The organism is Providencia xihuensis (genome assembly GCF_041953405.1).
Classification (GTDB): domain Bacteria; phylum Pseudomonadota; class Gammaproteobacteria; order Enterobacterales; family Enterobacteriaceae; genus Providencia; species Providencia vermicola.
Genome location: NZ_CP169565.1, coordinates 3,170,825 through 3,228,495, shown reverse-complemented (window position 1 = coordinate 3,228,495; position 57,671 = coordinate 3,170,825). Strand labels below are relative to the sequence as shown.

At 42.3% G+C, this 57,671-nt stretch carries 50 protein-coding genes and 1 other annotated feature (1 of these 51 cut by a window edge); of the genes, 21 read left to right on the top strand and 29 right to left on the bottom strand.

Going from position 1 to position 57,671, the window contains the following annotated elements:
* The 7 genes in view from hisF to hisG are tightly spaced (at most 13 nt apart) and all read right to left on the bottom strand, a layout consistent with a single transcriptional unit that may run on beyond the window.
* On the bottom strand, positions 1-597 hold the 5' portion of the coding sequence (gene hisF / locus ACE2AL_RS14510) for an imidazole glycerol phosphate synthase subunit HisF (RefSeq protein ID WP_206085408.1). It extends 180 nt beyond the left edge of the window; 597 of the gene's 777 nt are visible here — the first part of the coding sequence; its start codon is at positions 595-597; its stop codon lies beyond the left edge, outside the window.
* Complete coding sequence (hisA, locus tag ACE2AL_RS14505) at positions 579-1,316, bottom strand: 1-(5-phosphoribosyl)-5-[(5-phosphoribosylamino)methylideneamino]imidazole-4-carboxamide isomerase (protein WP_206085409.1); 738 nt, start codon at positions 1,314-1,316, stop codon at positions 579-581. The genes hisF and hisA overlap by 19 nt, the downstream gene beginning before the upstream one ends.
* A gap of 5 nt (positions 1,317-1,321) precedes the next feature.
* Entirely contained in the window at positions 1,322-1,915 is a 594-nt protein-coding gene (gene hisH, locus ACE2AL_RS14500; RefSeq protein ID WP_206085410.1) for an imidazole glycerol phosphate synthase subunit HisH, read from the bottom strand.
* Complete coding sequence (hisB, locus tag ACE2AL_RS14495; RefSeq protein ID WP_206085411.1) at positions 1,915-2,982, bottom strand: bifunctional histidinol-phosphatase/imidazoleglycerol-phosphate dehydratase HisB; 1,068 nt, start codon at positions 2,980-2,982, stop codon at positions 1,915-1,917. The genes hisH and hisB overlap by 1 nt, the downstream gene beginning before the upstream one ends.
* A gap of 13 nt (positions 2,983-2,995) precedes the next feature.
* Complete coding sequence (gene hisC / locus ACE2AL_RS14490; protein ID WP_375083633.1) at positions 2,996-4,066, bottom strand: histidinol-phosphate transaminase; 1,071 nt, start codon at positions 4,064-4,066, stop codon at positions 2,996-2,998.
* Between the two features lie 3 nt (positions 4,067-4,069).
* Positions 4,070-5,386 (bottom strand): histidinol dehydrogenase, encoded by a 1,317-nt coding sequence (gene hisD, locus ACE2AL_RS14485; RefSeq protein ID WP_349422604.1) that lies wholly within the window; start codon positions 5,384-5,386, stop codon positions 4,070-4,072.
* A 6-nt stretch (positions 5,387-5,392) separates the two neighbouring features.
* Positions 5,393-6,292 carry an ATP phosphoribosyltransferase gene (hisG, locus tag ACE2AL_RS14480; protein WP_206085414.1) on the bottom strand — a complete coding sequence of 300 codons (900 nt, stop codon included), beginning with the start codon at positions 6,290-6,292 and terminating at the stop codon, positions 5,393-5,395.
* Positions 6,293-6,332: 40 nt separating this feature from the next.
* Positions 6,333-6,459: a sequence feature (His leader region), on the bottom strand.
* Between the two features lie 267 nt (positions 6,460-6,726).
* On the opposite strand from hisG, the gene ACE2AL_RS14475 reads away from it, so the two are divergent.
* Complete coding sequence (locus ACE2AL_RS14475) at positions 6,727-7,554, top strand: SDR family oxidoreductase (protein WP_375083632.1); 828 nt, start codon at positions 6,727-6,729, stop codon at positions 7,552-7,554.
* On the opposite strand, the gene ACE2AL_RS14470 is transcribed toward ACE2AL_RS14475, so the two are convergent.
* Positions 7,547-8,170, bottom strand: coding sequence for a glutathione S-transferase family protein (locus ACE2AL_RS14470; protein ID WP_349415416.1), 624 nt, complete (start codon positions 8,168-8,170; stop codon positions 7,547-7,549). The genes ACE2AL_RS14475 and ACE2AL_RS14470 overlap by 8 nt on opposite strands.
* Positions 8,171-8,400: 230 nt before the next feature.
* Between ACE2AL_RS14470 and ACE2AL_RS14465 the strand changes: the two genes are divergently transcribed.
* Positions 8,401-9,606 carry a serine hydrolase gene (locus ACE2AL_RS14465; RefSeq protein WP_206085417.1) on the top strand — a complete coding sequence of 402 codons (1,206 nt, stop codon included), beginning with the start codon at positions 8,401-8,403 and terminating at the stop codon, positions 9,604-9,606.
* Between the two features lie 230 nt (positions 9,607-9,836).
* Here ACE2AL_RS14465 and ACE2AL_RS14460 read toward each other — a convergent pair whose 3' ends face one another.
* From ACE2AL_RS14460 to ybjG, 3 genes are all read right to left on the bottom strand, one after another.
* Complete coding sequence (locus ACE2AL_RS14460; protein ID WP_375083631.1) at positions 9,837-11,204, bottom strand: L-serine ammonia-lyase; 1,368 nt, start codon at positions 11,202-11,204, stop codon at positions 9,837-9,839.
* A gap of 74 nt (positions 11,205-11,278) precedes the next feature.
* Positions 11,279-12,595: a serine/threonine transporter gene (locus tag ACE2AL_RS14455; RefSeq protein WP_206085419.1), complete on the bottom strand. Its 1,317-nt coding sequence runs from the start codon at positions 12,593-12,595 to the stop codon at positions 11,279-11,281.
* Between the two features lie 852 nt (positions 12,596-13,447).
* Positions 13,448-14,056, bottom strand: coding sequence for an undecaprenyl-diphosphate phosphatase (gene ybjG / locus ACE2AL_RS14450; RefSeq protein ID WP_375083630.1), 609 nt, complete (start codon positions 14,054-14,056; stop codon positions 13,448-13,450).
* 193 nt (positions 14,057-14,249) lie between these two features.
* On the opposite strand from ybjG, the gene ACE2AL_RS14445 reads away from it, so the two are divergent.
* Complete coding sequence (locus ACE2AL_RS14445) at positions 14,250-14,678, top strand: secondary thiamine-phosphate synthase enzyme YjbQ (RefSeq protein WP_206085421.1); 429 nt, start codon at positions 14,250-14,252, stop codon at positions 14,676-14,678.
* 253 nt (positions 14,679-14,931) lie between these two features.
* Here ACE2AL_RS14445 and ACE2AL_RS14440 read toward each other — a convergent pair whose 3' ends face one another.
* Positions 14,932-15,195: a GrxA family glutaredoxin gene (locus ACE2AL_RS14440; protein ID WP_047756603.1), complete on the bottom strand. Its 264-nt coding sequence runs from the start codon at positions 15,193-15,195 to the stop codon at positions 14,932-14,934.
* A gap of 158 nt (positions 15,196-15,353) precedes the next feature.
* On the opposite strand from ACE2AL_RS14440, the gene ACE2AL_RS14435 reads away from it, so the two are divergent.
* The 3 genes from ACE2AL_RS14435 to rlmC all read left to right on the top strand — a co-directional run bounded on the left by ACE2AL_RS14435 (position 15,354) and on the right by rlmC (position 17,470).
* Positions 15,354-15,689: a YbjC family protein gene (locus ACE2AL_RS14435; protein WP_349415413.1), complete on the top strand. Its 336-nt coding sequence runs from the start codon at positions 15,354-15,356 to the stop codon at positions 15,687-15,689.
* Positions 15,690-15,811: 122 nt separating this feature from the next.
* Positions 15,812-16,327 carry a YbjN domain-containing protein gene (locus ACE2AL_RS14430; RefSeq protein ID WP_206085423.1) on the top strand — a complete coding sequence of 172 codons (516 nt, stop codon included), beginning with the start codon at positions 15,812-15,814 and terminating at the stop codon, positions 16,325-16,327.
* Between the two features lie 9 nt (positions 16,328-16,336).
* Entirely contained in the window at positions 16,337-17,470 is a 1,134-nt protein-coding gene (gene rlmC / locus ACE2AL_RS14425) for a 23S rRNA (uracil(747)-C(5))-methyltransferase RlmC (RefSeq protein ID WP_349415412.1), read from the top strand.
* A 67-nt stretch (positions 17,471-17,537) separates the two neighbouring features.
* Here rlmC and artM read toward each other — a convergent pair whose 3' ends face one another.
* The 6 genes from artM to ACE2AL_RS14395 form a co-directional block, all read right to left on the bottom strand.
* Positions 17,538-18,206, bottom strand: a complete 669-nt coding sequence (artM, locus tag ACE2AL_RS14420) for an arginine ABC transporter permease ArtM (RefSeq protein WP_206085425.1) — start codon at positions 18,204-18,206, stop codon at positions 17,538-17,540.
* Positions 18,203-18,943 (bottom strand): arginine ABC transporter permease ArtQ, encoded by a 741-nt coding sequence (gene artQ, locus ACE2AL_RS14415; RefSeq protein ID WP_047756239.1) that lies wholly within the window; start codon positions 18,941-18,943, stop codon positions 18,203-18,205. The genes artM and artQ overlap by 4 nt, the downstream gene beginning before the upstream one ends.
* A 12-nt stretch (positions 18,944-18,955) precedes the next feature.
* Positions 18,956-19,699 (bottom strand): arginine ABC transporter substrate-binding protein, encoded by a 744-nt coding sequence (gene artJ, locus ACE2AL_RS14410; protein WP_206085426.1) that lies wholly within the window; start codon positions 19,697-19,699, stop codon positions 18,956-18,958.
* A gap of 18 nt (positions 19,700-19,717) precedes the next feature.
* A complete protein-coding gene (artP, locus tag ACE2AL_RS14405) occupies positions 19,718-20,446 on the bottom strand; it encodes an arginine ABC transporter ATP-binding protein ArtP (protein WP_206085427.1) in 729 nt (242 codons plus the stop codon).
* A gap of 98 nt (positions 20,447-20,544) precedes the next feature.
* Positions 20,545-22,026, bottom strand: a complete 1,482-nt coding sequence (locus tag ACE2AL_RS14400; RefSeq protein ID WP_206085428.1) for a DUF2867 domain-containing protein — start codon at positions 22,024-22,026, stop codon at positions 20,545-20,547.
* 51 nt (positions 22,027-22,077) lie between these two features.
* A complete protein-coding gene (locus tag ACE2AL_RS14395) occupies positions 22,078-22,977 on the bottom strand; it encodes a lysine exporter LysO family protein (RefSeq protein ID WP_206085429.1) in 900 nt (299 codons plus the stop codon).
* 375 nt (positions 22,978-23,352) lie between these two features.
* Here ACE2AL_RS14395 and ACE2AL_RS14390 point away from each other — a divergent pair, with 375 nt between their 5' ends.
* From ACE2AL_RS14390 to macB, 3 genes are all read left to right on the top strand, one after another.
* The gene (locus tag ACE2AL_RS14390; RefSeq protein WP_206085430.1) at positions 23,353-25,017 is read left to right on the top strand and encodes an ATP-dependent endonuclease; all 1,665 of its coding nucleotides are present in this window, start codon (positions 23,353-23,355) and stop codon (positions 25,015-25,017) included.
* A 148-nt stretch (positions 25,018-25,165) separates the two neighbouring features.
* Positions 25,166-26,272, top strand: a complete 1,107-nt coding sequence (macA, locus tag ACE2AL_RS14385; RefSeq protein ID WP_375084312.1) for a macrolide transporter subunit MacA — start codon at positions 25,166-25,168, stop codon at positions 26,270-26,272.
* A 1-nt stretch (position 26,273) separates the two neighbouring features.
* Positions 26,274-28,217, top strand: a complete 1,944-nt coding sequence (gene macB, locus ACE2AL_RS14380; protein WP_272573469.1) for a macrolide ABC transporter ATP-binding protein/permease MacB — start codon at positions 26,274-26,276, stop codon at positions 28,215-28,217.
* Positions 28,218-28,275: 58 nt separating this feature from the next.
* Here macB and ACE2AL_RS14375 read toward each other — a convergent pair whose 3' ends face one another.
* Complete coding sequence (locus ACE2AL_RS14375) at positions 28,276-29,709, bottom strand: hypothetical protein (RefSeq protein ID WP_375083629.1); 1,434 nt, start codon at positions 29,707-29,709, stop codon at positions 28,276-28,278.
* 465 nt (positions 29,710-30,174) lie between these two features.
* Between ACE2AL_RS14375 and ACE2AL_RS14370 the strand changes: the two genes are divergently transcribed.
* The 4 genes from ACE2AL_RS14370 (at position 30,175) to ACE2AL_RS14355 (ending at position 34,289) form a co-directional block, all read left to right on the top strand.
* Entirely contained in the window at positions 30,175-31,521 is a 1,347-nt protein-coding gene (locus ACE2AL_RS14370) for a purine-cytosine permease family protein (RefSeq protein WP_375083628.1), read from the top strand.
* A gap of 10 nt (positions 31,522-31,531) precedes the next feature.
* Entirely contained in the window at positions 31,532-32,365 is an 834-nt protein-coding gene (locus ACE2AL_RS14365) for a nitrilase-related carbon-nitrogen hydrolase (RefSeq protein ID WP_206085435.1), read from the top strand.
* Entirely contained in the window at positions 32,362-33,111 is a 750-nt protein-coding gene (locus ACE2AL_RS14360) for an IclR family transcriptional regulator (RefSeq protein ID WP_206085436.1), read from the top strand. The genes ACE2AL_RS14365 and ACE2AL_RS14360 overlap by 4 nt, the downstream gene beginning before the upstream one ends.
* Before the next feature lie 245 nt (positions 33,112-33,356).
* On the top strand, positions 33,357-34,289 hold the full coding sequence (locus ACE2AL_RS14355; RefSeq protein ID WP_206085437.1) for a DUF1177 domain-containing protein: 933 nt from the start codon (positions 33,357-33,359) through the stop codon (positions 34,287-34,289).
* Between the two features lie 76 nt (positions 34,290-34,365).
* Here the strand turns inward: ACE2AL_RS14355 and cspD are convergent, their stop codons facing one another.
* Positions 34,366-34,614: a cold shock domain-containing protein CspD gene (cspD, locus tag ACE2AL_RS14350; RefSeq protein WP_206085438.1), complete on the bottom strand. Its 249-nt coding sequence runs from the start codon at positions 34,612-34,614 to the stop codon at positions 34,366-34,368.
* Positions 34,615-35,005: 391 nt separating this feature from the next.
* Between cspD and clpS the strand changes: the two genes are divergently transcribed.
* Both clpS and clpA read left to right on the top strand, forming a co-directional pair.
* Positions 35,006-35,326 (top strand): ATP-dependent Clp protease adapter ClpS, encoded by a 321-nt coding sequence (gene clpS, locus ACE2AL_RS14345; protein ID WP_272573472.1) that lies wholly within the window; start codon positions 35,006-35,008, stop codon positions 35,324-35,326.
* A gap of 31 nt (positions 35,327-35,357) precedes the next feature.
* Entirely contained in the window at positions 35,358-37,643 is a 2,286-nt protein-coding gene (gene clpA / locus ACE2AL_RS14340; protein WP_206085440.1) for an ATP-dependent Clp protease ATP-binding subunit ClpA, read from the top strand.
* 62 nt (positions 37,644-37,705) lie between these two features.
* Here the strand turns inward: clpA and infA are convergent, their stop codons facing one another.
* The 6 genes from infA to trxB all read right to left on the bottom strand — a co-directional run bounded on the left by infA (position 37,706) and on the right by trxB (position 45,493).
* Positions 37,706-37,924, bottom strand: coding sequence for a translation initiation factor IF-1 (gene infA / locus ACE2AL_RS14335; protein ID WP_004244560.1), 219 nt, complete (start codon positions 37,922-37,924; stop codon positions 37,706-37,708).
* Between the two features lie 141 nt (positions 37,925-38,065).
* A complete protein-coding gene (aat, locus tag ACE2AL_RS14330) occupies positions 38,066-38,767 on the bottom strand; it encodes a leucyl/phenylalanyl-tRNA--protein transferase (RefSeq protein WP_206085441.1) in 702 nt (233 codons plus the stop codon).
* A gap of 8 nt (positions 38,768-38,775) precedes the next feature.
* Positions 38,776-40,518: a cysteine/glutathione ABC transporter ATP-binding protein/permease CydC gene (cydC, locus tag ACE2AL_RS14325; protein WP_206085442.1), complete on the bottom strand. Its 1,743-nt coding sequence runs from the start codon at positions 40,516-40,518 to the stop codon at positions 38,776-38,778.
* Between the two features lie 2 nt (positions 40,519-40,520).
* Positions 40,521-42,287 (bottom strand): cysteine/glutathione ABC transporter permease/ATP-binding protein CydD, encoded by a 1,767-nt coding sequence (cydD, locus tag ACE2AL_RS14320; protein WP_272538773.1) that lies wholly within the window; start codon positions 42,285-42,287, stop codon positions 40,521-40,523.
* 397 nt (positions 42,288-42,684) lie between these two features.
* Positions 42,685-44,364: a DUF4153 domain-containing protein gene (locus ACE2AL_RS14315; RefSeq protein WP_206085444.1), complete on the bottom strand. Its 1,680-nt coding sequence runs from the start codon at positions 44,362-44,364 to the stop codon at positions 42,685-42,687.
* Positions 44,365-44,533: 169 nt separating this feature from the next.
* Positions 44,534-45,493 carry a thioredoxin-disulfide reductase gene (gene trxB, locus ACE2AL_RS14310; protein ID WP_206085445.1) on the bottom strand — a complete coding sequence of 320 codons (960 nt, stop codon included), beginning with the start codon at positions 45,491-45,493 and terminating at the stop codon, positions 44,534-44,536.
* Between the two features lie 538 nt (positions 45,494-46,031).
* Here trxB and lrp point away from each other — a divergent pair.
* The 6 genes from lrp to ACE2AL_RS14280 all read left to right on the top strand — a co-directional run bounded on the left by lrp (position 46,032) and on the right by ACE2AL_RS14280 (position 54,994).
* Positions 46,032-46,526, top strand: a complete 495-nt coding sequence (lrp, locus tag ACE2AL_RS14305) for a leucine-responsive transcriptional regulator Lrp (protein WP_004918089.1) — start codon at positions 46,032-46,034, stop codon at positions 46,524-46,526.
* Positions 46,527-46,939: 413 nt separating this feature from the next.
* The gene (locus ACE2AL_RS14300) at positions 46,940-50,500 is read left to right on the top strand and encodes a DNA translocase FtsK 4TM domain-containing protein (RefSeq protein ID WP_375083627.1); all 3,561 of its coding nucleotides are present in this window, start codon (positions 46,940-46,942) and stop codon (positions 50,498-50,500) included.
* Between the two features lie 106 nt (positions 50,501-50,606).
* Complete coding sequence (gene lolA / locus ACE2AL_RS14295; protein WP_206085447.1) at positions 50,607-51,227, top strand: outer membrane lipoprotein chaperone LolA; 621 nt, start codon at positions 50,607-50,609, stop codon at positions 51,225-51,227.
* Between the two features lie 94 nt (positions 51,228-51,321).
* Entirely contained in the window at positions 51,322-52,665 is a 1,344-nt protein-coding gene (locus ACE2AL_RS14290; protein WP_206085448.1) for a replication-associated recombination protein A, read from the top strand.
* Positions 52,666-52,773: 108 nt separating this feature from the next.
* Positions 52,774-54,066, top strand: a complete 1,293-nt coding sequence (serS, locus tag ACE2AL_RS14285) for a serine--tRNA ligase (protein ID WP_206085449.1) — start codon at positions 52,774-52,776, stop codon at positions 54,064-54,066.
* 190 nt (positions 54,067-54,256) lie between these two features.
* Positions 54,257-54,994: a sulfite exporter TauE/SafE family protein gene (locus ACE2AL_RS14280; RefSeq protein WP_206085450.1), complete on the top strand. Its 738-nt coding sequence runs from the start codon at positions 54,257-54,259 to the stop codon at positions 54,992-54,994.
* Here ACE2AL_RS14280 and ACE2AL_RS14275 read toward each other — a convergent pair.
* The 3 genes from ACE2AL_RS14275 to ACE2AL_RS14265 form a co-directional block, all read right to left on the bottom strand.
* Positions 54,978-55,865 (bottom strand): LysR substrate-binding domain-containing protein, encoded by an 888-nt coding sequence (locus tag ACE2AL_RS14275; protein ID WP_272538768.1) that lies wholly within the window; start codon positions 55,863-55,865, stop codon positions 54,978-54,980. The two genes, ACE2AL_RS14280 and ACE2AL_RS14275, sit on opposite strands and share 17 nt — an antisense overlap.
* A 138-nt stretch (positions 55,866-56,003) precedes the next feature.
* Positions 56,004-56,810 (bottom strand): BPSS1780 family membrane protein, encoded by an 807-nt coding sequence (locus ACE2AL_RS14270; RefSeq protein ID WP_206085452.1) that lies wholly within the window; start codon positions 56,808-56,810, stop codon positions 56,004-56,006.
* 359 nt (positions 56,811-57,169) lie between these two features.
* Positions 57,170-57,640: an Lrp/AsnC family transcriptional regulator gene (locus ACE2AL_RS14265; protein WP_206085453.1), complete on the bottom strand. Its 471-nt coding sequence runs from the start codon at positions 57,638-57,640 to the stop codon at positions 57,170-57,172.
* Positions 57,641-57,671: the final 31 nt, after the last annotated feature.

Sequence of the window (57,671 nt, the reverse complement as noted above, 5' to 3'; positions counted from 1 at the left end):
AACCTCACGCACTTTTTTCAGTTGTACCAAATCATACCCTTGGCGTACACCATCTTGGTTCATCATATTTAAGACGATTTCGCCCGCGCCGCGTTGCTGGGCTTCTTTGACCCAATCCAAGGTTTTCCAGCGGGTTTGTGTGGTACGTTTTTCATCCCCTGTAAATTGGTAAACTTGATATTCATTGGTACTGTCATCAAACCAAGTATCAATGCCCACCACGATACACTGAACACCAAAGCGGTCGGCTAAACGGGTGATTAACGTTGGGTCAGACAGTGCGGGGGAGTTAATCGAAATTTTGTCTGCGCCAAAAGATAAAATCTGCGCTGCATCTTCCACACTCTTAATACCGCCTGCCACACAGAACGGAATATCAATCACTTCTGCAACTTTAGCAACCCAGCTTTTATCGACAACGCGGCCATCAGATGATGCAGTAATATCATAAAAAACCAGCTCATCGGCACCTTCTTGTGCATAGCGCTGCGCTAATGGCACGATGTCGCCGATAATTTCGTGGTTACGAAATTGCACACCTTTAACGACTTGTCCGTCGCGAACATCCAAACACGGAATTATGCGTTTTGCCAACATTCGATTGCCTCCGCAACGGTAAATTTACCTTCGAGTAATGCTCTGCCCACAATAACCCCAGCAGCACCAGACGCTGGAATAGCCGCGATATCCGCTAAATTGCCAATGCCACCAGAGGCTTGAAAGGCAATATCAGGGAATTTCTGGCTGATTTCTTGGTACAGATTGACGTTTGAGCCAGCCAGCGTGCCATCTTTTGAAATATCGGTACAAAGAACGTGTTTTAAGCCATAAGGGCGATAAATTTCAATAGCTTGCTCTAAGGTTAAATTAGAGTTTTCTTGCCAGCCGCTAATGGCGATTTCTTTCACACCTTCGGCATTGATCCGCACATCTAACGCCAACACAATTGCTTCACCGCCGTAGGTTTCAAACCAGGTTTTCACCAGTTCAGGCTTGGTGACAGCCGTTGAACCAATCACCACGCGAGTTGCACCCGCATCTAATAACGCTTTGACATCGTCTTCGGTACGAATACCACCGCCTACTTGTACTGGGACACTCACACCCGCTAACAGTTTTTTCAGTAGCGGAATTTGGCGTTTTTGTGGGTCTTTTGCCCCCGTTAAATCCACAAGATGTAGGAGTTTCGCGCCTTCTTTTTCATATTGTTGTAAACGCGGGAGTGGGTCAGTGCCGTAATCCGTTTGCTTGGCGTAATCCCCCTGATGTAACCGCACCACGGTGCCATCAATTAAATCTAATGCAGGAATGATCATGGTTCTTACATCTCCAAAAAGTTTTGAATCAAGCGAGCGCCAGCGGCACCTGAACGTTCAGGGTGAAATTGCACACCGAAAAAGTTGTCGCGATTTACTGCACTGCTAAATGGGTTGCCATATTGGGTTTGCGCGATGGTATTTTCTGAAATTGGCATCGAATAGCTGTGCACAAAATAGAAATAAGCATCATCAGCAATCCCTTTGAATAACGGGTTCCCCGCGAGGGCTTTCACTTGGTTCCAGCCGCTGTGGGGAACGGGTAAGCCATTGGCATCCATTTTGCGCACAGGACTATCAATCAGACCAAGTAACGGAATTTCCGTTTGACCTTCTTCGCTGATGCTGCCGAGTAATTGCATGCCCAAACAAATCCCTAAAACAGGTTGAGTTAATGCTCTGATTAAGGGCACTAATTCACGCTCTACGAGTTTTTCCATCGCTGCGCTTGCAGTACCTACACCGGGTAAAAACACCTTATCGGCTTGTAAGATAGTGTTGGTATCACGGCTAACCACAGGGTGGTAACCTAGGCGTTGCACCGCATAGGTTACCGACGCTAAATTTGCACAGCCAGTATCTAGGATGACAACGTTCATCAAAGAACCCCTTTTGAGCTTGGTAAAGTATCCCCTTCAACACGGATAGCTTGGCGCAATGTACGACCAAACACTTTAAATAAGCTTTCAGCTTTGTGGTGATCGTTTTTCCCTTTAGTTTTCAAGTGCAACGTACAACCCATAGCGTAAGATAACGAACTAAAGAAGTGCTCAATCATTTCGGTGCTTAAATCCCCCACGCGCTGGTATTTAAATTCGGCTTTATATTCAAGGTGAGGGCGCCCTGAAATATCTAGCGCACAGCGTGCTTGGCACTCATCCATCGGTAGTACAAAGCCAAAGCGTGCGATGCCGCGTTTGTCACCCAGCGCCACTTTCAATGCCTCGCCTAAAGCAAGGCCCGTGTCTTCGACGGTGTGGTGGTCATCGATAAATAAATCCCCTTTGACTTCAACATTTAAGCGGAAACCACCGTGGGTTGCGATTTGGTCTAGCATGTGGTCAAAGAAGCCAACACCAGTGTTAATTTTGCTGCCACCTTCTTGGTCTAACCAAACCTCCACCAGAATATTAGTTTCTTTGGTGACGCGCTCAACACGTGCATGGCGGTCGCGTTTGGTTAATTGGGCAGTGATGGTTTCCCAATCGAGGTCGGTCGCACTATAGCGTAACCCTTTGATCCCCATGTTTTTAGCTAGTTGAAGATCAGTTTCACGGTCGCCGATGACATAGCTATTGTCGCTGTCGAGCACATTGCTGTCTAAATAACGCTCAACTAATTGAAGTTTAGGTTTGCGACAAGCGCAGTTATCTTCGGGTTTGTGCGGGCAAATCAGGACTTCATCAAATTTTACACCTTGCGATTCAAAAACTTGCATCATCAAGTTGTGTGGTGGCTCAAAGTCTGCGGTTGGGAAGCTATCGGTACCTAAGCCATCTTGGTTGGTTATCATCACTAAACGGTAATTGGCTTTTTGCAGAGCAAGTAAACTTGGAATGACGGCCTTTTCAAAGGCAAGTTTACTTAAGCTATCCACTTGGAAATCAGTCGGTGGCTCGGTAATTAATGTTCCATCACGGTCGATAAATAAAATTTTCTGGCTCATGAGTCATTCCTAATTAGCAAAGTGCTTCAATAGCTTCAATAACACGGACATTTTCAATTTCTGTCCCGATAGTAATGCGCAGGCAATTTTCCAGTCCTGGCTGCTTGCTTTGGTCACGTAAGATAATGCCTTGATCCCACAGGGCTTTAAACACTTTATTGCCGTCAGTAAAGCGCACCAAAATATAATTGGTTTCGCTTGGGTAAACTTTTTCGACAACTGATAAATCACGCAGAGCTTCAGACAGGGCAACACGGTTTTCAGTTACGGTTGCTACACGGCTTTTCATGGTGGCGATGCCTTGTGCATCAAGGGCTTGCGCTGCAATCATCGCAACTGGGGTCGATAATGGGTAAGGGGCGATAACTTTTAATAATATCTCAATCACTTCAGCTGATGCTAACGTGAAACCACAGCGCAATCCTGCTAATGCAAAGGCTTTTGATAACGTTCTTAAAATAACCAAATTAGGGTATTTTGCTAACCAGCTTGCGACGCTGTACTGCGGACAAAACTCAATATAGGCTTCATCAACCACTACCAGCGCACGGCCTGCCGCCATCTCTAACACTTCCTGCAAATCTTTATTATCGATGATATTGCCGGTTGGGTTATTTGGGCTACAAATATAAATAAGTTTAGTATTTGTGAGGTTTTCGCGAATAGAAGCCACATTTAATGACCAATCTGGCAGAGCCATAATTCTTTTCTGCTCGACGCCAAAGGTTTCTGCACTGACGCTGTACATGCCGTATGTCGGAGGACAGAACATCACAGCATCTTTGCCGGGTTCGCAAAATGCGCGGATCAGCAATTCAATGGATTCATCCGCACCACGGCACACTAAAACTTGCTCAGGGGTAATGCCTGCGTAGGCCGCATAGTTATTGATTACAGCCACAGGTTGGCATTCAGGGTAACGGTTTAGGTTGCGCTCACTAAATTGGTAATCTGGTGCGATAGGATATTCGTTAGCGTTGAGCCAAACGTCCCCATTTCCCCCTAAACGGCGCGCAGACATATACGGGGTCATGGTTTTGACATTTTCACGCGCAAGGCTGGCAGCATTAAATTTTTGGCTCATGACTTACTCCTGATTTTGTTTTTTTAGTTCTGTGACACGTAAAGTCACCGCATTTTTGTGGGCAGTCAGTTGTTCCGCCTGCGCTAACGTTTCAATGGTGTTGGCTAAGCCTAATAAACCCTGTTTAGACAGTTTTTGCACGGTCATGCGCTTCATAAAATCTGCAAGGCCGAGGCTTGAATAGGTTGCTGTGTAACCATAGGTCGGTAAAACGTGGTTGGTGCCTGAAGCGTAATCCCCAGCAGACTCTGGTGACCAATCACCAACAAAAACAGACCCTGCACTGGTGATGTTCGCCACTAAATCATCGGCATCACGAGTTTGTAAAATCAAGTGTTCTGGCCCGTAACGGTTACTGATTTCCACACATTGTTTGATAGAGTCAGCAATAATGACGCGGCTGGCGTTTAGGGCTTCTCGCGCAATCGCAGCACGTGAAAGCTGGGCGAGCTGTTTTTCTGTTTCCGCTATCACGCGCTGGGCGAAGTTTTCATCATCGGTTAATAAAATGACTTGAGAATCTGGGCCATGCTCCGCTTGGGATAACAAATCAGAGGCGGTAAACGCTGGGTTCGCTTGGCTATCAGCAATCACTAACACTTCAGATGGGCCCGCTGGCATATCAATCGCTGCACCTTCGTGGCTTTGGCTGACTTGGCGTTTTGCTTCAGTCACATAAGCATTGCCTGGGCCAAAAATTTTATCGACTGCAGGGATGCTCTGTGTCCCAAAGGCCATCGCAGCAATCGCTTGCGCACCGCCGACTTGGAAAATCTCTGTGATGCCACACAGTTTTGCCGCATACAGAATTTCATCGGCAATAGGGGGTGGGGAACATAAAATAATTTTGCGGCAACCCGCGATATTAGCGGGTGTGCCTAACATCATGACCGTTGATAATAACGGCGCTGAGCCACCTGGAATATACAAACCAACTGCATCAATCGGGCGTGTGACTTGCTGGCAAACAACACCCGCTTGGGTTTCTACCGTTATGGGGGTGGGGATCTGCGCTTCGTGAAAACGGCGAATATTACTAATGGCCGTTTTCATTGCTGTTTTAATCTCATCACCGAGGCGTGCTTCAGCTTCATCAACTGCATTTGGTGCAACACGTACGGTATCAATTTCGGTTTTATCAAAACGGCGGCTTAAGGCTTGGAGGGCGTTATCGCCCTCTCGACGAACTTGATTGATAATCTCACTGACTGCGGTGCTAATGCTACCAGAGGCAGCAATAGCAGGGCGCATCAGTAATGCACTTTGTTGTTGTTCGTTGCAATCTGCCCAGCGAATTGGCTGGTTGAATCCCATTTCCATGATGACTTACTCCATCATTTTTTCGATTGGCAGAACAAGAATTGAACTTGCACCTAATGCTTTTAGTTTTTCCATGGTTTCCCAGAATAAGGTTTCTGAGCTGACCATGTGCATAGCAACGCGGCTGTGGTCACCTGCTAGCGGCAGAATAGTTGGACGCTCAGCCCCTGGCAGTAGCGCGATGATATCATCCAACGTTTCACTTGGTGCGTGCAGCATGATGTATTTAGATTCGCGAGCTTGGATAACGCCTTGAATACGGGTCATCATACGGTCAATAAGTTGTTGTTTGTCCGCAGACATTTCGCCATCACGTTGAATTAAACACGCTTTAGAGCGATAAATCACTTCCACTTCTTTCAGGCCATTAGCTTCTAAGGTTGCACCCGTAGAAACGAGGTCACAGATGGCATCGGCTAAGCCAGCACGAGGGGCGACTTCGACAGAACCATTCAGTAAGCAAGATTTAAACTGAATGCCTTTTTGGTCGAAGTAGCGTTTTAGCAAGTGTGGGTAAGAGGTGGCAACGCGTGAGCCATTTAAGCATTCTGCCCCTGTATAGTTAAAATCTAATGGTGCAGCTAAAGAGAGGCGGCACCCACCGAAATCCAAGCGGCGCAATGTTTTGTACTGAGGGTCTTCCCCTTGTGCGCGGCGATTTAATAACTCTTCTTCAAGGACGTTTTCACCGATAATGCCTAAGTCCACTACACCGTCCATAACCAGCCCTGGAATATCGTCATCACGCACACGAAGTAAATCAATAGGCATATTTTCTGCATAAGCAATCAAACGTTGTTGTTGTAAATTGATTTTGATCCCGCAGCGAGCCAATAACTCTCTTGATTCTTCGCTTAAACGACCTGACTTTTGAATAGCAATACGTAAACGTGATTTATCCAACATAACCTTACCCCATATTCCTTTAGTAACTTTTTGTTTTAATATAAAAAAACCCTCGGAAGATTATCTTCCGAGGGTTCTCTCATTTGCATTTCAGCCACCGGAAGATTCGTTGATCGTCTTCCAGCACACATCGCCCGAAAGACTAATCAGGATGATGGTGATGATGATGGTTGCGTGAAATACGATTCATAATGTCTTCCGTTCTCTTATTTAACTGAATGACTAAACATTCACTGTGCTAACTAAATACTCATTGGTATCCAACCTATCCGATTTCCCCCTATGAATGCAACCTTTTTTTAAAAAATAACCAATAATAATTCGTTGGGCAGGTTTTATAGTGATTAATCCCCCCGAAAATCCATTCGGAAGTTTTATGGTTTTCAGCTAATCTAAGAAAAAACTCAGTGCCTTAGCAGATTTGGAGTCGAAGCATGAAAAAAGTCACAATTATTGGATTGGGTTGGCTGGGGTTACCATTAGCACAGGCTTTACTTTCCAAAGGTATCCAAGTGGTGGGAACCAAAACAACGCCAGATGGTATTGAGGCCGCTCGAAGTGTGGGGATTGAGTGTTACTCATTAAAACTGACACCTGAGCTAGAATGTGACGCTGATGATTTAACGCAATTGATGGAAGGTAGTGATGCGCTAGCCATTTTGTTGCCACCCTCTAAAGTGAATGTGGAACATTATGTGTCAGCGATTGAAACGCTGGTAAATAGTGCGATTACCTTTAAGGTGCCCAAAGTAATTTTTACCTCTTCGACGGCGGTGTATGGTGAGCAAAATGGTGAAATGACGGAAGGTTCTCCGTTAGAAGGCGTAACGGCTTCCGCACAGGCGTTGATTGATACCGAAAACTGGTTACATCAATTGCCAAATATCTCGGTGGATATACTGCGTTTAGCGGGGTTAGTGGGGGAAAAACGTCATGTAGGGCGTTTTTTAGCTGGCAAAACAGGGGTTAAAGGTGCCATGCAGCCTGTGAATATGGTGCATCAAGATGATGTTATTGAAGCTATTCTTGCATTACTTAACCAATCAGAGGGCGGACATCTTTATAATTTGTGCGCACCTATTCACCCAACGCGACGAGCGTTTTATACCCAAGCGGCGAAATCATTGGGGCTCGTTCCTCCTGAATTTATTGACTCAGTGAATGAAGCGGAAGGAAAGTGGATTAACGGCAATCGAATTTGCCAAGAAATCGGGTTCGAATACCAATATCCAAACCCGAATAGCATGTTGATGACTATTTAATTGGGATCATCACAATTTTTTGGAACGCAGGGCGTGTGGTGAGCTGTTGGTACCAGCGCTCTAAGTTTTTAAACTCAGGGCGTTCGGTGACAATTTCGTGCCATGGGTAAAATAATGGCGCAATGGCAATATCGGCAATACCGAATTTATCACCGCTAAAATACGCCTGATGGGCTAAGGCATCATCAGCAATTTGCAGTAATTTGTTGATATTGGCATAAATGATTTTTGCTTGCTCTGGGTCTCTATCGGCTTCTGGGACACGGACGATTTTGTTCATCATCTGTTTAATGTGATCAAACAAATTCGCGTTGCTCCAATCCATCCATTTATCTGCTGCTGCTCTTTCTTGTACATCCTTAGCCAGTAATAAGTGAGAGTGATCAAACTTTTCCGTAAGGTAACGTAAAATTGCATTTGATTCCCACAGAGCAAAGTCATCATCCTGTAGAGTTGGGATTGTGCTGTTTGGATTCATTTTTTTGTATTCAGGTGTATCAAGCCCACCAAATGGGCCACCCACATCTTTTTGATTATAAGCCACATTTAATTCTTCTAAGCACCAAAGTACTTTTTTGACATTGGAAGAATTGGCACGTCCCCAGACAGTTAACATTGCAGTCTCCTAATTGATTTTTGTCATTAGCCATATCATTAACCATAGTTAAGATAGATTAAATTCGCTTTCAGGCAAATCTTTATTTCCTATAGGTGGTCTTAGTGGAAATAAAGCCTTATATTATGATGAGTTAGCAATTTTTATCACGGCGAAGGGTTCATCGTTTAGTGATGGTGAGTAAGAAGATAGTCATTTTAAATATTTAGCATTAAGTGAAGGAATAACCGATGAGTAAAAAAATGTTGTCCCTAAAAACCCGCCGCGCTGGTATTGGGTTGAGTCTTTTGATGGCCGTTAGCACCAGTGGTTATGCGGCCGAGACACCGGTTGCTCCTCAAATCGATGCCAAAGCATATGTCCTGATGGACTACAACAGCGGGAAGATTTTAGCATCAGGCAACCCTGATGAGCGTTTAGACCCAGCCAGTTTAACCAAGATCATGACAAGTTATGTGGTGGGGCAGGCAGTGAAGGCGGGGAAAATAACCACGCAAGATATGGTAACAGTCGGGGAGGATGCATGGGCGACAGGGAATCCTGTCCTGAAAGGCTCTTCGTTGATGTTTTTGAAGCCAAAAGACCGTGTTTCGGTATTGGATTTGAACAAAGGGATTGTTATTCAATCAGGTAATGATGCCAGTATTGCTCTTGCGGACTACGTTGCAGGGAGCCAAGATTCGTTTGTGAGTTTGATGAACCAATATGTTCAACAAATTGGTTTGAAGAACACACATTTTAAAACCGTCCATGGGCTCGATTCTGAAGGGCAATTTAGTACGGCTCGCGACATGGCGTTATTAACACAAGCGATGATCCGCGATGTACCTGATGAATATGCGCTGCATAAAGAAAAAGAATTTACCTTCAACAAAATTCGCCAGCCTAACCGTAACCGTTTGTTATGGAATCAAAATTTAAAAGTGGATGGCGTGAAAACGGGGCACACGAGCGGTGCTGGCCATAATTTAGTGGCGTCAGCAACAGAAGGGGATATGCGTTTGATTTCGGTTGTGCTTGGCGCGCCAAGTGACCGTGTACGTTTTACCGAAAGTGAAAAGTTACTGACTTGGGGTTTCCGTTTTTTCGAAACAGTCACACCAATTAAAGCAGATGCGACATTGAAAAAGCAGCGTGTCTGGTTTGGAGATAGCTCTGAAGTGGCATTAGGCGTGGCGGATGATGTGTCTGTGACTATCCCTAAAGGTCAGTTGAAAAATCTGAAAGTCGATATTCAGATGACCAATGATTCGTTAGAAGCACCATTAGCGAAAAATCAAGCCGTTGGGACGATTAACTTTATTCTTAATGATGAAGTGATTGAGCAGCACCCACTTGTGGCAAAATCAGCGGTTGAAGAAGCGGGATTCTTTGGACGTATTTGGGATTATATTATGAAAACCATTAGTGGCTGGTGGAGTGCAATTTTTGGTTAATTAATCCGCCATGTTTGAATTACGAAAACGCCTGCAACTGCAGGCGTGAGGTTGTTGACAAAGCAGGATAAAAGCGTGGTTTTTCCTGCTTTGTGTTATCAGCCGAAAATCAATAAATTGATTTTCCTAATTTATTTTCAAAACCTATCCAACCTGCCGTCAAACCTTATCGGTTTGTCTGCAGTCTGACGCCTGCAACTGCAGGCGTTTTTTATAAGTTAGTGAATAAATTATTCACAGTGCGCGAGTTTAATTGCTAAACCGCCTTGGGAGGTTTCGCGATATTTAGCGTTAATGTCTTTACCCGTTTCATACATCGTCTCAATGACTTTATCGAGACAAACACGTGGATCACTGACGCGGCGTAATGCCATACGTGCGGCGTTAACGGCTTTAACAGAGGCAATTGCGTTACGTTCAATACAAGGCACTTGAACTTGGCCGCCAACAGGGTCGCAAGTAAGGCCGAGGTTATGCTCCATCGCAATCTCCGCGGCGATGCACACTTGCTCAGGGCTACCACCCATTAATTCAGCAAGCCCAGCGGCCGCCATTGAACAGGCAACGCCCACTTCACCTTGACAACCGACTTCCGCCCCTGAAATGGAGGCATTCATTTTGTATAATGCACCAATCACACCAGAAACTAGGAAATAGCGGGTATAGGAGTTCTCATTCACAGGGCGAATGAATTTATCGTAATAGGCGAGTACCGCAGGAACGATACCACAAGCCCCATTTGTTGGTGCTGTCACTACACGTCCACCCGCAGCGTTCTCTTCATTGACCGCAAGGGCGTACATATTGATCCAATCAATAACTGCCATTGGATCCATGTTGGTGCTATCCGTGGTGACAAGTTGGCGGCGTAACGCGGCTGCACGACGCGGAACACGCAGTGGACCAGGTAATAGGCCTTCCGTAGTGACCCCACGTTCAATGCCTGCTTTCATCACATCCCAAACGGAGGAAAGATATTGTTGGATTTCATCTTTGCTGCGTAATGCTAATTCATTTTGCATGACGAGCGCAGAAAGTGATAACCCCGTTTCTTTGCAATGCTTTTGTAAATCAGCTGCATATTTAAAAGGATAAGGGACTTGAACGGCATTTTCGTCGATTTTACCGAAATGTTCTTCATCAACAATAAATCCGCCGCCAATCGAGTAATAATTTTTGGTATACAGAACGTTATCACCCGCAAATGCGGTGATTGTCATGCCATTTTCATGGAGTGGTAAATTTGTGCTGTGAAAATTCATGCCGCCATCGACAGGGAAATCGACTTCATGTTGCCCTTGAGCAAGTAAAAGTTTACTTGTTTGTTCGACGTTGCGCATAAATGCAGGAATAGCGTCAATATCAATGGTATCGGGTAAGTTACCCGCAAGACCCATGATGATAGCCATATCGGTAGCATGGCCTTTACCTGTCAGGGACAGCGAGCCGTAAACGTCAACGGCTATGCGCGTTGTGTTAGCCAGTAAATTTTGCGCGATAAGGTCATCAACGAATTGTTTGCCCGCTTTCATTGGGCCGACGGTGTGAGAACTTGAAGGGCCGATACCGATTTTGAAGATATCAAATACACTAATCATATTCAGTGCTTCCTTTTGTAGAAAGTCATTGAAATCAGGTAGCTATCATTATTAATAGCTACCTGGGGCTTCAATTAGAAGAATAACTTATATGTCGCCGCAGAGATAGCGACCAGACCCATAATTACGATAAATACATTGCTGATTTTGCCTGAGTATTTACGCATTGCAGGGACTTTACTGATGGCATACATTGGCATCAAGAACAGTAAGATAGCAATAACAGGGCCACCAAGACTTTCGATGATATCCAGAACACCTGGGTTTAATGTCGCAACAATCCAAGTCGTCACTAACATAAAGATAGCGGTGCCGCGGTTTAATTTGCGAATATCGACAGTTTTGCCTTTTGCACGGTATGCACGTTCAACTAAACCATTGAAACCTTCACGAGCACCTAAATAGTGGCCTAAGAATGATTTGATAATAGCAATAAATGCGATGATTGCTGCTGCATATTTGATGAATGGCTGATCAAAATAGCCAGACAGATAGTCAAGGATACTGATGTTTTGTGCTTTTGCTTGCGCAAGGTCAGCTGAAGATAACGTAAACACACAGCTAATCACAAAGAACATGACTGTCAGAACCATCAGGATGTGTGCTGATGCTAAAATACGTGAACATTTTTGTTCTGCTTCATCGCCGTATTCTTCACGTTTTGCGACAGAGAATGCAGAGATAATTGGTGAGTGGTTAAAGGCGAATACCATGACGGGGATGGTTAACCAAATGGTGATCCAAATGCTTTGACCTCCAGTATTTTTGGTAGCTTCTGCGATGCCTTCGAAGGTTAAGGTATTCAGTACATCACCAGACCAGTGCGGGATCATATATAAAGAGAATGCAACCAGCACTGCAATGAATGGGAACACCAGCATACTCATGACTTTAACGATGTATTTTTCACCGAAAGCAACGATAGCCATAACGCCCCCGACCAGAATTAAGGCCAGTAACCAACGTGGTGGTGCACCAACACCTAATAATTCGGTTAAGAATTTATTGACGTTATTGGTGATAGAAACACCATAAACGAGCAGAATAGGATAAATAGCAAAAAAATACAGCAGAGTGATCCAGTTACCCGCGGTACGTCCAAAGTGTTCTTCAACAACTTCAGTGATATCGCCATCTTTTTTAGAACCAGAAAGAACGAAACGTGTTAAGCCACGATGAGCAAAAAATGTCATTGGGAAGGCTAGAACAAGCATCAATAGAACAGGAAGTAATCCGCTCATACCCGCATTAATAGGCAAAAACAGAACACCAGCACCGATAGCTGTACCATATAAACCCAGCATCCATACTGTGTCAGTTTTACGCCAAGCTTTACTGCTCCCTGTTTGCGAGGCTGTTTTGTCGATGGAACCAACTTTAGTTGCATCCATAATAGTCTCCAAAAATAAAAGTCAAAAAATTCATTTTAAGTAACAGCCAAAGGCGTTACTGGGTTTTAATCTTTTGGTACGAATAATCTCTTAATAAAAAGGGCTTTCTTTTACGTAACAATCTGATTGGAAATAAAACTAAAATTTGGACTAAATTCATTTTCAATCAGTTTTGTAATTTTATCAGTTATTTTTAAATCTGGTTTTTGAGGGTGTGAATTTATATTTTACCAGAACAAAATGCCGTGATCATTATCTCAAAAGAGAAATATCCCCTGAGATTGCGTAGAAACATCAGATTTTATAAAATTGTTAATGAAATTTAACTTAAGATTATTTATTGTCATGTTTTTCCTGTTTGGAAAATTCAATTCATTAAAATAAACAAGGGTAGAATAATATTCTGTGAGAAAAATATTATTATATTAATGAATATTTTTGTGTTGTTTGATTTGTAATCTATATTAATCTAATTATTGAGCTGTACTGTGATACTGCTACATAGGATGTATGAATGAGTTTGTTTAACTTATTGATAATCAACTGTTAATTTTAAATTTCAATAATGATTTAGTGAGTGATTAATTAGGCCATTTCGCCCTGATTTTAGGGGCACATATTAATTAATTTTTGTTTTTTTAGATAGTATTTAGTGCACTTTTTTTGCGTCGAAAAAAATAATTAAAAAAGGTAACAAAATATTTGTTACAGAGTTGTTTATTAATTAATTTGATAATTTAAAATTAATTTTATATAACGATAAAAAAATAAAGAGAAAGTTTGATTTGGCGCAATTTTTTAAAAGTGGAAAAGTACTGATGTTTATTGCCACCAGTACTTAAAAAGAAATGATTAAGGTTGGAACCAACCTTTGCGAATGAATGAACCAAAGATGAGATGATAGAGTTGGGTGATTGGTGCTTGGATTTTACTAATGCCAAGTGACCACAAAATTTGAGCTAAACCACAGGCAACGATAGCAAGGATAAATGCGCCTGCCATATCTAAAGGCCAGTGAACACCAAGGTAAATTCGTGACCAAGCAATCACAATGGCAGGGATCATCATCACAAGGCCAACCCAAGTCCGTAGCCAGAATAAGAAAGCAAATGCAAAGGTAAATACGATAGTGCCGTGGTTACTTGGGAATGATGGTGTTGCGTCGTGATCAGAAAAATTAGTGCCGATCTCCATCACAAATGGGCGGTCATGGGGGGCAAAATAGCCAATTAGCCATGAAATAGTAAGCCCTAACACAATGGCAATCGCCGCTTTACAGGCAAAAGCGCGTTGGCGAGTCATGTTTGGCTGGGCACCCCAAAACCAACAAGCAACTGTAAATATTGGGAAAATAAGAACTAAGCGCTTAGCAATTACATTCGCCATCGCAATCGTTCCGCTTGCAGTTTCAGGTGCGGCATTGATCAAGTTAAACAGATCAAGATTGAGTTGTTCCAGCACAGTTTCGTACCTCAGACAGAGAGTGGGTCAGTAAGACAAAGAAAAACAGAGCTTAAAGTCTCAAGCTTCACAGGTAAAGTCCCTTTGTCTTATTATTGATACTATTACGCGACAAATTTACGTGTGGTTTAAGAATTACTCAATAATTATTTCACTCATCTAAAGTTCGATTTGGCGAAAGAAGGGAAAAAAAATGTGGTGGCAAAAACAGATACAGCTGAATGCGCGGGAAAGAGGATTTCATTTAGTCACTGAGGAGATTTTAAGGCAAGTTCCTGAGCTCAGTTCGCTTCGTATTGGGATGATGAATATATTCATTCAACATACCTCTGCCTCATTAACGATTAATGAAAATGCGGATTATACCGTGCGAGAAGACTTTGAGAGCTTCTTCAATAAGGCAGTTCCTGAAAATGAACCTTATTATAAGCATGACTATGAGGGCAGTGATGATATGCCAGCGCACCTGAAAAGTAGCTTACTGGGTGCGAGTTTAACAATCCCAGTGACAAACGGTCGTTTAAATATGGGGACGTGGCAAGGGATTTATTTATGTGAACATCGAAATTTTGGCACAAAGCGCAAAGTAATCATTACATTGCAAGGTGAGGTCGATGGCTAGAAATAGGCAATAAAAAACCCGATAGCATTAAAACAGAGAGTTGGCTATCGGGCTCCTCAATATGGGGACATCAAAGAAAAGCAGTGGCATAAATTAAGACTCCATCTAAAAAGGAAAGTTCTCTTGTTGATGAAAAAAAATGCAATTTAGGGTGGGATTTGACTTAAATAGCACAAAAAGAACAAGCAAAACATATTTCAGCCTAAGTAGTGAGATGTTTTGCTTGTTAATAATCGAAAATTAGAGGGGGTAACTATTTGTAAAGATTTAAATTTTCTTTTGCGTAAGCTTCAAAATCAGTGCAACCACCGATGTGCTTCTCATCAATGAAAATTTGTGGGACAGTTTCCACAGGTTTACCAACAGTTTTAGACAAATCTTCTTTTGAAATACCTTCTGCTTGGATATCGACATAGCGGTAGTCAAAATCTTCACGTTCGTTTTTCAGTTTTTCTGCCAGTTCTTTCGCACGAACACAGTATGGGCAGCCAGGGCGACCAAAAATAACAGTATACATAGTATCTCCTTTTTATCTCAAACTCAGATTCGAGTCACAATGCTCAATACTATGCCTATATAAATTATGAAATAAAAGTCGAATTTTCCTTTTATAGCTATAGGTATGTCATATAATTCGTGAAGTAAAATGCCAAATTACAGTGAAATGGGGGTTGAATGAACAATAAACCACAATCAAAGAGAACCATGCGTTCATTGGCAGACATGCCAAAACCTATCTTAGTCTTAGAAGGTGTTGGGATAGTCCTCTTGATTTTAATCTTACTCACGCTGAATGATTATATTGTTTTGCCTGAGCCACTTATGCACCAAGGGGCGATAGTGACCATTATTATGGTTGCGATTGGGTGTTTGGTCCCTGCAATGATTAATATTGTGTGGCGAGCTATTCATGGGTTAACTTTTTTAGGTATAGATAATAAGCAGTCAGAAAACCCGAGGAATAAAAAAAATAATATTCAAAATGATAAACAGGATGAAAAGCCCGAATAGCCGTGGTTTTGCTGGCATTTTTCTTGGTGATGTGTGAAAATTACCCGCTTTGCGCTGGGGATGTCATTCTCTAGCAAACTGTTTTTGCATTATTATTTTTGAGTTGAAGAAGGTTACTGCCCATGGATTCTATTCGTTACCCTGACATTGCACAATTACGTGAATGGTTAGAACAACTCAAAACGTCTTATTTCGAGTGCGACTCTTGTGCTGCGCTGCATTTACCTCATATGCAAAATATTGAGGGAATTTTTGATGCAAAACTCGATATCGTCAATAATGTGTTGGTATTGTCCGCATTAGCGGAGCTAAAACCCACCGCGATAATTACATTAGTTGCTAATATTAGCCAAATTAACGCGAGTTCATTGACGGCAAAAGTTTTTCTCGAAATAAATGATGAAAACCTGCCAAAGTTAGTGGTTAGCCAGTCATTTTCATTAGAGGCTGGGATGACCTATCGCCAATTCTGCCATTTCCTTCAGCAAGCAGAAGACCAAATTTCAGCGATTGTCTTTGAGATCTTTAGTAATAATTTACTGTATGCAGCTCAAGATGAGTTTAGTGAAGAAGAGGATAATGGCGAGGATGAATCCGAACTTACCCCAGATGATAAACCCGCTATTATTATTCATTAAGTTTTAATTATGCATTGTGAAAAATATATTGCGGGTGAATGCCGTTCTTGCCAATGGTTAGAATTCTCACCTGAGCAACAAATCACCCAAAAGCAGCAGCAACTTTCCGCGTTATTGCCGACAATCGACCCTGCTATTTTTGCCCCACCCGTGACAGGGCCTCAAACAGGCTTTCGTAATAAAGCCAAAATGGTGGTGAGTGGAAGTGTAGAAAGGCCGATTTTAGGTATTATTGGGAAAGATGGCGCAGGTGTCGACTTAACTGGCTGCCCATTATATCCCACTGCATTTTCTGAAGTTTTCAGCGTACTCACACCGTTTATTGCAAAGGCAGGGCTCACACCTTATAACATTGAACGCAGGCGTGGTGAGCTCAAGCACGTGTTGCTAACACAAAGTTGGCACACAGGGCAGTTTATGCTGCGTTTTGTGCTACGCTCAGAGAAAAAACTGGAACAGCTCAAGAATGCTTTACCTTGGTTGCAAGCGCAATTACCACAACTTGGGGTGATCACAGCAAATATTCAGCCAGTGCATATGGCAATACTTGAAGGCGATGAGGAGATTTTCTTAACGGAGCAACACACGCTGCGTGAAGAGTTTAACCAAGTGCCTTTATTTATTCGCCCACAAAGTTTTTTCCAAACGAATCCTGTTGTCGCAGCTAAATTATACCAAACAGCAAGGGCGTGGGTTAACGCATTAGATATTCATAGTATGTGGGATCTGTTTTGTGGTGTAGGTGGCTTTGGATTGCACTGCGCTGAAAAAGATACGCGTTTAACAGGCATTGAAATCAGCGCCCCTGCCATTGCTAGCGCACAACAATCAGCAGATGAAATTGGATTAAAAAATGTTGAGTTTAAAGCCCTTGATTCAACGCATTTTGCCACCGCACATCAAGATATCCCTCAGCTTATTTTAGTTAATCCGCCACGAAGAGGAATTGGTAAGGCATTATGTGATTACCTTTCTCATATGCAGCCCAAATATATCCTTTATTCAAGCTGCAATGCACAGACTATGGCGCAAGATTTACAATTGCTGTCGGGTTATCAAGTGTGTAGGGTGCAGCTGTTTGATTTATTTCCACACACGGCTCATTTTGAAGTACTGACATTGCTAAAGCGAAAGAATAATTAAAAACGAATTTATGAAAAAAAAGCTTGGTGTTTAGCCAAGCTCTTTCTTTAACGTATTGAATTAATTATTAATTTCGGTGTTCGAAAGCAAGTGCTTTGCGTTCGATTAAACGCATTAGAATGGTTAAGATGGCATTAACCACTAAATAAATAATCCCAGCCGCAACAAACGCCATCACATCCCATGTCTGACCAAATACTTGGCTACTGTAACCCATGATGTCTAACATGGTGATCGTACTGGCCAGAGAGGTACTTTTAAACACTAACACCACTTCATTGGAATAAGAGGATAAAGAGCGTTTAAAGGCGTAAGGCAGGATAATGCGCATAGTTTGTACTTTACTCATCCCCAATGCTTGGCATGACTGCCATTGCCCTGATGGAATCGCTTTTACGGCACCGTGGAACAGTAAAGTTGAATAAGCGGCACTGTTTAACGCTAATGCAATCATTGCACAGAACCAAGGTGTTGAAATTAGCTCCCAAAATAGAGGATAGTTTTGCAACGACTTAAACTGGCTCGGGCCATTATAGATTAGGAAAAACTGCACTAATAATGGCGTTCCTGTAAAGATGGTGATATACACCTTCACAATTTGCGAAATGACTTTGGTTTTCAGGGATAAAATTAACGTAAATAATCCCGCTAACAGAAAAGCCACAAGTAACGCACTGAACGTCAGTGATAAACTGGTTGGTAGCCCTGGTAGAATTTTTAGGATCATGTCAATCATTTGGATTCACCTCGTTCAAAGCGCGTAGTTCGCAATTCAATACGCTTTAATACCTGTTGGCTAATCAATGTAATGACAAGGTAAATCAGACCGACGATAACGTACCAAGTAAAAGGTTCGCCAGTACGGTTAACAATAGTTTTTGTCTGTAACATCAAATCGTTCACGCTGATTAAAGACACTAACGCGGTATCTTTTAGCAGAACTAACCATTGGTTCCCTAACCCTGGCAGGGCATGGCGCCACATTTGCGGCATAATAAAACGAAAGAAAATCGTGCGTTTTTTGAGGCCGAGTGCAAAACCTGCTTCCCACTGGCCATAAGGCACTGCTTTGAGTGCGCCTCTTAACGTTTGTGAAGCATAAGAGGCATACAATAGGGCAAGGGCAATGACACCACAAACGAACGGCGTGTAGTCAAATTCGCCGCTATCAGCAAAGAAGATGCTAGGATCAATTTGCACTGTGGTTTGCCAAAAACCGAGGTTAATATCAAACCCATCCCCGAGTAGGTTGATAAGCTGTAATGTCCCAAAATAGACGAATAGGACGACCAGCAGTTCAGGTAACCCACGGATTAGCGTCACCCAGCACGTGCCTAAAAAGGCAATTGGCTTAAAGCGGACAGACTCCCATGCGGTAAATAGCATGGCAAGAATTAAACCCAAGATTAGGGCAGAAACAGCAAGGCCGACGGTGATACCGGCGGCACTTGTTAAAAATAGAAGGTTGTTCATTAATTATATCGATTACTGTTGAAACCATTTTTTGTGGATAGCATCATAAGTGCCGTCAGCTTTAACTTCTGCTAAGGCTTTATTCATTTTATCCAACAACTCTTTATTTCCTTTACGCACTGCGATACCTAAACCGATACCGAAGTATTGTGGATCGGTAACTTTCTCACCTACAGCGGCTAAGTTTTCGTTGCCTTTGGTTTTTAACCATTCGTCAGCAACGGCAGTGTCACCGAATACAGCATCAATACGGCCATTTTGCAGGTCTAAAACCGCAGATTGGTAGTTATCATAAGGCACAGTGGTCATGCCTTTATGTTGTTCCATGATATATTTTTGGTGTGTGGTTCCGTTTTGGACGCCGATTCTTTTGTCTTTCAGCTGGTCAACGGAGCTAATTTTTTCTTTCACTGCAATAAATTCTGCAGAGTTAGGGTAATAAGTTTCGGTGAAGTCTACTTGTTGTTGACGCTCAGGGGTAATGTCGATACCTGCCATTAATGCTTCAAAACGACGAAATTTCAGGCTGGGAATTAAGCTATCGAAAGATTGGTGAGTAAATGTACAGGTCGCATTCATTTTTTCACACATCGCATTAGCTAAATCAACGTCAAAACCGACGATTTGATTGTTTTTATCAAACATTTCAAACGGCGCGTAAGTTGCTTCAGTTGCAAAACGAATGGTTTCTTTTTCCGCAGCAGTTGCCGATAGGGCTACAGCGCCCAGCAGCGCAGCTAATATAATTTTTTTCATTGCTTAATCCTATATCTATTAATGTGACAGATAATTTGCAAAGGCGTCAGTTTGAGGTGCTGAGAAACGACTAGCATCTCCCTGTTCTACGATATGGCCGTTTTCCATATACACCACACGGCTAGCGGTTTTGCGAGCAATCTCCACTTCGTGAGTGACGATCACTTGCGTAATACCTGTCGCAGACAATTCACGAATAATATCGACAACTTGAGCCGTAATTTCTGGGTCAAGCGCTGCGGTTGGTTCATCAAATAATAGAACCTTAGGTTCCATCATGAGTGCCCGTGCAATCGCCACACGTTGTTGTTGACCACCTGATAAATGCAGTGGATAACGGTCTGCAAATTGAGATAAACGTAAACGGTCTAAAAGCTTAGCGGCTTTTGCATGTGCTTCTTGCTTCGATAATTTTAATACACGGCATGGGGCTTCAATTAAGTTGTCCATCACACTAAGATGCGGCCATAAATTATATTGTTGGAATACCATGCCAACATTTTGGCGTAAGTCACGAATAGACTTTGCATCTGGTGTCGATGAAAAATCAAATTGCTGCCCAGCAATATTCAAATGACCTGAACGTGGCATCTCTAATAAATTGAGAACACGTAATAGCGAACTTTTACCTGCACCACTTGGCCCGAGTAATACCATAGTCTCACCAGCAGAGCACTCTAGATTGATATCAAAGAGTGCCTGATGGGAACCATAGAAACAGTTGATGTTTTTTAATTGAATGCTCATGCTTACCAATAATATCCTTTTTAACTACCAGCGATATTAATCCTGTAAGCATATTTATGCAATAATTTCTGCATAAAAAATTGGTTTTTACACTGAAATTAGTCAGATTTTTCGGTTGGATGATCTGTTTGCTGTTGTTTGGCGAGTTGTTTATCTCGTTCAAACGCGAGGTCGCTAATGCGTTTTGCCATTCCTTTAAAGATAAAAAGATGGGCTGGCATCATAGCAAACCAATAGAGTAGACCGCAAAAACCCGCAGGGTGCCACCAAGCGCGCACATCTATAGAGCGTCGGCTGCCGCTATCGTGGATAGTAAAGGTTAAACGCCCCAGCCCAGGGGCTTTCATACCAAACAGTAAACTGAGTTGTTTGTTCGGCTCAAGGTTAATCACTCGCCAGCCATCAACTTCATCGCCAAGTTGCAAGTATTCTCTGTCGGGGCGACCATATTTGACTTTATTCAACATCATGTCATCCATGATGGCACGGGTTTTCCATAGGCCATTGGCGTAGAAATAACCATCTTTGCCCCCAATTTGTTGTATGGTATGCCATAGCGATTCTGAGCTCGCTGTTGTGCCAAGGGTTGACCCCGCTTGTTTGGGATAATAGCCATAGCCTGGGCGCCAGCGTTTTCTTACTTCAGGGTCATAACCCCAATCAGCATTGTCTATCGCATCTGCTTCCTCAGCTAATGTGGTTCTTACTGCATCATCAAAGGAAATTAGCGTTTGTGGAATAAGTTCTCGTAGTGCTTTATCGTTAGCGGGAAGGTCGTGTTGTAGTCCTTGAATTAGCTCTTTTGCAATAGTCGGTGGCACCGAGGTAATCAAGCTAATAAAATGCACCGAAATCATGCTAATAGGAATAGGAATCGGGATCAGCAAGCGGCGTTTACCACTAACTTTGATAAATCGTTTGAATAGTTCTTGATAGCTAATAAACTCAGGACCGCCTGCATCAAATATGCGGTTTTCATTTGTTGGTGTTTTGGCGAGCTGAGTTAAGTAATATAGGATATTCGACAATGCAATAGGCGATGATTTAGAGCGTACCCAGCGCGGAGGCGTTAGAATCGCTAAGTTGTACACCATATCCCGCATAATTTCGAAGGCTGCAGAACCAGACCCAACAATAATTGAAGAGCGAATCTCAGTAACAGGAATATTGCTTTCACGCAGGATGTCCCCGGTTAAGCGCCTGGCTATCAGGTGCGGGGAATAGGTGTGGCCATGTTGTAATGCGCTGAGATAAATAACGTGTTTAACATCTGAACCTTCGAGAGCTTGTTGAACATTACGCGCAGCGCTACGCTCACGCTCAATAAGATTAGCTTGGTCAGCCATGCTGTGCACAAGGAAATAGACAATATCGATTTCCTTCATGACATCTTTTAAAGTCTCAGGATCATGTAAGTCAACAAAGATACAGCGAGTATCTTGCCAGCCTTGAGAAAGCATCCAATCAACACGACGTGCAGCCGCAGTAACGTCATAACCTTGTTCAATCAGTTGGGGGATAAGATTCTGACCAATATAGCCGCTAGCGCCCAACACTAAAACACGTTGTTTTTCTGTCATGTTAATTTCCTGTTTCACGCAAATTAACGGCTATTGTGACTGAAATTTTACCTATGTAAAGAAGGCCATAAGAATTGGCGTAATAAGACTCAGTACGAAGCCATGAACAATCGCGGCAGGCACAATCGAAACACCGCCACTGCGTTGCAAAACAGGAAGGGTGAAGTCCATGGATGTTGAGCCACAAATGCCCAATGCCGTTGAACGGTAGCGATTGATAATGATAGGGATCAACATGATCGCGGCTAGCTCGCGGGCTAGGTCATTAAAAAAGGCTGCGCTCCCCATCACAGGGCCATAGGCATCAGTTAACACGATCCCTGTGAGTGAATACCAACCAAAGCCCGATGCGAGAGCTAGCCCCATTTTAACGGGTAAGCCCAGTAATAATGCCGCCAGCGCTCCTCCCGCTAATGCACTGATTCCCATCACAAAGGCAATGGTTGTCCCGCGGCGATTAATTAAAATTTGTTTAATGCTCATTCCGCTGTTGCGTAATTGAATGCCGACTAATAATAGCAGGAGCATTAGAGCAATCTGGCTACCCTTATCCGCATAATGCAGAAAATCAAAACCTGTTAAGCCCACTATAAAGCCTAAAAGCAGGACGCCACACAATTGTAGAGATTCAAGCACCATTTTAATGCGTGACGGCGGTTTTTCTTGCTTATGTTGTGGAATTTTCCACGGATCTAACTTATCGAGTAATAACAGTGAGATAATATTAAGTGAAAAAATACAAGCAAAGAAGGTAATGGCGTAAATGAGAATAGAAAAGAGGTGTTCACTTAAGTTTTCAAGCAGTGCGAGGGTGATCCCCATTAAAAATAAAATCACATACACCATTGAATTTAATGATTGATGCACACGGTGAAGAATTTGTTTGTTTTTAATAGGAATAAGATAACCGAGAGTTAACGGTAGAAGAATAATTAAGAGTCCTGAATACATCGCCGCATCCTTAGTGGTTATCCCATCAATATAATCAATGAGTTATATTTGTTTTTTTATTTTCGTTATGTGAAATTTAACTCGCCGTGCTAATGCATTTTTTTTCGATAAAATTTTATTATTGGTGACTGAGTGAAAAATAGGTCAAAAATACTAAAAAAGAAAGTTTTACTATTTTATAACACTGCTATTGCTAGCTCAACTCAGTTGGCAATTTTGTCACAAAGATTTTTTATTTTGCAGACATACTTATAGTAAAACCATGGGTTAATCGATAAGCTCTAAATGTGCGTTTTGTCAGCACCATTATTGATAATTTGAATGCAAATTGACGAGTTCAGAGTATATTAAAGAAAATATGACAAGGAGTGAGATATGTATCTGGAACGTGTTGAGATATACGGATTTAGAGGGATCAACCGCCTTTCCTTAGAACTCAATAACAGTACTGTTTTGATCGGGGAAAACTCATGGGGTAAATCCAGTCTTCTTGATGCGCTCGATTTGCTTCTCTCACCAGAACATCAAGATTACCAATTTAATCTGCACGATTTTCATCACCCCACAGGGGACAACGCTTCCCGTTATCGGTCATTGCAAATTGTTTTAAAATTTTGTGAAAGGCATAAAGGCCGCCACCAATCTTATCGTTTTCATAATCTTAGCTCAGTTTGGGTTGATAATGGTGATGATCTAAAACATATTTTTTATCGAGTGAGTGCTGAGCTGCGAGATGACAATACGATTGCGGTGGATAAAAGCTTTTTAAATTCAGGGGGAAATAAGCTTTCTCTGGACAATGTGGGTAAGTATATCAAAGAGATTATTCGATTATACCCTGTTATTCGCCTGCGTGATGCGCGTTTTTTACAAACCCTCAACCCTGAAACCATCGTCGTTGGTGAAAAAGAGTTTCGTGATGCATTTAATATACGTATCAAAGAATTAACCAGTGCTCTAGTGAATAATCCAGAACGTTTAAGTGATGATGAATTAAGTGACGGTGTAGACGCCATGCAGCAGTTATTAAGTCACTATTTTTCAGGGCAAAGTGCCCATATGATCAAGCTTAATGACAATATGGTGAATATTGAGCCGCGCAAGCAAGGCTGGAAAGCGTTGGATAACATCAGCCGTTTGATTGCAAAACCTAATCAACGAAATATTCGTTTGATTATCTTGGGGATGTTTTCTTCTTTATTACAATCCAAAGGCAATATTCATTTAGATAAACACGCCCGCCCGCTCATTATTGTTGAAGACCCCGAAACTCGCCTGCATCCGATTATGCTGTCGATTGCATGGGGATTACTAAGCTTGTTTGCGCTGCAACGGATTACCACGACAAATTCAGGGGAGTTACTTTCTCAAGCTCCTCTTGAAGACTTATGTCGTTTAGTACGTGATACTAATAAAGTTTCTGCTTATCGTTTAACGCCAAATGATCTCAGTACAGAAGAATTGCGAAAAATTTCGTTTCATATTCGTTTTAATCGACCATCATCATTATTTGCACGTTGTTGGTTATTAGTTGAAGGCGAAACAGAGATTTGGCTAATGAGTGAATTTGCTCGCCAATGTCACTACTATTTTGAAACCGAAGGAATTAAAGTTATTGCGTTTGCACAAAGTGGCTTGAAACCACTATTAAAATTTGCCAATAAAATGGGAATTGAATGGCATGTTTTAACCGATGGCGACGAGGCAGGGCGTAAATATGCTGCAACTGCGACCCACTATGCGAATAAGATCAATTCACCCGATAGGGATCGCTTAACCATGCTCACTGCGCCAGATATGGAACATTTCCTATATCGTGAGGGGTTTAAAAGCCTTTATCATGAAATTGCTGACATACCAGAAAATGCACGGGTGTCGACACGCCGTGTGATTATTAAAGCGATTTCCCGAACGTCAAAGCCTGACTTAGCGTTGGCTACGGTGAACCGTTCTGCAGAACTGGGCCCTGATAGCATTCCATTACAGCTAAAAAGTATGTTTTCTCGGGTAGCATGGTTAGCGAGGGGGAAAGCGTATTGATAACGAAAGTGAATATATTGTTGATTGAATATTTATAGATAGCGGGTGTTTATCTATAGTATGTTTAATTAAACGATAACTTAAGTGATATAGCATAGTATTTAGAAGGGGGCATCGCCCTCTTTTTAATGATAGGAAGTGAAGAGTGATGAAGGTAAAACCGAAAAAAAAGTGGCCGATTTATTTGGTGATCCTGATTGTTGTCGTTGGCGCTGCTGCCTTTCTCTTTAAAGGTGAGAAAGAAGAGGTTTTCCAAACCGTTGACGTGACGCGTGGTGACTTAGATAAACAAGTTCTCGCGACGGGCAAGTTAGATGCTGTACGTAAAGTTGATGTGGGTGCTCAGGTTAGCGGGCAGTTACAAACCTTATATGTTAAAGAGGGTGACTACGTTAAAAAAGGCGATTTACTGGCGGTTATCGACCCGAAAAAAGCACAAAATGATGTCACTGAGTCTGAAGCGACCACACGTGAACTTGAGGCTAATTTATCGTTAGCACAAGCAGAATTGAAACTGGCGCAACTGACTTACCAACGCCACTTGAGCTTAGCCAAATTGCAGGCTGTCGCGCAACAAGAACTGGACAAAGCCAGAACTGATGTGGATGTAAAAAAAGCACAGGTAGCGACTTATCAAGCTCAAATTAAACGCAACCAGGCCACACTAGATACGGCAAAAACCAACTTAAAATATACGCAAATCACCGCGCCGATGGACGGCATTGTCACGTTTATCAAAACGTTACAAGGGCAAACCGTGATTGCAGCGCAAGAAGCACCAACGATTTTAACATTAGCAGATTTAGACACTATGTTGGTTAAAGCGGAAGTGTCTGAAGCGGATGTGATTTATTTAGAACCAGGCCAAGAGGCTTCATTTACGGTACTCGGTGCGCCAGACAAAAAATTCTCAGGTCAATTGAAAGATATCTTGCCAACCCCTGAGAAAATCAATGATGCTATTTTCTATTATGCGCGCTTTGAAGTCCCTAATCCTCAGCATCTCCTAAAATTACAGATGACTGCACAGGTCAAAATCGATCTCGATTCACGTAAAAATGTGCTGATATTACCCCTTTCTGCGTTAGGGGATGAAGTTTCACCGCAGGTTTATGATGTGGAAGTGCTAGAAGGGCAAAAAGCAGAGAAAAAACAGATTGAAATTGGTAGTCGCAATGATGTGTCAGTCGAAGTGGTTAAAGGACTGAATGAAGGTGATAAAGTGATTATTGGGCACAGTGGTTCGGAGAGTTAAGATGGCCACACTCATTGAGCTCCAGGGGATCACTCGCCGTTATGGTGAAGGTGAAAATGAGGTTACTGTCTTAAAAAACGTTTCTTTGCAAATAAATGCAGGTGAAATGGTTGCGATTATCGGTGCTTCAGGTTCAGGTAAATCCACCCTGATGAATATCATTGGTTGCCTCGATAAGCCATCATCTGGAGAGTACCATATTGATGGGCAAAATATGGCGTTGCTAGACAACGACCAACTCGCAGAGCTTCGCCGTGAACACTTTGGTTTTATTTTCCAACGCTACCACTTATTAAACCACCTTAGTGCTGAGCAAAACGTTGAAATCCCTGCAGTATATGCAGGTTCTGGAAAAGCGGAGCGGCGCGAACGTGCGACGCAATTACTTCAGCGCCTAGGGCTTGGCGAGCGGGTTAATTACCGGCCGAGCCAATTGTCTGGTGGGCAACAGCAACGAGTCAGTATTGCGCGTGCATTAATGAATGGAGGGCAAGTTATTCTTGCCGATGAGCCTACGGGGGCCTTAGATAGCCATTCTGGTGAAGAGGTGATGAAGATCCTCAAAGACCTTTGTGCTCAAGGCCATACGGTGATTATCGTTACTCACGATCCATCCGTTGCACAACAAGCTGAACGTATTGTCGAAATCAAAGATGGCGAAATTATTCGAGATTCAGGTTCAAAAAACAGTAAATTAGCCAAACCGTTATCAAAAGCCCCTACAAGGAAACTATCCCTTGGGCAGATCTATGGTCGATTTAGCGAAGCATTGTTGATGGCTTGGCGTGCCATGGTGGTCAATAAAATGCGTACCTTGTTGACCATGCTAGGGATTATTATCGGGATTGCTTCAGTGGTTTCTATTATGGTCATCGGCGATGCTGCCCAAGGTATGGTACTTAATGATATCAAGTCGATTGGTACCAATACGATTTCGATTTACCCTGGCACTGATTTTGGAAGTGATGATGCACAAAATCGACAATCTTTAAAAGCCTCGGATATTGATGCTCTTGCTAAGCAGCCTTATGTTCACGCGATTTCAGGCCAGATAAATGGTTCCGCACGTTTAAGGAAAGGGAATTTAGATGCATCTGCACAGTTAACAGGAATTGGCCGCGATTATTTTAATGTGTATGCTTCAAAATTTTCAGAGGGCATGAATTTTACGCAAGACATGGCGAATAGGCGTGCTCAAGTGGTCATTATTGATGAGAACACGAAACGGCGTTTTTTCCCAAAACAAGCTAATGTAGTAGGGGAAACCTTGCTCATCGGTAATATGCCAGCGACAGTAATTGGGGTGTTGGAAGACCAGAAATCAGTATTTGGCTCCAGTAAATCGTTGTCTGTTTGGCTCCCTGATACCACGATGAACAGCAAGATTTTAAATCGACCTTATTATGACAGCATTACGGTGCGCGTTAAGGATGGGTATGACGCCAAAAACGTCGAGCAGCAACTGACGCGTTTATTAACGTTACGCCACGGTAAAAAAGATGTTTTCACCTATAACCTTGATACTTTTGTAAAAACAGCGGAAAAAACCACCCAAACCATGCAACTGTTTTTAACCTTAGTGGCGGTGATTTCGCTGGTGGTCGGGGGGATTGGTGTGATGAATATCATGTTAGTGTCGGTGACAGAAAGAACTCGCGAAATTGGTATTCGTATGGCAGTTGGTGCGAGAACCAGTGATGTAATGCAGCAGTTCCTCATTGAGGCGGTATTGGTGTGTTTAATGGGGGGCTTGATGGGAATTGCACTTTCTTATGGGATCAGCTTACTGGCGCAAATGGCGCTACCTGGTTGGACGTTCGCGTTTGATCCTGTCGCGCTTATTAGTGCGTTTGTCTGCTCAACCGCGATTGGGGTTATTTTCGGCTTCTTGCCCGCACGCAGCGCCGCACGTTTAAACCCAATTGATGCATTAGCAAGAGAGTGATTTGTTAATATATATTCTCCTGTGTAGCTCAGTGACTACAAAGGAGAATAAAGTAAGGTTAACGAAGCCGATAAAATATTTTCCCTAAAGAATTTATACAAATTTTTGCTGATGTTAATAAAGGAACTTTATTTATCGAGTTAGTGATTAACGCTATAGTTGAATGAATGTCACACAAGGTCGAATAAATGGTAAAAGTATCCCCCTCCTTTTTTAGTTTCATTGTCAATTTATTATTACCTTGAGAATACTCATCAAAAGTGAGTTTGGTACTTTTATCTAAATCGATGCTTACTTTACTCTCAGTAAGCTGTTTTTTGATTTCAGATTGTAGCTCTGCATTGTTGATTTTCGGTAATTTCATTTTTTTTGAGTGTGTTCGTGTTTTTTGTAGTTTCCGTATATAACCAATAGTTACATCAGTTTTTGTTTTTTGTGTAGAAGCAATAGGAAGTGTATTTTTGAGGCTTATAATTTGTTTTAAAAAATCAATAAATTCATTTGTATTAGATGATTGTATTAACCCATAATTTGGTTCAAAAAAACTAAAAAGGTATCTTTGTTTTTGTGGGTAATATTTCCCGCAAATTGCCATTGCGTGATTATTTGAACTGTAAATTATAGCAATATCTTGTTTTTTAATGCTTTTTTCAGTAATTAGTTTCTCTAATTGTTTAAAGGAGATACTCTCCCAACTAGGTTCTACATTAATAGAGGACAAAGGAGAACAACGATTATCAATTGTCAATCCTGAATTTAAGTTAAATAGTGCTGTCTCACTTGCATAATGTAACATGCAATATGCATATATCTCTTTAATAAAGGACTGCATTTCATTTAGAGTGATATCTTTATCTTTTTTAATCTTATCATATAGGCTTTGTTCTGCTTTATATTTCCTTGGAGTAGGTGTTTCATTACCAAACCTTATTTTGTTATATAGGTCATAGGTGATGTCTTTTTCTATTTTAATATTAGGATTAAAACAGGGTTCTATATTCTTAGAATATATATTTTTGTTATTTTCTTCTAAGCATTGAATGATATATTCAATGTTTGTTATTCCTTTAGGTTTTGGTACTGTGTTAATGGTATAATAATTATTATATAGGTCATTATAGCCGTTATATTGGTATTGATTTATCTGTACATCAAAAATATCAGTACAACGTTCAGCTAACAAATTTGAAATGCATTTTAAGTAAGCTTCTTCTACACATTTGTTGACTTCTTTATAAGCGGATGTTGATGGTATAAAGGGATTTAAGCAATTTTTGAGCTGGTGTAGAGATTCAGCCCCCAGTCCGTCCATCTCATAAGCCGCGAATATGTGTGATAAACCTTGGCAAGCACCATTTTTACATGCATATGTAATATTGGAGATGCTTTTGAGTTGTTGGGCAAGTTTGCTTATTAGGGGGTCATTCTTAAATACATAGTTCAATAGGTCATTCTGACAAAATTTAATAGGGTAGTTTATTTCAGCTGGCATGTTATGTTTCCGATGTTAACTATTTATAGCAGCCTACCAACTCAACTATCCCCATTTCTTTCATAAATCATTTATTCCTACTAAAGCTAAATTTTTTTTCTAATCGTATAACTTCGGACTAGGACACTCCAAATTGGAGTGATTGCTGCTAGCTAGAGGGAAATTACTGCTAAAGAATAGTCCTATTTTATGGAACTGAGTTCCTCACTCCAATTCTGCTAATTAAACACGTAATTTTTAACCTATTCATTTATCGATAAAATTTTTTATTAGTGTGGTATTTCCTCGCTCCGTGAAATATCCCATAATAAAAAAGTTATCTGAAAAGATAAATTCTGCTTGCGATTCGATATCGATCATGGATATTATTTGCATGTAGAATAAATGAAACCTAGTTCCATATAATGGAACAAACAATTAAAGCCAGTAAAAACTAAGCAAAGACAACCACACAGCAGGTGCAAAATGGCGAATAAAGCAGGTGAAGATTATTCTTTGGCTCGAGTACCCCAAAGTGCTCGTAGACCGTTCTATGAAGTGTTAATTCTACGAATTGGCGCACTCGCTTGTGTTTCACAAGTGATGTTAGGTGCAGCCCTCGGTTACGGGTTAACTTTTTGGCAGGCGTTTTGGGCGACCATCCTTGGCTCTGTAATTTTACAGGTAGTCAGTTGGGGGCTTGGAGCAGCTGCATGCCGCGAAGGAATGTCAATCAGTCTACTATCAAGGTGGTCTGGTTTTGGAAAGTTAGGTTCAGCTCTTATTGGTGGCGCGATTGCCATCTCCTTGATGGGCTGGTTTGGCGTCCAAAATGGTTTCTTTGCGGATGGAATGTATAAAGCGACTAATGTGCTAACACCAGGGGCTTGGTCACTTATTACAGGTATTGCGGTGACGATTATTACGGTATATGGGTATCGATTTTTATCTATTACCGCCAATATTTCAACGCCGCTCTTTTTATTCGCGTTAGGCTGGGCAACGTATAATTTATTATCAGGTCAGGATCTTGGTGCGCTTATCAATGATACTGCCCCTGCTGGGCCTTTAATGACAATGCCTGCGGCAATTACTATGGTTGCAGGTGGTTTTATTATTTCAGCGGTTACCACACCAGATATTAGCCGCTTTATGAAAAAACCGAAGGATGTATTTTGGATGACGTTAATCGGTACATTTTTTGGTGAACTTTTAGTTAATATGATAGCGGTGCTGATGGCTCTGGCATTACGTACCAGCCAAGTATTTGACTTGATGATGGCATTAACGGGCTTATTAGGTGCATCGATTGTTATCTTTGCCACTATAAAAATGAATGACATCAACCTGTATTCATCATCACTCGGGTTTTCAACGCTGCTTAACGCTATCTTTAATAAGCGTTTTGACCGTCGCTATTTAACATGGGTAATTGGTGTTTTCGGTACGATTGCCTCCATGTTAGGTATTTTAGACAATTTTATTAGTTTCTTGATTTACTTAGGCATTGCTATCCCACCAGTCGCTGGGATCATGGTTGTTGACTATTACATCTTAAAACGCGATCGCAAAGAGCTTGATATCACCCGCGAACAAGGTGTGCTGCCATCTAGCTGTGAAGCTTATAACCCTGTGACACTCGTTGTGTGGTTGTTAGCTGTTATTGTGGGGTGGGGAACGTCAGAATTAGGTCCATTCCATGCCGATTATGGCATTCCTGCACTTAACTCTTTAATTACAGGTGCGCTGGCTTATTGGATTGGCATGCGCTGGCAAGCGAAAGCAAAAGGTGTCGATACGGTGCATTTTCGCAAAGTGGCTCACTTAGATTAAGGAAAGTGCGATGTCAGGTAGCAAGGTCAAAGTTGCCCTTGCTCAGTTTGATTCTGAACTGGGGAATAAACAAGGTAACTTGCAGCGTATGGCGCTGTTATGTGAACAAGCGGCAGAGTCTGGGGCGAAACTGATTTGTTTTCCAGAGCTTGCCACAACAGGTTATCGCGGTGATTTGCTAAATACGAAGCTGTGGGATCTCAGCGATTCTACTGGAAGCGAAACATATCGTTTATTTAGCGAGCTTGCGACACGCTTGAATATCACTATCGTGAGTGGTTTTGTGGAACGAGGTGACTACCTTGGGGATATCTATAACGCGGTTGGCGTGTGGAACCCAGGGTGTGAAGGTATCAGCGGTGTGTTTCGTAAAGTACATGCTTTTGGTATTGAGAAACAATGGTTTAGTCGTGGTGATAGCTTCCCTGTATTTGATACGCCAATTGGCAAAATTGGCATCATGATTTGCTATGACATGGGGTTTCCTGAGGTTGCGCGTATTTTGACCCTTCATGGCGCAGAGCTGCTAATCGCACCTTCTGCTTGGTGTGTACAAGATAAAGACATGTGGGACATTAATACGGCATCCCGTTCTTTGGAAAATGGTGCACATTTACTGGCCGTTAACCGCTGGGGTCATGAAGGGGATTTACACTTATTTGGTGGTAGCAAAGTGTTAGGCCCTCGTGGGCAAGTGCTTTGTGAAGCCACATGTGATGGTGAAGCGTTGTTAATTGGCGAAATTGATTTTGTTTTACAAGCCCATACACGTTTAACCATTCCATATTTACGTGATAGAAAGCCTCAAGATTATGGCATTCTTACTCAAGGTTTTGATTCATGAGCATTTTAAATAGCGTCGTTGATGTTTATCAATTATTTCTACGCTCAGGTAATGAGCTTACCGTTACGACGTTAGTCAATGAATTAGGCATGCCGAAAAGTTCTGCTTCTCGCTTACTAAAGCAAATGTCAGAACTGGGGCTGTTAGAAAAGAAGAATAATGCTCCCATTTATCGGCCAGGGTTATTAATCATGGAGTTGGCTCACCGTGCGCGTGGGATGAACCCATTGATAGATATGACGTTAGAAGCCCTTGATGAGTTGACGAAAGATACTGGGTTTACCAGTTATGTTTCGGCGCTCGATGATGAAATGGTAAGGGTTGTCCATGCACGCTTCGGTAATAGCATGTTGCAGGTGATCACACAGCCTGGTACACGCTTGCCAATTCTTGGAACTTCAACGGGGCGGGCTCTGTTAGCGCGCTTACCGTTGCAGGAAAGAGCAAACATTATCGGCCGAGAAGATAAAGAATTACAAGTGAAGTTAACAGAACAGATGAATCTGATCAATGAACGTGGTTGGGAATTTTCAATTAACGAGTCTGTTGCAGGTGTTGCCTCGGTTTCGAGTACCGTGTTTGATCCATCGCTGAACACGTTATATGCATTATGTCTAAGTTTGCCAGAAACCCAAATGAATGAACAGGTTATGGCGCAACTTTCAACTAACCTATGCCGTAAGGCCTCTTACCTTGGTTGTATGGTTGGAGATCCTTATTGGTTACAAAGAAGTACCAGCAAATAGCGTTATGTCATGTAGTAAAAGTAAGTAGTAAAGGTAAGTAGTAAAAGTAAGTAGCACACCATAAGTAGTTTATATTATTAGTATTTTATTTTAAGTGCGTGAATACGCCTTCATCAGGAAAAATAAGGCTTTTTTAACAGTTAAGCCTTAACTTGGGTGAAATGAAATTAAGTCATATTTTGTGTGAGTTAATTTCAAAGTAGCCCTACAATCAAATAAAAATTATTAAAATTCAAGGAAGTACAATGAGTCTAAAGCAAACCCTTTGTGCGTATGAGCTAATCGATTGCGCGAACGTTAAGGGGGAAGATGTTGTTGCATTGTTCAAGACTTTCCCAGCAATTGAAGTTTCTTCTAAAACGGTCAAAGACCTGAAAGGTCAAAGTGATTTTGTCCGTATTCTTATTCCAGGCACCCAAGGTAAATCTCAAGGTCATCAAGCACCTACATTAGGCATTATTGGCCGTTTAGGGGGGATTGGTGCAAGGCCGTCACGTATTGGGGTAGTTTCAGATGCCGATGGGGCGATTGCGGCCATTGCAACAGCATTGAAATTAGCAAAAATGCATGAAAAAGGCGATAAATTGGTAGGTGATGTGGTGATTACAACTCATATTTGCCCTAATGCGCCGACTCGCCCTCATACCCCAGTTGATTTTATGGACTCTCCTTTAGAAGATGTCACGATGAACCAACATGAAGCGATCCCTGAAGCGGATGCTATTTTGTCGGTAGATACCACCAAAGGTAATAACCTGCTGAATCATAAAGGTTATGCATTATCACCAACGGTTAAAAATGGGTACATTTTACCTGTTTCTAATGATTTACTCCGCTTAATGGAGTGGAGCAGTGGGCAGCGTGCGGTGACATTTCCTTTATCCATTCAGGATATTACACCGTATGGTAATGGCCTTCATCATATCAATAGTATTATGCAACCCGCGGTATCTACCTCAGCCCCTGTTGTTGGTGTGGCGATCTGTTCTGAAACCGTGGTACCTGGTTGCTCTACGGGAGCAAGTCATGAGATTGATATTGCTGCTGCGGTGAAATTTATGATTGAGGTGGCGAAAGCCTTTACGCAAAAACAGTGTGATTTTTATGATGCAGAACAGTATGCATTATTGATGTCACTGTATGGTGATATGTCACATTTACAAACTTCGGGCCGTTGAGCTTATAAAATAGTCACAGTTAATTATTAACAGCATCAATAATATAATTGAAATAATTAACTGTGCTCTATATGCGTCAGGGCAAAATTGATTCTGATGTGCCTTCTGTGGTTTCTTCTATTTCAATGGGGATGATAACATCCGCATGATTACCTTTTGGTCCAATTGTCACGCTAAATTGCACTTTTTGACCTGCTTTTAGTGTCCTGTAACCGTCCATTCTGATGCAGGAATAATGAGCAAAAATATCCTCTCCGCCATCAGCCGGGCAAATAAAACCAAAGCCTTTTGCGTTATTGAACCACTTAACGATACCCGTCTCCATATTTTATCCTTTCGGTTTGCTAGTTGTGTTTTGCAGATATGTATAAAATACACACAGAAACTAAGTAAATATACGCTAAAAATTGTTCGTAAAACATACTGTAGTGGATTGCATTCTAAGGTCAAGAGGGGAGTTTCAGGAATTATGGTAAAGTGGTAAAAATTCGATAAGCGCCAAATGTTATTTTCTGTGATATTTGATATAGCTCACAGATTGCTAAAGATAAGCGATGAGGTTAGTGGCATGATACACTGCAAATGAAAGGCTTGTTTAAGAAAAGCCATGAAAGAATGTAATGGTATAGTTTTATAACGCTATCATGTGGATTGATAGAAATCGTTGATAATAAAGACTATGCTTAATTTGAAGTTAAACACTGAGCAAGAAAGTAATGAGCGATTTTCTGGGCACATTTAAAACAGACGTCATATTCAAAGACGAAGTGGAACAAACCTTACAGCCACCGTCGATGTATAAGGTACTATTAAATAATGATGATTACACTCCGATGGATTTTGTTGTCGAAGTGTTACAAAAATACTTTTCTTTTGATGAAGAACGCGCTACACAGATAATGTTAGATGTGCATATTCAGGGAAAGGGAATTTGTGGGATTTTTACCGCAGAGGTTGCAGAAACAAAAGCGGCGCAGGTCAATACATTTGCCCGTGAACATGAGTATCCTTTGCTTTGTACTATAGAGAAAGTCTGATCTGGTTTAATATCAATTTTGGGAGGTGCTTATGCTCAATCAAGAACTGGAGCTTAGTTTAAACGTAGCTTTTACGAAAGCGAAAGACAGTCGCCACGAATTTATGACTGTTGAGCACCTATTGCTGGCGTTACTGAGTAATATCTCGGCACGCGAAGCTTTAGAAGCTTGTAAGGTTGATCTTGTCGCTTTACGTCAAGAACTGGAACACTTCATCGCGCAAACTACACCCTTGTTACCCGAAAATGATAACAGAGACACCCAACCGACGCTCAGTTTTCAGCGTGTGTTACAAAGGGCGGTATTTCATGTGCAGTCATCGGGTCGTAGCGAAGTTAGCGGGGCAAATGTGCTTGTCGCGATTTTCAGTGAGCAAGAATCTCAAGCTGCGTACTTATTGCGTAAGCACGATGTTAGCCGCTTAGATGTGGTCAACTATATTTCTCATGGTACGGTAAAAGGTGAAGAATCGTCATCGTCAGATAACGATATGTCCAATAATAGTGCGCCGAATGAAGAGCCACCGGTCTCAGAAGACCACATGGACAACTTTACGACCAATCTGAACCAACAGGCCAAAAAAGGGAATATCGACCCGCTGGTGGGCCGTCAGGCTGAATTAGAGAGAACGATCCAAGTCTTGTGTCGCCGCCGCAAAAACAACCCGTTGTTAGTGGGGGAGTCTGGTGTTGGGAAAACGGCGATAGCGGAAGGCCTTGCATGGCGTATCGAACAGGACGATGTGCCTGATGTCATGAAAGGTTGCACGATTTACTCCTTAGATATCGGTTCATTGTTAGCGGGAACGAAATACCGTGGGGATTTTGAAAAACGCTTCAAAGCCTTGCTAAAAATGTTGGAAAAAGACCCCAAAAGCATACTGTTTATCGATGAGATCCACACTATTATTGGTGCTGGGGCTGCATCAGGTGGGCAGGTGGATGCTGCTAACTTAATTAAGCCACTACTTTCGGGTGGGCGTATTCGCGTGATTGGTTCAACCACCTATCAAGAATTTGGTAGTGTGTTTGAAAAAGACAGGGCGCTAGCTCGTCGTTTCCAAAAAATTGATATTGTTGAACCGACACCAGAAGAAACCATTCGTATTATTAATGGGTTAAAACCGAAATACGAAGCACATCACGATGTGCGTTACACTGCGAAAGCCATCCAGGCAGCGGTAGATTTATCGATTAAATATATCACCGACAGGCATTTACCAGATAAAGCCATAGACGTGATTGATGAAGCTGGCGCGCGTACACGTTTAGTTGCACCAAGCAAACGCAAAAAAACGATTGGTGTTCCTGAGATCGAAACTGTCGTTGCACGTATTGCGCGAATTCCAGAAAAAACAGTTTCATCGAGCGATAAAGACAAACTCAAAACCCTTGATTCACGCTTGAAGATGTTAGTATTTGGGCAAGATAAAGCGATTGAGGCGTTGTCTGAAGCGATCAAAATGAATCGCGCAGGGTTAGGGTTAGAAAATAAACCTGTCGGCTCCTTCTTGTTTGCAGGGCCTACAGGGGTAGGTAAAACGGAAGTCACGGTTCAATTAGCCAAAGCGCTGGATATTAAATTATTGCGTTTTGATATGTCTGAATACATGGAACGTCATACCGTCAGCCGTTTAATTGGTGCGCCTCCAGGCTATGTAGGCTTTGATCAAGGTGGCTTACTGACTGATGCGGTGATCAAGCATCCACACTCTGTGGTGTTATTGGATGAGATTGAAAAAGCGCATCCAGATGTATTCAACATTTTATTGCAAGTGATGGACCACGGCACACTTACCGATAACAACGGCCGTAAAGCGGATTTCCGTAACGTGATTGTCGTCATGACCACAAACGCAGGGGTTCAAGAAACGCAGCGCCGCTCGATTGGTTTCGCAGAGCAGGATAACAGCACGGATGCGATGTCGGAAATCAAGCGTGCTTTCTCGCCTGAGTTCCGTAACCGTCTTGATGGTATTATCTGGTTCAATTCACTGACGCCAGAAATTATCACCCTGGTTGTTGATAAATTCATTGTTGAGTTACAAGCGCAGTTGGATGAGAAAGGCGTGTCAATTGAGGTGAGTGCGGCAGCACGTCATTGGTTATGTGAAAAAGGCTATGATAAAGCAATGGGTGCCCGACCTATGGCGCGCGCAATTCAGGAGAACCTGAAGAAACCATTAGCAAATGAATTGCTATTTGGTTCACTAACCAACGGCGGCTCTGTGAGTATCGGGCTTGATGAAAAAAGTAACACACTGACATACAGCTTCAGTAGCGTGCACAAGGCCTCTCCGGAGGATGCGGTATTCTGACATAATTAACCACAGGTGTCTCATGCACCTGTGGTAATGTCAGGCCTTGCCTGAAGAGGTAATCAACGGCTACGGAAAATGATTCGGCCTTTGCTCAGGTCATAAGGGGTTAACTCTACAGTTACCTTGTCGCCTGTCAGGATGCGGATATAGTTTTTACGCATTTTACCAGAAATATGAGCAGTCACCACGTGACCGTTTTCCAGTTCAACACGGAACATTGTATTTGGCAGGGTATCTAAAACTGTGCCCTGCATTTCAATATTGTCTTCTTTGGCCATCTAATCCTCTAAGTTTAATAACCGTGATTTTTAACGGGCAAGATAATGCCCAAAAACCCGCACTAAGTAAAGAAGTGTCGCATTTTAACGCGATCTTTATGCTTATGTGAAGGAATAAAATTAATAATAAACCAACGTTCACTAATTGAAAATTGGCGGTAATTCAATCGATTGCGGTATCCAGCAGGCGGGGTCTATCCCTTTGTCACGCCACCGATAAAGAATATGTAAAAAATCCCTACGGGATATTTCTTTTGCGCCAAGTGAGGCGGTGTGGTGGTTAAGTACCTGACAATCAAAAAGCTGCCCATTATAGCGCAAAAAATGAAAATAGAATGTAATAAAAGCAAATTTGGATGCATCATTCATTCTACTGAACATGGATTCCCCACAAAATAGATGGCCCATATTCACACCGTATAGGCCGCCAACCAGTTTGTCGTCATACCAAGCTTCAATAGAATGAGCCATCCCTTCGTGGTGTAACTCAAGGTAACCTGCTTGCACTTCAGGTAAGATCCACGTTCCTTCTTCACGCACAGAACACGCTTCAATAACATCCTTGAAAGCGTGGTTAACCGTAATACGATAAATCTGCTTTTTTAACACTTTTTTCATTGAGCGGCTGATGTGTAAATCGCCCATCAATAATACCGCTCTTGGGTCTGGTGACCACCATAAAGGCATCTCACTTGGATTGAACCATGGGAAGATACCATCATAATACGCTGCTTGCAGCCTTTTTGATGAAAGATCGCCTCCAATAGCTAATAAACCATTGGGTTCCCGCATCGCTTCCGAGACGGGAGGGAACAAATATGAGTCATCATCGAGTTGGTACATATTGCGCCTCAGTGTGTTTTCTGAGCCCAATGGCGCTGGCGGAATTGGTAGTATTGGCCTTGCCTATCTAACAACGCTTGATGGGTGCCTTGCTCGACAATTTTACCACTATCCATTACGCAGATGTTATCCATTTCTTCTAAGCCTTGCATGCGGTGGGTGATCACAATCAAGGTTTTGTCAGCACATTTTTCTTTTAGTAACGCTAAGATTTGCTGTTCAGTTTGTGCGTCTAAGCCTTCTGTTGGTTCATCCATCAACACTAGCGGTGTGTTGTGCAACAATGCACGGGCAATGCCTAAGCGGCGCTGTTCACCACCAGATAATTGGCGACCACCTTCCCCCATCCACGCATTGAGTTTCAACTCATTTTCGAGCAAATTGCCTAAGCCGACTTGTTGTAAAACTGCATTCAATTCAGCATCGGTAGCTTGCTCATTCGCTAATAATAAATTATTACGCAGAGTATCACTAAACACATGCACACGTTGCGGTACAACCGACATGATGCTACGGAGTGATTTTTCACTAAATGCATTAATTGGCTGACCATTTAATGTAATTGTACCGCTATCGACATCCCATGCACGGGTTAATAATTGTAAGAGTGTTGATTTACCACAGCCTGTTTTCCCAAGTAGGGCGAGGTGTTGGCCTTTAGCTAAGCGCAATGACACGTTATCGAGGACGGCAAATGGCTGTTCAGGGTAGGTGAACGAGATATTATCGACAGTCAGGCTTTCTAGTGTTGTGATTGAAGGGCTTTCGCTTGGGAACGTCACTTCAGGTTTTGCTGTCATTAATTGGGAAACCCGTGTTGCAGAAGCAATTACTTGCCCCATATGCTGAAAGGCGACGGCGACAGGCCCTAAGGCTTCGAAGGCGGCTAACGCACAGAACACAAATAGCGCAATCAATGCACCGGGTTTAGTATCTCCACCGACGTGCTCAGCGGCCATCCACAGCAGTAAGGTAGCAGTGATCCCCGATGCGAATAAAATAATAGCTTGGGATAACCCTGTTAGTGCAGCTTGCTGCTGCTGGCGAGCTTGCCAGCAGTTTTCAATTGCCCAAAGGTTTTGGCGAAAACGTGTGGTTGCACCAAATAAGGTTAACTCCGCTTGCCCTTGCAGGGCTGAAGTTAAGATAGTGCGATAGTCACCGCGTAGCTCTGTGAGTTCGCGACCAATAGGCTTACCTGCATGGTAAAAAACAAATGGCATTGTGAACAATAAGAACAACATGACGCCACCTAGTGTCCAAGCAAGGCGTGGGTCAAGGTAGCTTAAACCGAAAATCAAGACAAATGTGACAAAAAATGCCGTGATAATCGGCGATAATACACGTAAATAGAGGTGATCAAGGGTTTCGACATCAGCCACTAAGCGGTTTAATAGCTCCCCTTGGCGAAAACGGCTAATGCCCCCCGGAGAAAGGGGTAACACTTTACTAAAGGCAAAAACACGTAAGTGAGCAAGGACTTTGAATGTTGCATCATGGCTGACTAAGCGCTCGCCATAGCGTCCTGCAGTACGGAATATTGCCGCACCACGTACGCCAGCTGCGGGCAGCATATAGTTGAAATAATATAAGCCAGGGAAGCCCGCAATCGCGGTGCCAGCTAAGAACCAACCTGAGAGGGTTAATAGCCCAATACTGGCAAGCAATGTCACGATGGCGAGTATGATCCCAAGCGTTATTAAAAACCAATGGCGGCGGTAGAGGGCTAAGAAAGGATATAAAATTTTCATTATCAGAGCTCCTCACTGCGATGGGCTAATAACTGGGCAAAAGCGCCTTCAGACTGACTAAGTTGAGAGTAATTCCCTTGCTGAATGATTTGGCCGTTTGCCATCACCCAAATTTGGTCGTAATCCAAGGTTTCTTCCAGTAAATGAGTGACAAGCAAAGTGGTTTGCTGCTCAGATAGCTGGTTCAGTGTGTGCATGACACGTTGCTCACTGTGCGAATCAAGGCTTGCTGCAGGTTCATCAAGCAGTAGTAATCGTGAGGGTTTTAATAAAATCCGAGCGACAGCAACACGTTGTGCTTGGCCCACTGAAAGCCGCGCGGCGTAATCACCAAGGCGAGTATTTAAGCCATTGGGTAAGTGAGGTAAAAACTCGGAAACATATGCTTTATCAATAGCGTGTTGAATTTCTGCCTCAGATGCATTTGGTTTACCTAAACAAATATTTTCAATGAGTGTTTGTTCGGGTAAATGTGGGTTTTGCCCAACCCAGCCGAGCAATTCACGCCATTTTTCAGGGCACAACTCACGCAGTTCAATATCATTAACTGTCACTGAACCGTGGTAAGGCAAAAAGCCAAGTAATAAGTTGAGTAATGAGCTTTTACCTGCACCACTTTGCCCAACCAGTGCGATACGCTGTTGTGGCTCGATGGTGAAATTTAACGGGCCAGCAAGGCGTACACCGTCGTGGGATAAAATTTCGAGCTGGCTGGCTTGAATGCGAATAGGGCCATCAGATAACGTTTTTATACCTTGTTGCGGCTTTTCTTCCCCTTCACTATTTAGCAGTGTCTCTAAGGTTTCAGCAGCACCTACTGCTTGAGCTTTAGCATGGTAATAAGTGCCTAAGTCACGCAGTGGTTGGAAAAATTCGGGGGAAAGGATCAGAGCAAGGAAGCCTGCAAACAACGTGACAGGTAAGCCATAGCTACCAAAGTTCATTTCACCCAAATACGAAAAACCGAAGTACACGGCAACCACAGCAATAGAAATTGAGGCGAAAAACTCTAATACGCCAGAAGATAAAAATGCCATACGCAACACTTCCATCGTTCTGGAACGGAAATCTTCAGTGGATTCACGAATTTGCTGAACTTCTGCTTTTTCACGGAAGAACAGGCGAAGGGTATCGAGCCCTCGGAGTCTGTCTAAGAAGCTGCCACTTAAACGGCCAAGTGCGATAAAATTGCGGCGGTTCGCATCAGCGGCGCCTAAGCCAACCAACGCCATAAAAATAGGGATTAAGGGGGCAGTGACAAATAGGATCATCGCGGCTGCCCAATTGAATGGGAAAATGGCGATAAGGATCATGATGGGCACAATCCCTGCTAAATACATTTGAGGAAGATAGCGTGAATAGTAATCTTGCATATCTTCAATTTGCTCAAGGATAATGGTTGCCCAGCTTCCTGCGGGTTTACCTTTAACCCAAACCGGGCCGAGTTCTTGGAGTTTATCTAATACGCGAGTGCGAATTTCTTGGCGCACAACTTGGCCACAACGAAAACCAACCCGTTCTCGAATGTAAGTCACAATGGCACGTAAAACAAATACGCCAATCAGAAGGCAAAATGGGGTCAATAGCTGTTCTCGCGGGGTGCCATCCATAATCAGTGCTTGTAGGATGACGGCTAAGAACCAAGCTTGAGCTATGATCAACAATCCACTGACCATGCCTAACAGCATGGAGATCCGCAACCAACGCTTAGCAGGTGCACTGTGTTGTTTTAACCAACGTACCAATTCAGTCTGTCTTGATTTATCCATAATGATTTAGTTAGCAGGTGTCGTTTTAATGTCATTGAGTATAGTTAGGTTATGAAAACCTAACAGCGTTTTGTCGTTCACTGTGAGTCAAATAACATCAGGGCGGAAAATAATGATCAAACAACGCATTTAATAAAAATAGTGAGAGCGGTGTTTTTGATCTCGACCTGTAATTCGATTATTTACGCTACATCATAACAGCTTAAGTGGCAGATGTTGCATAATAAAAGTCGGTTATTTAATGTGGAAAGTGCTTTGTTATCAAATTGTTCTGTAAAGGTAAACTGAATATTTCAACTTAAAAAAGCATAAAAGTGATGGAATGCTACTGTATTTTTACGTAATGAGAAGACGGCTTAACACAAAATTGTTAAGCCGTTGGCATTTTTATGGAAATTTAAGGTGTAGGAGTTATATTTAGCCACTCTTTCGGTTTTAAGGTAAATTGTCCGTTAAGCAAATTATCCCAAGCTTTATCTTTTTTCTGCACGGTATTGAATGAATGGCTTTGTGTATCGACAACTTCCCAGCTTTGTTCTATTTCCTGCCAAATATTGCAATCAATAGTTGAGCTAGTCGGGTAGGAATAACACATAACCACATCATCTTTCCCATCTTGATTCACATCTGCCATAAAACCTAAGCATGAATAAGGTTCATGTTTTGATGTGCAATACCACGCACTGCTGAGGTTATCACCCAAATCAAACCAGTTATCTGGCAACGTAGGGCTGTTTTTCGCTTGTATGAGTACCTCTTTGAGCGGTTTTTGTTGCTCTTCAGCATAAGGGCTGGTTTGGAATTGTTTTTGATACTCAGGATTGCTATTTAGTTGTTCAAACGCGAGCTTACCTTCAGCACCTAATTGCTTTAAGTCATAAGCGAGCGAGCTATTCACTTTGATTTTGCCGTTGTTCACGCCCGCTACAATGCTATTGATGGTTATGGTTTTGAAATTGGCGATAGGGCTATTGATCACGAAAATAATGGCGATAAGGGAGAGAATACCGACTTTATTAATCGTGCCGAGTGAGGTCATCCACAATGTTTTTTTGCGAATGATTGCAAGGCTATAGGCTAAAACAACCAAAGCTAAAAATAGCGCGACGGTAAAAGCATATAACCGCTCGATGCTCCAACTGTATTGATTCACCCGCACAAGAATGCCGTACAGTGAAAGCCCAGAAAAAGCGTTGAGCAAGATAATATTTATTAAAACAAAGGCATTCAGACCTTTACGGAATTGGTATTGTGTACTGCCATCCCCATAGACAAAATTAATAAAAATGAGATTAAGGATCACAAACCACAGCATTACGGCAGAGCCTAAGCCTGCGGAGTCCAACCCAGAAAAATAGGAAATAACAAAGCCACCTAAGAAAATGACCGCAACGACGTTTAATAATGGCAGGAAGAAACGGGCAATAAAGCTCACGAAGTTACTGAGTTGAATATCAACAGTTGCACGTAAAAATGTTAAGCCAATATTAAAACCAAGGGTAAAACAGACCCAATAAATGACTTCATTATCAAGAATGTCACTTAAAAAGTGCAAATTAACAATGCCAAACAAAAAGCTGGCTAATTTCACAATTAAGGTCAAGAGCCCACCAATTGCCGAGGCTAATACACCTAAGAAGGTATTTTTAATATATAGCCCCATTAAGCAACCGTAATTGATTTTCCATGACTGTGTTGCTTGCAGTAATTGCATCCACGGGAGCATGAAAAATAACAGAACAGTCAGCGTAAGGAATGCAATAAAGGGGTTGGCATCAGAAGGGGTTTCAAAGTCTTGACTATGCCAAAAGTTAACCCAACAAGTTAAAGCAATAGTTAAAGCGATACTAAGATAGAAAACCACAGATTTGGCGTTAGTGATTAAGTAGCTAACCACTGATGGCACGAATATCGCCAGTAACATGGGTAGGAATACCGTAGTTGCATCTAACTGGCTGTCAGAGCGAATAGAGTAATCCGTTGTTGCGGCAATGACGATGCCCTGAATGATGGCGAGTATGATAACAATAAAATACGAATAGCCACGAACGATATCACGCCCTGATGGTTGCTCCATATCAATACCTATAAAGTTAAGATCATGTAAAAACAGTATAGGCAGTGCAGGAGAAGGGCAATATAAACTTGCTCTTAAAAATATGTCGCGATGTGAAGTATTGAACGGTAAACAATAAAAAAGGCAGTCACCGATTACGGTCACTGCCTAAACCAAAAGCATATGGCGATTATTTAGACGCTAAACCGTCAAGATAGCGCTCGGCATCTAGTGCCGCCATACAGCCAGTACCAGCAGAGGTAATCGCTTGGCGGTATATATGATCCATCACATCACCTGCGGCGAATACGCCTTCTACAGAGGTTTGTGTGGCATTACCTTGGGTACCTGATTGTACTTTGATATAGCCATTATCTAAATCGAGCTGACCATCAAAAATAGCGGTATTTGGGCTATGGCCAATCGCGATAAAGGCGCCCATTACTGGGATATCTTCAGTGGTATGCGTTTTCGTACATTCAAGGCGCACACCTGTCACACCCATATCATCACCTAACACTTCATTTAAGGTGCGATCCGTATGCAGTACGATATTGCCGTTTTCGACTTTATCCATTAAACGGTTGATCAGAATTTTTTCTGCGCGAAAGCTATCACGGCGGTGAATTAAATGTACCTCGGAGGCGATATTGGATAAATACAGGGCTTCTTCAACCGCTGTATTACCACCCCCAACGACAGCAACTTTTTGATTGCGATAGAAAAAACCATCACATGTTGCACATGCAGAAACACCGCGACCTTTAAACGCTTCTTCAGAAGGTAAACCAATATAACGTGCAGATGCCCCCGTTGCGATGATTAGCGCATCACAGGTATATTCGTTTTCATCACCAAATAAGCGGAATGGACGTTGTTTTAAATCCACTTTATTGATGTGATCAGAGATAATTTCGGTTTCAAATTTAGCAGCGTGTTCATGCATACGGTCCATGAGGCCTGGACCCGTTAGGCCTTCAGGGTCACCAGGCCAGTTTTCGACTTCCGTTGTGGTCGTCAATTGACCGCCTTTTTCCACCCCAGTAATCAGTGCAGGACTTAAATTTGCGCGAGCTGCATATACAGCTGCTGTATAACCTGCGGGGCCTGAACCTAAAATGATTAACTTGCGATGTGTGGTTGTGCTCATGAATTCCTCTTTTAATCTCAAAAAAAGCATGCTTAGGATTGTAGGAGAAATAGGAAGGTAACAAAAGTGATTTAAGTGCGACTTAGCTTTATGCCACTTATTTCTCTGATAGGCAAGACTCGCCAAATGTAAAAAAATGTGACAAAAAGGTAGGGGAGTCACGCTTCATGATTTTTAGGAATTATCTTGAATTAGCGCTGCGAAACGTTTTACTGGAAAAAAAAGCGAAATCTTGTACTGATTTTTATTCATTTGCTTTGACAATCGGCTGCGCATTTGCGAAAACATCTATGTAAGAGTTAATTATCTAGCAGGTCAATGGAAATGGCGCATTTTTGTTCTTGCTGGAAAATTAGCTTTACACTACTTACAAACTTAAAAAATGAGTCACGATTGTGAATGATCATTACATTCACACGAACTTCAGCACTATAAATAGAATTTGCCCTGAACACGAATTCCTAATAAAAAAGGTAGTTGGCAAGGGGCTCATTTTATAGATGTAGAAAATAACAATTAGAGAAAGAGAGATAAAGAGATGATTGACAATAAAAAGCGTCCTGGCAAAGACCTTGACCGTATCGACAGGAATATATTAAACGAACTACAAAAAGACGGGCGTATTTCTAACGTAGAATTATCCAAGCGTGTTGGTTTATCCCCAACACCTTGTTTAGAGCGTGTACGCCGTCTTGAAAGACAAGGTTTTATTTCAGGCTATACAGCCTTGTTGAACCCGCATTACTTAGATGCATCCCTATTAGTGTTTGTTGAAATTACATTAAACCGTGGTGCGCCAGACGTGTTCGAACAGTTTAATACTGCAGTTCAAAAGCTTGAAGAAATTCAAGAATGTCACTTAGTTTCAGGTGACTTTGACTACTTGTTGAAAACGCGTGTGCCTGATATGTCCGCATATCGTAAGCTACTAGGGGAAACGCTGTTACGTTTACCAGGTGTAAACGACACACGTACCTACGTAGTGATGGAAGAAGTTAAACAAAGCAACCGTTTAGTGATTAAAACTCGCTAATCAAGGCTTTTTTGACCTCACTTCAGCACAGCATTATTGGCTTTGTTGTCGCACTGCAGTTTCAACGCTGAGTTTACTCAGCGTTGTTCCGTTTTAGCACCCTAATAATTTCTTCAATTTTTCTTTTTAAATCGGTAAGTTAACAGCTACTAGTGCCTTTCTTACGTTCTTTTACGAAATTCCCTTGTTTATCGATAAGTTTTATTATCAATTTATTGATTTTAAAGCTATAAATAATTAGGAGTTTTGACGATAAATAGAAATTGAATCCAAATACATTAGATGAAATACTGAGTTACTATATATTAATCGGGCATTTATTTGTCTTAGAGCCAGCAAAACAGGCATTTTAGGGCGATTAATGTTAGAATAATCAGAGTCAGTGAAGAACATCAGTCAGTAAAGAAACAATAATGAGCCAAGAATACACAGAAGATAAATACATCAAATTTAAAAAACTCAGTAGCGGAAGACGGCTATTAGAGGTGATTTTGCTCGCGATTTGCTTAAGTGCCGTTTTTCTTATGGTCGCGTTATTAAGTTTTAGTCCTTCAGACCCGAGTTGGTCACAAACAACGTGGAACGCCCCTGTGAAAAACTTGGGGGGAAGTGTGGGGTCGTGGAGCGCTGATATTTTGTTTTCTGCTTTTGGCATTTTGGCTTTTGCTATTCCACCACTGTTGTTATTGGGTTGTTGGGCTATCTATTATTATGAAAGCCAGCGTCGCTACATAGATTTTTTCTCGCTTTCTTTACGCCTTATCGGTGGCCTTGCATTGATCCTTTCTTCCTGTGGATTAGCCGCCTTGAATTTTGATGATTTACCCAACTTTGCTTCTGGTGGCGTGATTGGTAGTGTATTTAGCAGTGCCATTATGCCTTGGTTTAATTCATTAGGTGCCACATTGGCACTGTTGTTCTTATGGGCGATTAGCTTCACGTTGTTTACAGGTTGGTCATGGTTGACAATTGCAGAAAAAATTGGAGCGGCTGTCCTGCTTCCAATTACGTTATTAACCAACCGTGCGAGAGGCGATGACCTGGATGATTATGAAGTAGAGGAAACTGAAGATGCGCTACAACGAGCGCAAGAGGCTGAGCACTTAGCGAATGATAATGAACAATTACTCGATTCCGATGATGTGCTGTTTTCAGCGCCAACTGTTGCTGAGTTAGTTACTGAAAATACGCCGCAGCCAGAGTCCATTGAGGTGCAAAGTCATATTGAGGCTCAGCCAGAAACCTCTACGGTAGTTGAGTCAGATGCTTTACCCTCTTTCTCAGCGGTAGATGAACCGAATACATACCACTTTGAGGTTCCTGATGATTACCAGCCACAAGCCAGTGGGCGTTTTGATAACTTAGCGGAGCCTGTTGTTTCTCAATCAGATCATGTTCCTGCAGCGCCATCTGCATTTAGTTCTGTCAATGATCATGAGTTAAAATATCAAGAAAAACAAATAGTTGATAATGAATTCAACACATCAGCGATGCCTGTAGAACCCGCATCACAAAATACATTCGCCGCTCAAGTCCCCTCAGAATTATTTACACCTGCGCCAGTTGTTACCGATGTCCCTGTTAGTTCTTCTGTTACTGAGCGGGTTGCTGATGCGAGTGCTTTAGCTGCAGCGGGTATTTCTATTGCTGCGCTTGAGCGCCACGCACAAGTTAAGCAAAATATGGAGCCTGAACTGCCAAGGCCTAATCCTGTTCGTTTGCCGACACGCCGCGAGTTATATGGAATTCGGATCCCATCCCAGCGTGATGCAGAGTTACAACGTCGCCAAGAAGAAGCCTCTAAACGCGAAGAAATTTATCAGCAGTGGTCAACAAATGACGTTGAAGATGCGCAAAATAGTGACGATTCGCAACAAGATGAATTACTACGCGCTCAATTCTTAGAGCAGCAACGTGAGCGCTATGGTGAAGTGGATAGCACGGACTATGAGCCGCCTGTTACGCAAACCGCGCCAACAGAGTTCCCCGACGTGCAGCATGTGGAGCAAGCAGAACAATCGCCAGCCAACACATGGACGCAGCCAACCATTGAGCATCGTTGGCCATCTTCATCTGATTTATCCGCCAATACGCATAAATTTGCTGAACCTGAAGTGGCATCTATTATTCCTAGTGATGCTTTTGAAAGCCAATTTGATGATGAGCAAAAAGACGTCGAACCGAAGATTGATTTACGAAGAGAATTCTCGGTATTGGATAGCTTTTCTCCTGTAGATGATTTAGTGGATGACGAGCCTGCTGATCCACTCTTTATGCCAACATTTACCGCTGTTGAATCGCCAATAGTTCCACCAAATAATTCGCATTCAGGGCTTGGCAATAGCCAATCTGCAACACACACTTTTGCACAGCCACAGCAGCCACAGCAGCCACAGCAGCCACAGCAGCCACAGCAGCCACAGCAGCCACAGCAAGATAGCTTATTCCACCCGTTCTTGGTGCGTAATGATCAACCACTACCAAAACCAACAACGCCGATGCCTTCTCTTGATTTATTGGCAAGTCCACCAGAGCAAGAAGAGCCAGTGGATATGTTTAAATTAGAGCAAACGGCAAGGTTGATTGAAGCACGGTTAAATGATTACCGAGTGAAAGCGGAGGTTGTCGGTTTTTCTCCTGGGCCAGTTATCACCCGCTTTGAGCTTGATTTAGCGCCTGGTGTTAAAGCTGCGCGTATTTCGACACTATCCCGTGACCTTGCGCGTTCATTGTCAACGGTTGCTGTACGAGTTGTTGAAGTGATACCAGGGAAACCGTATGTTGGGCTTGAACTACCAAATGAAAAGCGCCAAACCGTTTATTTAAGTGAAGTATTAGATTGCGATGATTTTAGAAAAAATCCATCGCCACTGACGATTGTTCTTGGTAAAGATATTGAGGGTGATCCTGTTGTCGCGGATTTAGCTAAAATGCCACACTTATTAGTGGCGGGTACGACAGGTTCAGGTAAATCGGTTGGGGTCAATGCGATGATCCTCAGTATCTTGTATAAAGCGAAACCTGAAGATGTGCGCTTTATTATGATCGACCCAAAAATGTTGGAACTTTCTATTTATGAAGGTATTCCTCATTTATTGACAGAGGTTGTCACAGACATGAAAGACGCTGCGAATGCACTGCGTTGGTGTGTCAATGAGATGGAACGCCGTTATAAACTGATGTCTGCGCTGGGGGTTCGTAATTTAGCAGGTTACAACGAAAAAATTAAAGCTGCGGCGGATATGCAGCGTCCGATCCCTGATCCATTCTGGAAACCAGGGGACAGCATGGAAACGGAACATCCAATGCTGAAAAAAGAACCTTACATCGTCGTTATGGTGGATGAGTTCGCAGACTTGATGATGACTGCAGGGAAAAAAGTGGAAGAGCTGATCGCAAGGCTGGCTCAAAAAGCCCGTGCCGCAGGTATCCACTTGGTTCTCGCGACTCAGCGTCCTTCAGTTGATATCATTACTGGGTTAATTAAAGCCAACATTCCAACACGTATTGCCTTTACGGTATCGAGCAAAATTGACTCGCGTACCATCCTCGATCAAGGTGGTGCAGAGTCGTTATTGGGGATGGGGGATATGCTTTATTTACCACCTAACTCATCAATCCCAATGCGTGTACACGGTGCTTTTGTTCGTGACCAAGAAGTCCATGCAGTGGTAAATGATTGGAAAGCGCGTGGTAAGCCGCAATATATTGATAGCATCACAACGTGCAGTGATGATAGTGAAGGTGGTGGTTATGATGGTGGTGGTGAAGAACTTGACCCACTATTTGACCAAGCTGTTGAATTTGTTGTTGACAAACAACGTGTCTCCATTTCAGGTGTTCAACGTCAATTCCGTATTGGTTATAACCGTGCCGCGCGAATTGTTGAACAAATGGAGCTCCAAGGCATTGTCAGTGAACAGGGGCATAACGGAAACCGAGAAGTGCTTGCGCCGCCATCAATGGGGCATTAAAAGTGGGTAGCAAATTAATAATTTAAGGTGCTAATTGCGGGTTTAATTTGAGGGGTGTATAACGTCATCACGCCTCTTAAGGTAATCATATTAAGGTCTTTGTTCGATGAAAAAAATGATGTTGTTAGGTGCATTAGCCTTCAGTTTACATATCGGCCAAGTGCTGGCCGATGCGAGTCAAGACCTTCAGGCACGACTGAATAAGGTCAATAGTTTCCAAGCCAGTTTTTCACAAAAGGTCACTAGCCCTGAGGGCGATCTTGTTCAAGAAGGCGTCGGCGATTTATGGTTAGAGCGCCCTAATTTATTTAACTGGAACATGACTTCTCCCGACGAAAGCGTGTTAGTTTCTGATGGCAAGAATTTATGGTTTTATAACCCATTTGTTGAGCAAGTGACTGTGACGAACTTAGCGGATGCAACGCAGGATACCCCATTTTTATTGATCACGCGTAATGACCCGAAAGATTGGAAACAATACTCAATCATTCAGCAAGGTAATACTTTTGATCTTAAACCTAAGCAAACCAATGGCACGTTGAAAAAATTCTCAATTACGGTTTCCCCAGAAGGGACTATTGAGAAATTTTCTGCGGTTGAGCAAGATGGGCAAACCAGTGCTTATCAGCTAAAACAGCAAAAAAATGGCCGTGTTGATGCCAGTAAGTTTAAGTTTACAGTGCCGAAAGGCGTAACGTTAGACGATCAACGTTCAAGTGCTAAATAAGCCTTAAACTTGTTATTATCGTTAACCATTAGTATTTTCTGCTGGTGGTTAGCGAGTCAGTTATTTGCTTTTAAGCGGCAATAAAGAGGATATTGTGGGTAACCTGTCTCTCGATTTTTCGCAGAATGAATTTCAACCTTTAGCGGCGCGTATGCGGCCCGAAACCCTTGAGCAATACATTGGTCAACGGCATCTGCTGGCGGAAGGAAAACCATTGCCGCGAGCAATCAAGGCTGGGCATCTGCATTCTATGATTTTATGGGGGCCACCAGGAACAGGCAAAACGACACTGGCAGAAATTATCGGTCACTATGCTCAAGCGGATATTGAACGTATATCTGCGGTGACTTCAGGTATTAAAGAAATCCGTGAGTCCATCGAAAAAGCGCGCCAAAACCGCAGTGCTGGGCGTAGAACGATTCTGTTTGTGGATGAAGTTCATCGTTTTAATAAAAGTCAACAGGATGCCTTTTTACCGCATATTGAAGATGGCACGATCACCTTTATTGGTGCGACGACTGAAAACCCTTCATTTGAATTAAATTCAGCATTATTATCCCGTGCAAGAGTCTATTTGCTCAAGTCCTTAGAAGAGGACGATATTGAGCAAGTGCTATTACAAGCGCTAGCAGATACGTCCCGTGGGCTTGGTGGGCAAAATATTGTGTTACCCGATAGTACACGCAAGATGATAGCTCAGCTCGTTAATGGGGATGCAAGGCGCTCGCTAAATTTACTTGAAATGATGGCGGATATGGCTGAAGCCGATAGCCAAGGTCAGCGAATTTTAACGGCAGAGTTACTCAAAGAAGTGAGTGGTGAACGTACCGCGCGGTTTGATAACAAAGGTGACCGTTTTTATGATCTGATCTCTGCATTGCATAAGTCAGTTCGTGGATCAGCACCAGATGCGGCATTGTATTGGTATGCAAGGATCATTACGGCAGGGGGCGACCCGCTGTATGTGGCTCGTCGTTTGTTAGCGATTGCTTCCGAAGATGTCGGGAATGCAGATCCCCGCGCGATGCAAGTGGCAGTTTCTGCTTGGGACTGCTTTACACGAGTCGGGCCAGCAGAAGGTGAACGTGCTATTGCTCAAGCAATTGTATATTTAGCCTGTGCTCCTAAAAGTAATGCGGTTTATACGGCATATAAGGCTGCAATTAAAGACGCACAAATGCAGCCTGATTATGATGTGCCTAATCACTTACGCAATGCACCAACAAAGCTCTTAAAAGAGATGGGAGCAGGCCAAGAATACCGTTATGCCCATGATGAGCCAAATGCCTACGCTGCGGGTGAGAATTATTTCCCTGAACCAATGCAAGCAAGCCGTTATTACTACCCAACAAAACGTGGCTTGGAAAGCAAGTTTGCTGAAAAATTAGACTGGTTAGCCCAACAGGATCAAATTAGTACCACAAAACGCTACCGCTAAACTGGGCAATGCGGTAAGGTTATATAGCGAAATACTTTACTTTATTGATGGTGCTAGAATGCATCATCAAAAGTATTATCTATTACTCACAATACTCACAGGATAAGCATGCTCGATCCCAATTTACTGCGTACGGAGCTAGACGCGGTTGCTGAAAAACTGGCTCGCAGGGGTTTTACCCTTGATGTGGAAAAGCTGCGTGAATTAGAAGAACGCCGCAAAGTTTTACAAGTTGAAACTGAAACCCTGCAAGCAGACCGTAACTCGCGATCGAAAACTATCGGTGCGGCTAAAGCTCGTGGTGAAGATATTGAGCCATTACGTCTGGAAGTTAACCAATTAGGCGAAAAATTGGATGCTGCGAAAGCAGAGTTAGACAAGCTGCAACAAGAAATCCGTGATATTGCTTTAAGTATCCCGAATATTCCAGATGACCAAGTACCAGATGGCAGAGATGACTCTGATAACGTCGAAGTTGCACGTTGGGGCGAGCCTCGCCAGTATGATTTTGACGTTCGCGATCACGTTAGCCTTGGTGAATTAACAGGGGGGTTAGATTTCCCTGCAGCGGTTAAGCTAACAGGTGCGCGTTTTGTTGTGATGAAAGGGCAAATTGCCCGCATGCACCGTGCGTTAGCACAGTTTATGTTGGATTTACATACTGAGCAACATGGCTATCAAGAACTGTATGTTCCGTATTTGGTTAACCATGATACGCTGTATGGTACAGGTCAATTGCCAAAATTTGGTGAGGACTTATTCCACACTAAACCACTGGAAGAAGAAGCAGATAGCAGCACTTATGCGTTGATCCCAACTGCTGAAGTACCTGTGACTAACTTGGTTCGTGATGAAATTTTAGATGAGGATAAACTTCCTCTGAAAATGACTGCTCACACACCATGCTTCCGTTCAGAAGCGGGCTCTTATGGCCGTGATACCCGTGGTCTTATCCGTATGCACCAGTTTGACAAAGTTGAGTTAGTGCAAATTGTTCATCCTGAAAAATCGATGGATGCACTGGAAGAGTTAACAGGTCACGCTGAAAAAGTGCTGCAATTACTGAACCTACCTTACCGTAAAGTGATTTTATGTACTGGTGATATCGGTTTTGGTTCACGTAAAACTTACGATTTAGAAGTATGGTTGCCAGCGCAAAATACTTACCGTGAAATCTCTTCTTGTTCAAACATGTGGGATTTCCAAGCGCGTCGTATGCAAGCACGCTTCCGTGGTAAGAGCGATAAGAAAACTCAACTCGTTCATACATTGAATGGCTCAGGTTTAGCAGTGGGTCGTACATTGGTCGCAATTTTAGAAAACTACCAATTAGCAGATGGCCGTATTGAAGTGCCTGAAGTATTACGTCCATATATGAAAGGGCTAGAGTATATCGGTTAATTTCGGTTACGCCTTTTATAAATAAACCGCGGCTGGTAACAGTGGCGGTTTTTTTTATGACTCAGTTTCGCGATTTCTAATGAAAACCCCTCTCAGATTTTACCTGATCCCGCCTCAGTATTTTCCAAATAGCGCTCTTCGGCGAAGGTCGTTAGTCTAACGGTAAATTGAGTTTATTGGAGTCGAATAGGTGGAAATAGTCATTGGTGTTTTTCTATTGGCAGGGGTTATAAAAGGCGTGATCGGCTTAGGGCTACCAACGATTGCAATGGGATTATTAAGTACCGTAATGGAGCCCGCAGTGGCAGCTAGTTTGCTGATTATTCCTTCTTTGGTCACCAATATATGGCAATTATTGATTGGGCCACAGTTTATGGCGTTAGCGAAACGACTCAGTGGTTTTGTGATTGGGGTGTTGCTTGGAACATGGTTGAGTTTTTTACCTTCATTAACATCATCATCCACTTGGACATTACCTGCATTGGGTGTTGTACTGATTATCTATGGGGGATGGGGAATAATGGCTAAAAAAATGCCATCGTTCGAGAAACATGAAATATGGCTTTCCCCAACGATTGGTTACTTTACTGGGGTGATCACGGCAGCAACGGGGGTATTTGTTATCCCTGCGGTACCTTATTTGCAAACACTGAAATTAAATAAAGATGAACTTATTCAGGCGCTAGGGCTAGCGTTTACAGCATCAACAGTGGCACTGGCAATCAAATTATCCATAGACCACCAGCAAAATGATATTGATTGGGGGCTATCTTTCTTTGCCTTAATACCCGCTATTGTGGGGATGTATCTTGGACAATATTTTCGGCGGGTTATTAGTGAAAAGCTATTTCGGCGTTGTTTTTTTATCGGTTTAATTGGGCTGGGGATTTATATGGCAAAACAATGGGTGATCATGGTTGCCAGTTAATTAGAAAATCAATAAATTCATTGGTGTAATCAGGTAATAGGCTGAAGTCGCGTGCACAAATCACTAATTTTCGCTGCGCCCAATTCTCAGCCAGTTGCAATATTTGGGTGTCGGAGGGGCCATAGCGCAGTGCGGCTTGTCGCGGAATGATAGCAATACCAATACCTTGGTTAACCCCTTGCATTACAGCGTCTAAAGTAGGCATATGTACACGGTAATGAAGCCGTTGGCCTTGCTGTTTAGCATTATCATCAATATGGGTTTGTAACGGGTTATCTTCTGTTAAGCCAATAAACTCAGCACCAATAATGTCCGCAAATGAAACACGCTTTTGGTTAGCCCATAAGCTATCTTTATGAACAAATACCACTAATTCATCTGAGCTACATGGACGAGTATCAAGCCCTGCCAAGTCGACAGAATCAGCAATAATACCGACATCTGCAACTTTATTTTTAATTGAAGTTACAATATTCGCACTTGGCATGTCTTTTACTGAAACAGACATATTTGGTTGTTGGCGTAAATAAGCATGAAGACGAGACGGCAAAAATTCCATCTGTGCTGAAGTATTGCATAGGATATTGATATGCCCGCGTAAGCCACGGCTGTATTGCTGCATTTTATCTTGCATCAATTCAATTTGCTGTAAGATGATTTTTGCATGTTCAATAAATGCATAACCGGCATCGGATAATGCAACACCTTTCGCTGAGCGGGTAAATAGATTAACGCCTAATTCATTTTCTAAGCCGCGTATCCGTTCACTGGCGGATTGCAACGTAATATAGGTCAACTTTGCCCCATGAGTAATACTTCCTGCATTGGCGACATTTACGCACAGTTTTAAATCGGTAATATCAAAATGCACGGGGTAGCACTCCAATTTATAAAGGGAAGTTATTCGTTTAATTCAAGGAATATAAGTGAATTAGAGGCTGATAGTAAAGAGGGAAAGCAAGTGCTTCCCCTCTAAAAATGATGACTTTAAATCATCATGTTTATTGGCTTATTTAACTTGTGAGAAAAACAGGCTACGGTAGCTGCTGTAATAGCAAACATACATAATTGGCATAGAAACTAATAAACCTAAGCCTAATGGGATCACAGAAATAATCATTAAGATAGACAGAACGATAAAGAATAGGATGCCTGGCAGGATATTTTTCTTAACTGCTTGTAGGCTAGCTGAAATTGCAGCACCAACAGTGAAATCGTGGTTCATAACCAAAGCAGGGGCAAACCAAGTTAATGCGGTACCCACTAAACCAGCGACAGCCATCACGATAATAGCAAAGAAGAATGAACCTGAGGACGCTAAAATAGCCGCATCAGATGGTGATCCGTATTGGTTGCTTTCCATTAATAAACCAAACATCGCAGAACCGCCAATGATGAAAGCGATGATCATACCGACTAAGTTTGCTGCAAAGTTAATGGCGCCAACCGCAAACAGTGCACCGAATTTGTTTTGGAAACCCGCAAACAGTAAACCGATTTCTGCTTGTCCAGTTTTACGCTGATTTTCACTGATAGCAATAATACCGCCAACAAAGATTGGAGTAATAAAGGTGATCAGTAAGTTTAAGAATGGGATCATGGAGATAATCAGAATCAATGCAAACAATACGATATTGATTAAGATCCACATACCCAATTTTTCTTTAACCAGAGACCATGATTGGCTGATCCAGTTAACACCTTCACCCGCATCAACAGCGCGAGGTTCAGCGTGAAAAACAAAAGTATCAACTTGAGTTTGAGCGTTAGTGTTAGGTGCAGGGTTGTTATCTGCACTGAAGTTTTCATTGTTCATGATAAAAAAGGAACCTATTTGTCGTAGTGAATTAGCAATAATTATTATAAAAAGTTTGTGAGTTTATATGCACTCTTTTACTTTATCGGCAGTAGTATGCAGATAAGTGAATACATTATAAAGCAGACTATTCTGGTAAGGTATTTTTGATTAACTTTTTCTTAATACAACATTTTTTAGGGTAATAAGGTCATTACTCATTTGATATTGAATTTATAGACTGTTTAGTTTGGTGTTTTTTGGTTAAATATAGGGTTATTTTAACTTTAACTAGGATGGTTGTTTATGAAAAAATGGTTATTGTGTGGAATAAAATATAACTAATAACCATTATGAAGAATAAGGTAAGCGTCGGTAAGTTATTCAAAAATAGATATAGGGTATGCATCGAGTGGCTTGATTTCTTTTAATACAAACATACTTTGCATTTCTTTAATGCCTGGCAATCTGCGAATAACTGACATGGCAAAATCAGCGTAAGAATCTAAATCATGAGAAACCACTTGTAGTAAAAAGTCAGTATCACCACCAATGCTATAACAGGCGACAACGTTCTCAAGCTCGCTGACTTCCTGTTCAAATTTTTGTGCTTCTGCCTCGCTGTCACTATCAATAATCACACGTACAAACACCATAACACCAAGGCCAATTTTTTTGCGGTTTAGAATAGCGCGATAACCTTGAATAATATTATCTTCTTCAAGTTTTTTAACTCTCCGCCAGCAGGGTGAGGCGGACATGCCTACTTTTTCAGCCAGTTCATGGTTGGTGATCCGTGCATCCTCTTGCAGTAGTGAAAGAATTTTTGTTTCTGTCTTATCAATTGCCATAAATGAATATTCCTACCTATTATTGACCAAA

Coding starts and splice junctions, on each gene's coding strand:
- clpA (WP_206085440.1), top strand. CDS start 35,358: ATGCTCAATCAAGAACTGGAGCTTAGTTTAAACGTAGCTTTTACGAAA.
- infA (WP_004244560.1), bottom strand. CDS start 37,924: ATGGCCAAAGAAGACAATATTGAAATGCAGGGCACAGTTTTAGATACC.
- artQ (WP_047756239.1), bottom strand. CDS start 18,943: ATGAACAACCTTCTATTTTTAACAAGTGCCGCCGGTATCACCGTCGGC.
- hisC (WP_375083633.1), bottom strand. CDS start 4,066: ATGAGCCAAAAATTTAATGCTGCCAGCCTTGCGCGTGAAAATGTCAAA.
- ACE2AL_RS14435 (WP_349415413.1), top strand. CDS start 15,354: ATGAACAATAAACCACAATCAAAGAGAACCATGCGTTCATTGGCAGAC.
- hisD (WP_349422604.1), bottom strand. CDS start 5,386: ATGGAAATGGGATTCAACCAGCCAATTCGCTGGGCAGATTGCAACGAA.
- ACE2AL_RS14370 (WP_375083628.1), top strand. CDS start 30,175: ATGGCGAATAAAGCAGGTGAAGATTATTCTTTGGCTCGAGTACCCCAA.
- ACE2AL_RS14470 (WP_349415416.1), bottom strand. CDS start 8,170: ATGTTAACTGTCTGGGGACGTGCCAATTCTTCCAATGTCAAAAAAGTA.
- rlmC (WP_349415412.1), top strand. CDS start 16,337: ATGCATTGTGAAAAATATATTGCGGGTGAATGCCGTTCTTGCCAATGG.
- aat (WP_206085441.1), bottom strand. CDS start 38,767: ATGTACCAACTCGATGATGACTCATATTTGTTCCCTCCCGTCTCGGAA.
- ACE2AL_RS14300 (WP_375083627.1), top strand. CDS start 46,940: ATGAGCCAAGAATACACAGAAGATAAATACATCAAATTTAAAAAACTC.
- ACE2AL_RS14355 (WP_206085437.1), top strand. CDS start 33,357: ATGAGTCTAAAGCAAACCCTTTGTGCGTATGAGCTAATCGATTGCGCG.
- ACE2AL_RS14265 (WP_206085453.1), bottom strand. CDS start 57,640: ATGGCAATTGATAAGACAGAAACAAAAATTCTTTCACTACTGCAAGAG.
- ACE2AL_RS14460 (WP_375083631.1), bottom strand. CDS start 11,204: ATGATTAGTGTATTTGATATCTTCAAAATCGGTATCGGCCCTTCAAGT.
- artP (WP_206085427.1), bottom strand. CDS start 20,446: ATGAGCATTCAATTAAAAAACATCAACTGTTTCTATGGTTCCCATCAG.
- ACE2AL_RS14315 (WP_206085444.1), bottom strand. CDS start 44,364: ATGGAGCAACCATCAGGGCGTGATATCGTTCGTGGCTATTCGTATTTT.
- ACE2AL_RS14455 (WP_206085419.1), bottom strand. CDS start 12,595: ATGGATGCAACTAAAGTTGGTTCCATCGACAAAACAGCCTCGCAAACA.
- hisB (WP_206085411.1), bottom strand. CDS start 2,982: ATGAGCCAGAAAATTTTATTTATCGACCGTGATGGAACATTAATTACC.
- ACE2AL_RS14430 (WP_206085423.1), top strand. CDS start 15,812: ATGGATTCTATTCGTTACCCTGACATTGCACAATTACGTGAATGGTTA.
- macB (WP_272573469.1), top strand. CDS start 26,274: ATGGCCACACTCATTGAGCTCCAGGGGATCACTCGCCGTTATGGTGAA.
- artM (WP_206085425.1), bottom strand. CDS start 18,206: ATGATTGACATGATCCTAAAAATTCTACCAGGGCTACCAACCAGTTTA.
- ACE2AL_RS14365 (WP_206085435.1), top strand. CDS start 31,532: ATGTCAGGTAGCAAGGTCAAAGTTGCCCTTGCTCAGTTTGATTCTGAA.
- trxB (WP_206085445.1), bottom strand. CDS start 45,493: ATGAGCACAACCACACATCGCAAGTTAATCATTTTAGGTTCAGGCCCC.
- hisG (WP_206085414.1), bottom strand. CDS start 6,292: ATGTTGGATAAATCACGTTTACGTATTGCTATTCAAAAGTCAGGTCGT.
- ACE2AL_RS14440 (WP_047756603.1), bottom strand. CDS start 15,195: ATGTATACTGTTATTTTTGGTCGCCCTGGCTGCCCATACTGTGTTCGT.
- ACE2AL_RS14270 (WP_206085452.1), bottom strand. CDS start 56,810: ATGAACAATGAAAACTTCAGTGCAGATAACAACCCTGCACCTAACACT.
- serS (WP_206085449.1), top strand. CDS start 52,774: ATGCTCGATCCCAATTTACTGCGTACGGAGCTAGACGCGGTTGCTGAA.
- hisA (WP_206085409.1), bottom strand. CDS start 1,316: ATGATCATTCCTGCATTAGATTTAATTGATGGCACCGTGGTGCGGTTA.
- ACE2AL_RS14375 (WP_375083629.1), bottom strand. CDS start 29,709: ATGCCAGCTGAAATAAACTACCCTATTAAATTTTGTCAGAATGACCTA.
- ACE2AL_RS14400 (WP_206085428.1), bottom strand. CDS start 22,026: ATGACAGAAAAACAACGTGTTTTAGTGTTGGGCGCTAGCGGCTATATT.
- cspD (WP_206085438.1), bottom strand. CDS start 34,614: ATGGAGACGGGTATCGTTAAGTGGTTCAATAACGCAAAAGGCTTTGGT.
- hisH (WP_206085410.1), bottom strand. CDS start 1,915: ATGAACGTTGTCATCCTAGATACTGGCTGTGCAAATTTAGCGTCGGTA.
- clpS (WP_272573472.1), top strand. CDS start 35,006: ATGAGCGATTTTCTGGGCACATTTAAAACAGACGTCATATTCAAAGAC.
- ACE2AL_RS14465 (WP_206085417.1), top strand. CDS start 8,401: ATGAGTAAAAAAATGTTGTCCCTAAAAACCCGCCGCGCTGGTATTGGG.
- artJ (WP_206085426.1), bottom strand. CDS start 19,699: ATGAAAAAAATTATATTAGCTGCGCTGCTGGGCGCTGTAGCCCTATCG.
- ACE2AL_RS14395 (WP_206085429.1), bottom strand. CDS start 22,977: ATGTATTCAGGACTCTTAATTATTCTTCTACCGTTAACTCTCGGTTAT.
- ACE2AL_RS14475 (WP_375083632.1), top strand. CDS start 6,727: ATGAAAAAAGTCACAATTATTGGATTGGGTTGGCTGGGGTTACCATTA.
- lolA (WP_206085447.1), top strand. CDS start 50,607: ATGAAAAAAATGATGTTGTTAGGTGCATTAGCCTTCAGTTTACATATC.
- ACE2AL_RS14445 (WP_206085421.1), top strand. CDS start 14,250: ATGTGGTGGCAAAAACAGATACAGCTGAATGCGCGGGAAAGAGGATTT.
- cydD (WP_272538773.1), bottom strand. CDS start 42,287: ATGGATAAATCAAGACAGACTGAATTGGTACGTTGGTTAAAACAACAC.
- cydC (WP_206085442.1), bottom strand. CDS start 40,518: ATGAAAATTTTATATCCTTTCTTAGCCCTCTACCGCCGCCATTGGTTT.
- lrp (WP_004918089.1), top strand. CDS start 46,032: ATGATTGACAATAAAAAGCGTCCTGGCAAAGACCTTGACCGTATCGAC.
- ACE2AL_RS14360 (WP_206085436.1), top strand. CDS start 32,362: ATGAGCATTTTAAATAGCGTCGTTGATGTTTATCAATTATTTCTACGC.
- ACE2AL_RS14390 (WP_206085430.1), top strand. CDS start 23,353: ATGTATCTGGAACGTGTTGAGATATACGGATTTAGAGGGATCAACCGC.
- macA (WP_375084312.1), top strand. CDS start 25,166: ATGAAGGTAAAACCGAAAAAAAAGTGGCCGATTTATTTGGTGATCCTG.